Source organism: Cryobacterium gelidum (genome assembly GCF_004403985.1).
GTDB classification, from domain to species: domain Bacteria; phylum Actinomycetota; class Actinomycetes; order Actinomycetales; family Microbacteriaceae; genus Cryobacterium; species Cryobacterium gelidum.
In genome coordinates, this window is sequence record NZ_SOHL01000005.1 from 57,672 (window position 1) to 115,028 (window position 57,357).

At 61.5% G+C, this 57,357-nt stretch carries 49 protein-coding genes and 6 pseudogenes (1 of these 55 cut by a window edge); 21 read left to right on the forward strand and 34 right to left on the reverse strand.

The genetic code is table 11. From position 1 onward, the window contains the following. Positions 1–387 carry the 5' portion of a haloacid dehalogenase type II gene (locus E3T50_RS03360; RefSeq protein ID WP_134550586.1) on the reverse strand. 300 nt of this gene lie to the left of the window's left edge, so only the first 387 of its 687 coding nucleotides appear in the window; it begins with the start codon at positions 385–387; its stop codon lies beyond the left edge, outside the window. Positions 388–548: 161 nt separating this feature from the next. Further along, on the reverse strand, positions 549–1,214 hold the full coding sequence (locus E3T50_RS03365; RefSeq protein WP_134550587.1) for a class I SAM-dependent methyltransferase: 666 nt from the start codon (positions 1,212–1,214) through the stop codon (positions 549–551). A gap of 83 nt (positions 1,215–1,297) precedes the next feature. On the opposite strand from E3T50_RS03365, the gene E3T50_RS03370 reads away from it, so the two are divergent. Further along, positions 1,298–2,731 (forward strand): dihydrolipoyl dehydrogenase family protein, encoded by a 1,434-nt coding sequence (locus E3T50_RS03370; protein WP_134550588.1) that lies wholly within the window; start codon positions 1,298–1,300, stop codon positions 2,729–2,731. Positions 2,732–2,884: 153 nt separating this feature from the next. On the opposite strand, the gene E3T50_RS03375 is transcribed toward E3T50_RS03370, so the two are convergent. Then, positions 2,885–4,768, reverse strand: a complete 1,884-nt coding sequence (locus tag E3T50_RS03375) for a bifunctional 3'-5' exonuclease/DNA polymerase (RefSeq protein WP_134550589.1) — start codon at positions 4,766–4,768, stop codon at positions 2,885–2,887. Positions 4,769–4,930: 162 nt separating this feature from the next. Continuing rightward, positions 4,931–5,431 (reverse strand): COG4315 family predicted lipoprotein, encoded by a 501-nt coding sequence (locus tag E3T50_RS03380; protein ID WP_134550590.1) that lies wholly within the window; start codon positions 5,429–5,431, stop codon positions 4,931–4,933. 208 nt (positions 5,432–5,639) lie between these two features. Between E3T50_RS03380 and E3T50_RS03385 the strand changes: the two genes are divergently transcribed. Then, positions 5,640–6,242: a HutD/Ves family protein gene (locus E3T50_RS03385; protein ID WP_338145331.1), complete on the forward strand. Its 603-nt coding sequence runs from the start codon at positions 5,640–5,642 to the stop codon at positions 6,240–6,242. A gap of 48 nt (positions 6,243–6,290) precedes the next feature. Here E3T50_RS03385 and E3T50_RS03390 read toward each other — a convergent pair whose 3' ends face one another. The 3 genes and pseudogenes from E3T50_RS03390 to E3T50_RS03400 all read right to left on the reverse strand — a co-directional run. Next, complete coding sequence (locus E3T50_RS03390; protein WP_134550591.1) at positions 6,291–7,514, reverse strand: nitrate/nitrite transporter; 1,224 nt, start codon at positions 7,512–7,514, stop codon at positions 6,291–6,293. A 2-nt stretch (positions 7,515–7,516) separates the two neighbouring features. Continuing rightward, positions 7,517–8,590 (reverse strand): 4Fe-4S dicluster domain-containing protein, encoded by a 1,074-nt coding sequence (locus E3T50_RS16520; protein ID WP_134550592.1) that lies wholly within the window; start codon positions 8,588–8,590, stop codon positions 7,517–7,519. Positions 8,591–8,598: 8 nt separating this feature from the next. Then, a pseudogene (locus E3T50_RS03400) lies at positions 8,599–10,601 on the reverse strand (molybdopterin dinucleotide binding domain-containing protein); the annotation flags it as partial. 43 nt (positions 10,602–10,644) lie between these two features. Here E3T50_RS03400 and E3T50_RS16915 point away from each other — a divergent pair. Further along, a complete protein-coding gene (locus E3T50_RS16915) occupies positions 10,645–11,109 on the forward strand; it encodes a hypothetical protein (RefSeq protein WP_420898708.1) in 465 nt (154 codons plus the stop codon). Here the strand turns inward: E3T50_RS16915 and E3T50_RS16920 are convergent. From E3T50_RS16920 to E3T50_RS16360, 4 genes and pseudogenes are all read right to left on the reverse strand, one after another. After that, a pseudogene (locus E3T50_RS16920) lies at positions 11,023–11,531 on the reverse strand (nitrate reductase subunit alpha); the annotation flags it as partial. The gene E3T50_RS16915 and the pseudogene E3T50_RS16920 overlap by 87 nt on opposite strands. Positions 11,532–11,695: 164 nt before the next feature. Further along, a complete protein-coding gene (locus E3T50_RS03405; protein WP_134550593.1) occupies positions 11,696–12,337 on the reverse strand; it encodes an NADPH-dependent F420 reductase in 642 nt (213 codons plus the stop codon). 287 nt (positions 12,338–12,624) lie between these two features. Continuing rightward, positions 12,625–13,539 (reverse strand): glycerophosphodiester phosphodiesterase, encoded by a 915-nt coding sequence (locus E3T50_RS03410; RefSeq protein WP_134550594.1) that lies wholly within the window; start codon positions 13,537–13,539, stop codon positions 12,625–12,627. Next, complete coding sequence (locus tag E3T50_RS16360) at positions 13,536–13,991, reverse strand: hypothetical protein (protein WP_174844723.1); 456 nt, start codon at positions 13,989–13,991, stop codon at positions 13,536–13,538. Before E3T50_RS16360 ends, E3T50_RS03410 begins: the two co-directional genes overlap by 4 nt. A 130-nt stretch (positions 13,992–14,121) precedes the next feature. On the opposite strand from E3T50_RS16360, the gene E3T50_RS03420 reads away from it, so the two are divergent. Further along, positions 14,122–14,469, forward strand: a complete 348-nt coding sequence (locus E3T50_RS03420; RefSeq protein WP_134550595.1) for a DUF3140 domain-containing protein — start codon at positions 14,122–14,124, stop codon at positions 14,467–14,469. Positions 14,470–14,585: 116 nt separating this feature from the next. Here E3T50_RS03420 and E3T50_RS03425 read toward each other — a convergent pair whose 3' ends face one another. The 3 genes from E3T50_RS03425 to E3T50_RS03435 form a co-directional block, all read right to left on the reverse strand. Further along, on the reverse strand, positions 14,586–15,041 hold the full coding sequence (locus tag E3T50_RS03425) for an SRPBCC family protein (RefSeq protein ID WP_134458224.1): 456 nt from the start codon (positions 15,039–15,041) through the stop codon (positions 14,586–14,588). Positions 15,042–15,227: 186 nt separating this feature from the next. Beyond that, positions 15,228–15,668 carry a nuclear transport factor 2 family protein gene (locus E3T50_RS03430; RefSeq protein WP_134550596.1) on the reverse strand — a complete coding sequence of 147 codons (441 nt, stop codon included), beginning with the start codon at positions 15,666–15,668 and terminating at the stop codon, positions 15,228–15,230. 13 nt (positions 15,669–15,681) lie between these two features. Continuing rightward, the gene (locus E3T50_RS03435) at positions 15,682–16,389 is read right to left on the reverse strand and encodes an SDR family NAD(P)-dependent oxidoreductase (RefSeq protein ID WP_134550597.1); all 708 of its coding nucleotides are present in this window, start codon (positions 16,387–16,389) and stop codon (positions 15,682–15,684) included. Between the two features lie 695 nt (positions 16,390–17,084). On the opposite strand from E3T50_RS03435, the gene E3T50_RS03445 reads away from it, so the two are divergent. Continuing rightward, positions 17,085–20,216 (forward strand): beta-phosphoglucomutase family hydrolase, encoded by a 3,132-nt coding sequence (locus tag E3T50_RS03445; RefSeq protein WP_241990734.1) that lies wholly within the window; start codon positions 17,085–17,087, stop codon positions 20,214–20,216. Positions 20,217–20,398: 182 nt separating this feature from the next. On the opposite strand, the gene E3T50_RS03450 is transcribed toward E3T50_RS03445, so the two are convergent. Continuing rightward, positions 20,399–20,956 (reverse strand): hypothetical protein, encoded by a 558-nt coding sequence (locus E3T50_RS03450; RefSeq protein WP_134550599.1) that lies wholly within the window; start codon positions 20,954–20,956, stop codon positions 20,399–20,401. Between the two features lie 286 nt (positions 20,957–21,242). On the opposite strand from E3T50_RS03450, the gene E3T50_RS03455 reads away from it, so the two are divergent. The 3 genes and pseudogenes from E3T50_RS03455 to E3T50_RS16530 all read left to right on the forward strand — a co-directional run. After that, positions 21,243–21,566: a putative quinol monooxygenase gene (locus tag E3T50_RS03455; protein WP_134458214.1), complete on the forward strand. Its 324-nt coding sequence runs from the start codon at positions 21,243–21,245 to the stop codon at positions 21,564–21,566. A 107-nt stretch (positions 21,567–21,673) separates the two neighbouring features. Beyond that, on the forward strand, positions 21,674–22,312 hold the full coding sequence (locus tag E3T50_RS03460) for an MBL fold metallo-hydrolase (RefSeq protein ID WP_134550600.1): 639 nt from the start codon (positions 21,674–21,676) through the stop codon (positions 22,310–22,312). 86 nt (positions 22,313–22,398) lie between these two features. Continuing rightward, positions 22,399–22,512 (forward strand): annotated as a pseudogene (locus E3T50_RS16530) (membrane protein insertase YidC); the annotation flags it as partial. Between the two features lie 248 nt (positions 22,513–22,760). Here E3T50_RS16530 and E3T50_RS03470 read toward each other — a convergent pair. The 6 genes from E3T50_RS03470 to E3T50_RS03495 form a co-directional block, all read right to left on the reverse strand. Next, positions 22,761–25,088 (reverse strand): HAD-IC family P-type ATPase, encoded by a 2,328-nt coding sequence (locus E3T50_RS03470; protein ID WP_241990735.1) that lies wholly within the window; start codon positions 25,086–25,088, stop codon positions 22,761–22,763. 586 nt (positions 25,089–25,674) lie between these two features. Then, positions 25,675–26,328, reverse strand: coding sequence for a DedA family protein (locus tag E3T50_RS03475; protein WP_166784191.1), 654 nt, complete (start codon positions 26,326–26,328; stop codon positions 25,675–25,677). An 89-nt stretch (positions 26,329–26,417) separates the two neighbouring features. Beyond that, positions 26,418–27,221: a COG4705 family protein gene (locus tag E3T50_RS03480; RefSeq protein ID WP_198417935.1), complete on the reverse strand. Its 804-nt coding sequence runs from the start codon at positions 27,219–27,221 to the stop codon at positions 26,418–26,420. 131 nt (positions 27,222–27,352) lie between these two features. Beyond that, positions 27,353–28,144, reverse strand: coding sequence for a sensor histidine kinase (locus E3T50_RS03485; protein WP_134550604.1), 792 nt, complete (start codon positions 28,142–28,144; stop codon positions 27,353–27,355). Then, complete coding sequence (locus E3T50_RS03490) at positions 28,141–28,533, reverse strand: response regulator transcription factor (protein ID WP_134550605.1); 393 nt, start codon at positions 28,531–28,533, stop codon at positions 28,141–28,143. The genes E3T50_RS03485 and E3T50_RS03490 overlap by 4 nt, the downstream gene beginning before the upstream one ends. A 159-nt stretch (positions 28,534–28,692) precedes the next feature. Further along, positions 28,693–29,445: a phosphatase PAP2 family protein gene (locus E3T50_RS03495; RefSeq protein ID WP_134550606.1), complete on the reverse strand. Its 753-nt coding sequence runs from the start codon at positions 29,443–29,445 to the stop codon at positions 28,693–28,695. A 691-nt stretch (positions 29,446–30,136) separates the two neighbouring features. Between E3T50_RS03495 and E3T50_RS03500 the strand changes: the two genes are divergently transcribed. Then, positions 30,137–31,372 carry an acyltransferase family protein gene (locus E3T50_RS03500; protein ID WP_166784192.1) on the forward strand — a complete coding sequence of 412 codons (1,236 nt, stop codon included), beginning with the start codon at positions 30,137–30,139 and terminating at the stop codon, positions 31,370–31,372. A gap of 463 nt (positions 31,373–31,835) precedes the next feature. Here E3T50_RS03500 and E3T50_RS03505 read toward each other — a convergent pair whose 3' ends face one another. From E3T50_RS03505 to E3T50_RS03510, 3 genes are read right to left on the reverse strand one after another with little or no spacing between them, the layout of a single operon-like run. Next, a complete protein-coding gene (locus E3T50_RS03505; protein ID WP_241990736.1) occupies positions 31,836–33,128 on the reverse strand; it encodes an alpha/beta hydrolase in 1,293 nt (430 codons plus the stop codon). A gap of 45 nt (positions 33,129–33,173) precedes the next feature. Beyond that, complete coding sequence (locus E3T50_RS16115; protein WP_166784193.1) at positions 33,174–33,407, reverse strand: hypothetical protein; 234 nt, start codon at positions 33,405–33,407, stop codon at positions 33,174–33,176. 28 nt (positions 33,408–33,435) lie between these two features. Continuing rightward, positions 33,436–35,949, reverse strand: a complete 2,514-nt coding sequence (locus E3T50_RS03510) for a glycosyltransferase (RefSeq protein WP_134550608.1) — start codon at positions 35,947–35,949, stop codon at positions 33,436–33,438. Between the two features lie 174 nt (positions 35,950–36,123). On the opposite strand from E3T50_RS03510, the gene E3T50_RS03515 reads away from it, so the two are divergent. The 5 genes from E3T50_RS03515 to E3T50_RS03540 all read left to right on the forward strand — a co-directional run bounded on the left by E3T50_RS03515 (position 36,124) and on the right by E3T50_RS03540 (position 43,227). Further along, entirely contained in the window at positions 36,124–38,622 is a 2,499-nt protein-coding gene (locus E3T50_RS03515) for a glycosyltransferase (RefSeq protein WP_241990737.1), read from the forward strand. 326 nt (positions 38,623–38,948) lie between these two features. Further along, positions 38,949–40,292 carry an alpha/beta hydrolase gene (locus E3T50_RS03520; protein WP_134550610.1) on the forward strand — a complete coding sequence of 448 codons (1,344 nt, stop codon included), beginning with the start codon at positions 38,949–38,951 and terminating at the stop codon, positions 40,290–40,292. Between the two features lie 249 nt (positions 40,293–40,541). Next, the gene (locus tag E3T50_RS03530; RefSeq protein ID WP_198417936.1) at positions 40,542–41,240 is read left to right on the forward strand and encodes a Chromate resistance protein ChrB; all 699 of its coding nucleotides are present in this window, start codon (positions 40,542–40,544) and stop codon (positions 41,238–41,240) included. After that, entirely contained in the window at positions 41,237–42,016 is a 780-nt protein-coding gene (locus tag E3T50_RS03535) for a phosphatase PAP2 family protein (protein ID WP_241990738.1), read from the forward strand. The genes E3T50_RS03530 and E3T50_RS03535 overlap by 4 nt, the downstream gene beginning before the upstream one ends. After that, the gene (locus E3T50_RS03540; RefSeq protein WP_134550611.1) at positions 42,016–43,227 is read left to right on the forward strand and encodes an MFS transporter; all 1,212 of its coding nucleotides are present in this window, start codon (positions 42,016–42,018) and stop codon (positions 43,225–43,227) included. The genes E3T50_RS03535 and E3T50_RS03540 overlap by 1 nt, the downstream gene beginning before the upstream one ends. 196 nt (positions 43,228–43,423) lie before the next feature. Here E3T50_RS03540 and E3T50_RS03545 read toward each other — a convergent pair whose 3' ends face one another. The 5 genes from E3T50_RS03545 to E3T50_RS03565 form a co-directional block, all read right to left on the reverse strand. Further along, on the reverse strand, positions 43,424–43,780 hold the full coding sequence (locus E3T50_RS03545; protein ID WP_134550612.1) for a VOC family protein: 357 nt from the start codon (positions 43,778–43,780) through the stop codon (positions 43,424–43,426). A 407-nt stretch (positions 43,781–44,187) separates the two neighbouring features. After that, positions 44,188–45,600, reverse strand: a complete 1,413-nt coding sequence (locus tag E3T50_RS03550; RefSeq protein WP_134550613.1) for an Ig-like domain-containing domain — start codon at positions 45,598–45,600, stop codon at positions 44,188–44,190. After that, a complete protein-coding gene (locus E3T50_RS03555; protein WP_420898706.1) occupies positions 45,590–46,303 on the reverse strand; it encodes a TIGR03943 family putative permease subunit in 714 nt (237 codons plus the stop codon). Before E3T50_RS03555 ends, E3T50_RS03550 begins: the two co-directional genes overlap by 11 nt. 28 nt (positions 46,304–46,331) lie before the next feature. Continuing rightward, a complete protein-coding gene (locus tag E3T50_RS03560) occupies positions 46,332–47,222 on the reverse strand; it encodes a permease (protein ID WP_241990740.1) in 891 nt (296 codons plus the stop codon). 588 nt (positions 47,223–47,810) lie between these two features. Further along, a complete protein-coding gene (locus E3T50_RS03565; RefSeq protein WP_134550616.1) occupies positions 47,811–48,395 on the reverse strand; it encodes a helix-turn-helix domain-containing protein in 585 nt (194 codons plus the stop codon). 300 nt (positions 48,396–48,695) lie between these two features. Between E3T50_RS03565 and E3T50_RS03570 the strand changes: the two genes are divergently transcribed. From E3T50_RS03570 to E3T50_RS03580, 3 genes are all read left to right on the forward strand, one after another. Beyond that, positions 48,696–50,144: a purine-cytosine permease family protein gene (locus tag E3T50_RS03570; protein ID WP_134550617.1), complete on the forward strand. Its 1,449-nt coding sequence runs from the start codon at positions 48,696–48,698 to the stop codon at positions 50,142–50,144. A gap of 12 nt (positions 50,145–50,156) precedes the next feature. Further along, positions 50,157–50,999: a nitrilase family protein gene (locus tag E3T50_RS03575; protein WP_134550618.1), complete on the forward strand. Its 843-nt coding sequence runs from the start codon at positions 50,157–50,159 to the stop codon at positions 50,997–50,999. A 104-nt stretch (positions 51,000–51,103) separates the two neighbouring features. Then, positions 51,104–51,310 carry a hypothetical protein gene (locus tag E3T50_RS03580; protein ID WP_134550619.1) on the forward strand — a complete coding sequence of 69 codons (207 nt, stop codon included), beginning with the start codon at positions 51,104–51,106 and terminating at the stop codon, positions 51,308–51,310. Positions 51,311–51,519: 209 nt separating this feature from the next. Here E3T50_RS03580 and E3T50_RS03585 read toward each other — a convergent pair whose 3' ends face one another. Then, complete coding sequence (locus E3T50_RS03585; RefSeq protein WP_134550620.1) at positions 51,520–52,143, reverse strand: maleylpyruvate isomerase family mycothiol-dependent enzyme; 624 nt, start codon at positions 52,141–52,143, stop codon at positions 51,520–51,522. Positions 52,144–52,265: 122 nt separating this feature from the next. Between E3T50_RS03585 and E3T50_RS03590 the strand changes: the two genes are divergently transcribed. From E3T50_RS03590 to istB, 3 genes and pseudogenes are all read left to right on the forward strand, one after another. Beyond that, positions 52,266–53,135: a helix-turn-helix domain-containing protein gene (locus E3T50_RS03590; RefSeq protein WP_241990741.1), complete on the forward strand. Its 870-nt coding sequence runs from the start codon at positions 52,266–52,268 to the stop codon at positions 53,133–53,135. Continuing rightward, positions 53,135–53,497, forward strand: coding sequence for a Mu transposase domain-containing protein (locus E3T50_RS16535; protein ID WP_420898707.1), 363 nt, complete (start codon positions 53,135–53,137; stop codon positions 53,495–53,497). The genes E3T50_RS03590 and E3T50_RS16535 overlap by 1 nt, the downstream gene beginning before the upstream one ends. Beyond that, a pseudogene (istB, locus tag E3T50_RS03595) lies at positions 53,494–54,257 on the forward strand (IS21-like element helper ATPase IstB). The gene E3T50_RS16535 and the pseudogene istB overlap by 4 nt, the downstream one beginning before the upstream one ends. Before the next feature lie 121 nt (positions 54,258–54,378). Here istB and E3T50_RS03600 read toward each other — a convergent pair. Beyond that, positions 54,379–54,699 (reverse strand): annotated as a pseudogene (locus E3T50_RS03600) (IS30 family transposase); the annotation flags it as partial. 261 nt (positions 54,700–54,960) lie between these two features. On the opposite strand from E3T50_RS03600, the pseudogene lepB reads away from it, so the two are divergent. Then, a pseudogene (gene lepB / locus E3T50_RS03605) lies at positions 54,961–55,515 on the forward strand (signal peptidase I). Here the strand turns inward: lepB and E3T50_RS03610 are convergent. The 3 genes from E3T50_RS03610 to E3T50_RS03620 all read right to left on the reverse strand — a co-directional run bounded on the left by E3T50_RS03610 (position 55,436) and on the right by E3T50_RS03620 (position 57,088). Then, on the reverse strand, positions 55,436–56,179 hold the full coding sequence (locus E3T50_RS03610) for a hypothetical protein (RefSeq protein ID WP_134550622.1): 744 nt from the start codon (positions 56,177–56,179) through the stop codon (positions 55,436–55,438). The pseudogene lepB and the gene E3T50_RS03610 sit on opposite strands and share 80 nt — an antisense overlap. A gap of 305 nt (positions 56,180–56,484) precedes the next feature. Continuing rightward, positions 56,485–56,826 carry a HipA N-terminal domain-containing protein gene (locus tag E3T50_RS03615; protein WP_134550623.1) on the reverse strand — a complete coding sequence of 114 codons (342 nt, stop codon included), beginning with the start codon at positions 56,824–56,826 and terminating at the stop codon, positions 56,485–56,487. Then, a complete protein-coding gene (locus tag E3T50_RS03620; RefSeq protein ID WP_134550624.1) occupies positions 56,819–57,088 on the reverse strand; it encodes a helix-turn-helix domain-containing protein in 270 nt (89 codons plus the stop codon). The genes E3T50_RS03615 and E3T50_RS03620 overlap by 8 nt, the downstream gene beginning before the upstream one ends. Between the last annotated feature and the right edge of the window lie 269 nt (positions 57,089–57,357).

Below are 57,357 nucleotides of genomic sequence, written 5' to 3' on the forward strand. Positions count from 1 at the left end.
GAGCGTCCTGGCCACCTGCACGCCTCCATTCGATAAGGTCACGAGGCGCAGCCCAGTTGTCTTGAGCGCCCGGATCCCGTCTTCTACGTCTGGGTAGAGGTTCAATGCAAAGAAGCCGGCCATAATGTGCTGCACAGCATCGTCGAGGTTGCCGGTCAGGGCGACGTCGCGGAGGACTCCGCGCAGGATCTCGGAGCTGATTTCAGCGAATTTTGCGGCACCACCGGCAGCGGCGAGGGCGAACCCGTCCCTGAGCAAGGAGGCGAACCAGATCCCGGCCAGGTGCGAGGGGGCGCCGATATCCACAAAAAGAGCCTTCATGGTCGACATGTCTGAGAGGGTTTCGTTGACGTCGAAAACGATCACTGACGGCGTGTTGCTATTCATAACGTGGGTCCTTCCGGTGTTCGCGATGTGGTGGTGCCCTATAGATGCATCCATTCGGCGATGCCACCCACTCGCGGCGCGGCCCTCACCCACGACTCTGAGAACGCGCTCGGCCGTCAGGCACCAGAGTAGCTGGTGTTGCAGACAGGAGAGTGAGCCTTTCATCCGAGGGATAGTCCAGGTTGCGGGTTAGGGGGGATCGTGGCTGCCGCGACGCGAATGTGCCCGCCACGCACCGCCACGGAGCGCACATCCACGCCCTCACGTTCGATGATGGTCCACGGGCGAGCCTTGAGGTCGGCACCGCCGACCGCGGCTGCGATCCGCGCGAGCGGCGAGAACACCCGGTAGATCTTCACGGGCGACTGCATGTCTACAATGCACGCGCGACCACCTGGCCGCAGCAGGGCACGCATCCGGTCCCAAGCCGGATGCCAGTCTGTGAAGACGCTCATTGCATAACTGGAAAAGACACCGTCGACGCTCCCTCGCGCCGCCGGGAGCTCTTTCACGACGACCATCGGGTCAAATGTCATGGCATCCGCCTCGACCAGGCGCACGTTCGTCCACCCGTTCGATTTCACCCGGCGGCGCGCCATCTCAAGCATCTCCCGGCTGCGATCCAGCCCGATCACGGCGCCCGCGGGGCCGACCGCATCGACGAGCAGAGCAAAATTCAGGCCGGTACCGCAGGCTAGGTCCAGGACAGTGTCGCCCGGACGCAGCCCCAGGAGAGCCACGCCGCATTCTCGGCCGGCCCGGTAGACGACTCGTTCTCCGGAAAGAGCGTCGTAGAAACGGGCAGCGGCCCCGTAGACGTTCACCATGGTACAGTCCGTCCTTCCTTTTTTCGCCAGCCTAATCAGCCCGCAGTGGTTTTGAACACCGGCGACCGTCTACGCTCACAGTCATGCGAGAACTCGACAAATTTGATCTGGTCGTCATTGGAGGCGGAACTGCTGGCTTGATTGCCAGCCGCACGGCGGCGAGCTTCGGAGCGAGAGTGGCTCTGATCGAGGACAACCTTCTCGGAGGGGATTGCCTGTGGACCGGGTGCGTTCCATCGAAATCGCTCATTGCCGCCGCGAACGTCGCAGCGACGGCCCGATCCTCCGCTCGACTCGGAGTACGGGTGGGCGATGTCGTCGTCAACTTCGCGCAGGTCATGACGCACGTTCAGGACGCGATGCAGGAAATCGCACCGGTCGATTCCGCCGAGTCTCTCGAGCGGGACAATATTGACGTGGTCATCGGGAGGGCACGATTCACCGGTCCGGACAGCGTCAACGTGAACGGCCGCGAACTCCGGTTCCATCAGGCGCTGATCGCCACCGGTGCCGCACCGGCCCTGCCGGACATCCCCGGAATCGACGCGGTCGATCTGCTTACCAGCGAAACGTTCTGGGACCTGAGGACTGCCCCGGAACAACTCGTGGTGTTGGGCGGCGGGGCTCTCGGCTGTGAGATCGCCCAGGCCATGGCTCGCCTCGGTACGGCCGTGACGCTCGTGCAGCGGGGGCCACGAATCTTGCCGAAGGAAGACGACCGGGCCAGTTCCCTCATTCAGGCCGCGCTCATCGCTGACGGAGTCGACGTGCGCACCAACTTCACCGCGATCGCGGTCACCTCCACCAACCGCCTCGCCGGTACATTGTCCCTCGATGATGGGACCGCCCTGACTTTCGACCGGCTCTTCGTAGCCGTGGGTCGCCGCCCGAACACCGCCGGCCTCGACCTGCACTCCGTGGGAGTGCGCCGGGATGGGCACGGTAACATCGTGGTCAATTCCAGGATGCGCACTTCCAACCCGCGCATCTGGGCCGCCGGCGACGTCACCGGACTGCCCCGGTTCACGCACACCGCCGGTGTGAACGCCAACCTGGCTGCAACAAACGCGATCCTCGGACTGACCCGCCCCGTCGACAAGGAGGCGATCCCCCGAGTCACGTTTACCTACCCTGAAGTCGGTGCCGTCGGCCTGCAATCCCGGGATGCGGAAGCCGGGGCCCACCGGATCGTCACCTGGGAGCATGAACAGGTTGACCGCGCGGTGACGGAGGCGAAAACAGGCGGGTACACCCAGCTCATCGTCAACAAACGCGGCCGCATACTTGGCGGGACCGTCGTGGGCCCCCGGGCCGGTGAGACCCTCGGCGAGATCTCTCTGGCGTTGAAGAACCGGCTCACCACGAGCAGTATCGCCAGCACGACGCACGCGTATCCCACGTACAACGACGGCCTTTGGAGCGTGGCCGTGGCCGACGTGCGTCACCGGCTCGGTTCCGGCCTGGTTTTGACCGCCACGCGGATCCTTCGACGTCTGCGTAAGGCGCGGCTACGCTGACAGTCTGCCCCGCACAGGGCTGACTCCATGGGTTGGACCGCGTCCAGAATTCTCGCGGAGACCAAACGGCCCCACCGGCAGAGCGCCCGCCGGGCCCGGCGGGCTGCTTGCGCGACGCGTAGATCGTTGCCTCGGATCGAAGGCGGTCTGCAGCTATTTGGCCTGGCCGTAGTTATCGACGGTGGCCACCGTCAGCATGAAGTCGACCGGGAAGTCGCCGAAGAGCAGCCGCCCAGCAGTTTCGGCAGCCGTAGCGATGATCTGTGCGACGGCGTCGGTCTGCTCCGAGGGCGTGTGCACGATCACCTCGTCGTGCAGAAAAAAGACGAGGTGCGGTTGGGCGTGAAATGGCGCACGAGCCCGCGCAGCCGGGGTCACCGCACGGCGGGCTCCTGGAGGTCTCAGGCGAGCAGCATCGTGTACGGCATTCGCTTGGCTGCCGGGAGCAGGCAGTGCCGTGAGCTCGCGCCGGATCTCTGCCATCCAGCACAGGGCCCATTCAGCCGCGCTGCCCTGCACGATGAAGTTGCGGGTAAAGCGCCCCCAATCCCGGGCCTGGCTGCGGGCTCGCCGCTCATCAATCGCCGTCGCCGCCGGGTCGTAGGCCTGCGCCTGCACCTCATGCCAGCCCGTGCCTGGTATCGGTGACGAGCGCCCGAGTCGGGTCGTCACCACTTCGCCACGCTCGCCGGCGCGTGCCGCCGACTCGGTGAGCGCGATCGCCCGGGGGTAGGCACGGGCCAGGCGCGGCATCAATCGTGCGCTTTCCCCCGTCGTGGCCCCGTACATGGCGCCGAGCATCGCGACCTTGGCGTGGTCGCGGGTCTGGGCGACACCGCTCGACACGATCCCGGTATACAGGTCGGTGCCGCGGCCAGCCCTGGCCATGTTCGTATCCTGCGCCAGCGCCGCGAGGATGCGCGGCTCCAGCTGCGCGGCATCCGCGACGACGAGTTTCCAGCCCGGGTCAGCGACGACAGCACCCCGAATCTGTTTGGGCAGCTGCAGCGCTCCCCCGCCGCGCGTGGCCCAGCGGCCGGTGACGACACCTCCGGGCACGTAGTCGGGGTGGAACCGGCCGTCGACGACCCAAGATTCCATCCAGGCCCAGCCGTTGGCGTTGTGCAGCCGGGAGAGTTTCTTGTACTGCAACAACGGTTCGATTACCGGGTGCTGCAACTTCTCCAGCTCCCAGCCCCGCGTCGAGGTGATGGCGAGCCCGGCACGCTGCAGCGCTTTGAACAGTTCCTGGGGCGAATCCGGGTTGAGGCTGGCGTCGTGCAGTTCTAAGCGGATGCGCCGGGCCAGCACTTCCAGACGCTCCGGTCGGACACCGGGTGCGACCCGCGGTCCGAGTTCGCGGGTGAGGAGGCGATCGTGCACGTCGGTGCGCCAGGGCAGGCCGGCGTAGCGCATCTCCGCGGCCACGAGCGCGCCGGCGGACTCGGCGGCAAGCAGGAGCCGTAGGCGCCCCGGTTCGGTAGCGGACGCCACCGCGTCGAGTTGGCGGCGAAACTCTTGCGCTGTACTCGACTCTCGGGCGCCCGGCGCGGTAGGCCCGCCTGCCGTCGTACCGGCAGCTGCAGGGTTCATGATATCCGCGGCGCCAGTGCTCGAAACCGAGTCACCGTCATCGTCCGCCTCGAAGTCGAAAAGTGTCACCCTGGGCTCGGCTTGGTCACTCGCTCCTGTACTCGCGACGTCCCAACGGTCCCGCGCGGCCTGGGCGAGTTCGCTCGTCGTGGTCAGTGCCGAATTCTTCAGGATCACATGGCACAAACGAAGATCGTGGCAGCGCTGCACTCGGATGCCCGCGGTGAGAAGTACCGAATAGATCCGGGCGGTATCGTCCCAGACCCAGCGCGGCGTGGCGGGTTCGCGGGTGATCGATTCCCGGGCGGCCGCTTCGAGCGATGACACGAACGACCGAAACTCGGTCAGGGTGAGGCGGTGTGACGCGTCGATCGGGAGGCCTGCATCGTCCAGCGTGTCGACGAGCAGTGCGCCGCCAGTTGTTTGCCGAACCAGTACATACACTGTTCTATTCTGCCCGGTGCCGGCCGGGTAGAGCACCGCGCCTATCGGCTTCGCGGAGCCGATAGGCGCGGTGCCCTGCGGGAGATCGCGTCGGTTACGACGCGCTCGGCGCGGTGCCCTGCGGGAGATCGCGTCGGTTACGACGCGCTGGGCGTACCTTCGCTAGCCAGCGATCTTGTCTCCGTTCGGAGCGACCACCCACCAGACGCCGCCAACACCTTCCCCGGTGGTGTCACCGGCAGCAGCGTCGCCCGCCCAGTAATAGAGGGGAAGTCCGTTGAGGGTGACCTGTTTGGTGCCGTCCGTGCGCGTGATGACACCGACCTTGCCGGTGACACCCGCGACGGTGGGCGTGTCGGATTTGGCTACGACGGCTGGCCATTTGACCAAGCAGTCGCCCTCGCAGGTGCTCGCACCAGAGTCTGCAACGTCCTTGTCGAAGACATACAGGGTCATCCCCGCCGTATCAACGACGATCGTGCCGAGCGAACTGTCTGCGGTAGCGAGCGCCGGCTTGACCGCGGCCTCACTCGGCGCGCTGGACGAGCTCGACGTGTCGGCCGCCGGAGTCGTCGCTCCCTGCGAGCATCCGCTCAGCGCGAGAACGCTGAGCACGACCGCCCCGACGGCCGGCCCGACCTTGATCCATATTCTGCTGTTCATGATTGCTTCCTTCTCTCGGTGCTATTCGATGAAGTGCTATTCGATGAGGTGTTTTTGACGTTGTGGTTTTAACACGCTGTGGTGCGCAGTGCGGTGGTGCCAGATGGAGAACTCCTGGAGTTACCACGAGCTACAGCAGGGAATGGTTCAGCACTCCAGGTTGGGAGCCACACGGAGCACCAGTCCGCGTGGAATAGGCTGCTAGCCTGTGCGTGAAACCATGGACATTATTCGATACAACGAGGTACGTGCCATCTCGGGGCGCAACGACGGCGGCCAGACCCGCGAGCTGGTTTCTTTCCCGGTAGGCGCGGCTGACTTTGACTGGCGAATCAGCATCGTTGATGTCATCGTCGCCGGCGATTTCTTCGTCTATCCGGGTGTGGAACGCATATTCGCCCTGGTCGAAGGTGAACTCCTGGTGTTGATAGTCGATGGTGTCGAGCACCCGATGGAGCAGTATCGTCAATTTCGCTTCTCCGGCGACAGCGTCACCAGCGCCACCCTGCCGGTCGGCGCAACGACAGGCCTCAACGTGATGGCAAGACGCGGAGAATACAAGGCCTACATCTCGATCATCGAGTTGTCCAAGAAGCGATCCCAGCCCGTGTTCGGTGACCAATTTGCCATTCTGCTTCAGGGGAACGCGGCGGTCTCCGCGCCCGCTTCTAATGCCGCCGGTACAGGTCAGGGCGAGATCGATACAGCGGAGCTGCACAAATTCGATACCGTCCGCGGCCATGATCCGGCACCGGAAGTTCTGGGGCGAGGATTCCTGGCCATGATCACGCTCGAGGCCGAATCCGCCTGATCGGGGCCACCGTCGCCGTGGCGGCGCTGGTGTGTCCCTGCGACAGGATCAGCGTCTGGGGCCCGCGAGCCGGCTGGGGCGTTCGTGCACGCCGAAGATGGTGAAGATTAAGGCCACCGCGGCCGTACCGGCCAGTAGAAGAAGACCGATCGCGTAGCTATTGTCGGTGGCGTTATAGGTGGCCCCCATCACGAGCGGCGGAAAATAGCCACCCAGGCCTCCGGCCGCACTGACGATTCCGCTGATTGAACCGGCCTTGTCGGGTGGCGCATTGCGTCCCAGCCAGGCGAAGACTCCCCCGGCTCCCAGACCGAGGGCCGACGCCATTGCCACGAACGTGAGCCCCGCCGGAATTTCCCCATCCGGACGCAGATTCACCGCCCAGGCAAGCACAGCGACGGCGCACAACGAAACTATGACGACCGGCTTGGGACCGACTCGATCGGCGAGAATTCCACCGACCGGGCGCATCAGTACGGCCGCAGCGGCGAAACCGGCGGTTCGGGTGCCAGCCGCGGTCAGGTCGAAATCGTAGATGTCTCGCAGATAGGTCGGCAGGTAGGTGGAGAACGCAACGAACCCGCCGAAAACAAGCCCATAGAGAAAACACATCTGCCAGGTCACGCCGAGTTTCGCGGCCGCGACGAGTTTTGGTACGAAGGGCTGGGCATTGGAAACCCAACTCGGCGCATTCCCCATGCAGGTCCAGACGAGGACGGCGGTCATGATCAGCAGCAGCGCCAGAATCAGGTGGGTGGGAACGTACCCGAACCAGTCAACGAAACGCGGCGTGAAGAAGGCGGACAGAGCCGTGCCGCCCATACCGGCACCAAAAACACCCGTCGCGAAGCCGCGCCGAGAGAGCTCATTCCAGTTGCTGACGAATGGGATTCCAACTGCGAAGACCGTTCCAGCGACGCCGAGCAGCAGCGCGCACAGCACAAGAATCCAGTAGACCCCCACGGTTCCGGCGAGCGCCACGAGCAGCAGGGCCGGAACAGTGGCCAGCAAGGTCAGGGTTAACATGATCCGCCCCCCGAACCGATCCGTGAGCACTCCCACCGGAATACGACCGATCGAACCAACAACAACGGGCATGGCCACCAACACGGATACCTGCGCTGACGACAAATCCAGCTGCAGGCGATACCGCACCCCAAGTGGGGCAATACTCGTCCACGCCCAAAAACACACCACTGATGACAGGGTCGCCAGCGCGAGGTTGAACCCCTTACTGGTTCGGACCCGTTCCCGCACGGTGACCGTCGCCATGGCTATCGTTTGTCCCGCGCTCGGTCCTCGGTTCCGATCGGTGCCCAGCCGCGTCGGATGGGCCTGACCTCACCCGGTATTTTGTCGCGCGAACGATAGACGATGTAGGGCCGGAAGAGGTAGTGCAATGGCGCTGTGAACGCCTGCACGAGCCGGGTGTTCGGGTCGAGGAGTACATCCATTTGCGCTTGGTACAGGTCTTTCACGTCGGTGACAGCGGCCGCGTCGGTGACCCGGTCGGCGTCATAGAGAAACAGGCCCAGATAGCGCAAGCGCCCGACGCAGGTTTCCAAACACACGGTGGGCAGTCCGATTTCGACACGTGGGTAGCAGAACGTGCACTTCTCGGCCTTGCCCGTCTTGTGGTTGAAATAAATTTCCTTATACGGGCATCCGGTGATGCGCTGACGCCAGCCTCGACACTTGTCCTGGTCGACCAGCACGATGCCGTCTTCGACCCGTTTGTAGATTGCACCCGATGGGCATGACGCCATGCAGGAAGGATTGAGGCAGTGCTCGCAGATGCGCGTCAGGTAGAACATAAAGGTCTGCTCGAAGGCGAATTTGATTTTATCTTCGGATGCCTTGCGCACTTTTTCGACGATGGGATCGAGGTGTCCCATCTCGGGCGCACCGGCGAGGTCGTCGTCCCAGTTCGCCGACCAGGTGATTTTGGTGTCCTTGCCGGTGATCAGGGACTTGGGGCGTGCTACCGGAAAATCATCGCCCAGAGGGGCATCGATGAGCGTCTTGTAGTCGTAGGTCCACGGTTCGTAATAGTCCTTCAGCTCGGGTTGAACCGGGCTAGCGAACAGTCCGAGAAGCTTCTTGAGCCGACCGCAGCTTCTGAGCACCAGGCGGCCTTTTTTGTTCAGCTGCCAGCCTCCGCGCCATTTGTCCTGATCCTCGTAGCGTCGCGGGTAACCCTGGCCGGGCCTGGTCTCGACATTGTTGAACCAGACGTATTCCGTGCCGGCGCGGTTCGTCCAGGCCTGCTTGCAGGTGACCGAGCATGTGTGACAGCCGATGCACTTGTCGAGATTCATCACCATGCCCATCTGGGCCATCACTCGCATCAGTACGTTTACTCCTGTGAGCGCCGACGGATCGTCGAGACGATGTCCCGCTGGTTACCGGTGGGGCCCAGATAGTTGAACGCGTAGAACAGGTGCGCGTAGCCGCCGATGAGGTGCGTGGGTTTGACCAGCAGCCGGCTCACCGAATTATGGATCCCGCCACGCCGTCCGGTGGCCTCGGACTTGGGTACATTGATGGTGCGTTCCTGAGCGTGGTAAACGTATACAACTCCCTGTGGCATCCGGTGGCTGACGATCGCGCGGCCCACCAGAACACCGTTCATACTGACGCATTCAACCCAGTCGTTATCGAGGACCTTGATGGAGTCGGCATCTTGGGGACTCATCCATACGGTCGGCCCGCCGCGGGAGAGTGACAGCATGTACAGGTTGTCCTGGTACTCCGAGTGGATCGACCACTTGGAATGCGGAGTCAGGTAGCGCACCGTCACCTCTGTATCGCCGTTCGGGTCGAACTTGGGTTCGCCGAACAGGCGTTGCATGTCGAGGGGGGGCCGGTAGATGGGTAGGGCTTCGCCCAGGTCCATCATCCAGTCATGGTCCAGGAAGAAATGCATTCGGCCGGTCAGGGTGTGCCACGGCTTCAGCCTCTCTACGTTGATCGTGAACGGCGAGTAGCGGCGGCCTCCGGTTTCTGAGCCAGACCATTCCGGCGACGTGATCACCGGTACCGGCGCGGCCTGGGGTTGTGCGAACGTGATCCGTTTCTCCGCGGACCCCTCGGCCAGGTCGGCCAGGCGCATTCCGGTTTGCTTCTCGAGCTCGCGGAATCCCTGCACGGCGAGCTCTCCGTTGGTCGTGCCGGAAAAGCTCAAAATTGCCTGCGCGAACTTCGCATCGGTGTCGATCGCTGGCCGCCCATGACCCGCACCACCCCGCATCACGCCGTTGCTTTGAGCCAGTCGCGGAATCTCGTGTTCCATGCGGAATGTGACGTTCTTCACGGTGAAACCCCGCTGCTCCGCCAATGGCCCGACCGTGGCCAGCTTCTCGGCGATCTGGGTGTAATCGCGCTCCACGAGTTGGAAGACCGGCATGTTCTGGCCGGGCACCGCGGGAATATTCGCCTGGCGCCAGTCCCTGACCACCCCACCCGGCTGCGCGATCTCGCCGGGGGTGTCATGCTGCAGGGCACGCTGACGAGGTCCCGCCGAATGCCGAGATGCGTCTTGGCCTGCCGCGACACTTCCTCGGCGAGGAGGTGAAACATCTCGAAATCGGTTTTCGCTTCCCAGGGAGGATCGATGGCCGGGGTGAAGGCGTGCATAAACGGTTGCATATCGGTCGAGGAGAGGTCATGTTTTTCGTACCAGGTTGCGGCGGGAAAGACGATGTCGGACAGGAGCGTGGTGGACGTCATGCGGAAATCGGCCGAGACCAGCAGGTCGAGTTTGCCCTCCGGTGCATTCTCATGCCACACCACGTCGCGAGGCCGTGCCGCGTTCACGTGGTCCTGGCCCAGCACATTGTGGTGGGTACCCAGCAGATGTTTGAGAAAATATTCATTGCCCTTGGCCGAGGAACCGAACAGGTTCGAGCGCCAAAGCACCAGAGTACGCGGCCAGTTCCCGGGGGCATCGACATCATCGATGGCACTTTTCAGCGGCCCGGATTTGAGGGCCGCTGCGACGTAGCTGGGGGCATCCGTCGCATCACCGCGCTCAATCGCCGCCTGCACCTCGTCGGCGAGGTCGAGCGGGTTGCGGTCAAATTGCGGGTAGAACGGCATCCACCCGAGCCGAGCCGACTGGGCGAGGGTGTCGGCGGTGTGCATTCCATCAAAGTGCCCCTCCGCGAGCGGAGATTTCAAGGAGTCGGCGGAATATCCGTCGGAGCGCCACTGGTCGGTGTGCATGTACCAGTAGCCGGTGCCGATCATGGTGCGCGGCGGCCGGCTCCAGTCCAGGGCGTTGGCGAGCGAGATCCACCCCGTGATCGGTCGGGTCTTTTCCTGCCCCACATAGTGCGCCCAGCCGCCACCGTTGCGTCCCCAGGGCAAATGGAACCTCGACCTGGAAGGGGTCGACCCTGCCTTGTCGCTGCTGGGGCTCGCGAATGGCGAGACCGCCAGCATCCGGTTGCCGTGTTTCGAAGCGCCCTCGGGCGAGGGTTCGATTCTCACCCGCGGCGTTTCAGTCTGCCTGGTCGCTGGGCATCTCGTGACGACGGTTTTTGACCTGATGTTGGCACAGTACGGCGTCGGGCGCACGGGACTTCCCGGGGACTGGGCGTCGGGATACGACGACGCTTCGACGCCGTACACCCCCGCCTGGCAGGCCGAGATCACCAGCGTTCCGGTAGCGGCGTGCATTCGGGGGGCCCGGGAATTCGCCCGCAATGCGGAACAGTCGAAGGGCCGCTCCATGATCATCATGGGGGCTGGAATCTGCCAGTGGTTTCATGGTGATGCCACCCACCTTGCCGCACGCCTGCTGATATCGGCGACGACGTTCCGGGTCATTCACGACGTCCGCCCAAGCCAGGACTGGGTCGGTTAGGCGAGACTTTGCCTCGCGGTACATTTCGACGAGAACGCCGCGCGCATAGGGATAACGCACCCGGGTTGGCGAATAGGTGTACCAACTGAACGCGGCACCGCGGGGGCAGCCGCGCGGTTCGTACTCGGGGCTATCGGGCCCCACGGAGGGGTAGTCCGTCTGCTGGGCCTCCCAGGTGATGATCCCGTCGCGCACGTAGACCTTCCAGGAGCACGACCCGGTGCAATTCACCCCGTGGGTAGAACGCACGACCTTGTCGTGGCTCCACCGGTCACGGTAGAACACGTCTCCTCGACGGCCGCCCTCGCGGAAGACCGCGCGTCCATCATCTGTGTGTTCCCACTGGTGAAGAAACGGCCAAGGGCCAGCATCGTGTCCGACGCCTTTCCGTCTAACCCGGCACGTATAGGACCAGCTGCCATGCGGACAGCCTAGGTCGACAGTCCTCAATGCGCTAGGGGAAATTCCGTTGCATCCCTGGACGGTTCGCCATGGTCACCTGGGCGCGAGAAGCCAACGTTTATTTCCGACCCGCCGAAGCTGTCCGGTGATTCAGATGTCCCACGTGCGCGAACGTGCCGAGCAATCAGACGGTGCGCGGTGCCTTCGCCAGGTTGGCCTCGAGCTCTGCAACGGTCTGACGTATGCCATACGCCGGGCGGTCGCGCTCGACGCGCCAGCTCTCGTCGAGAGGGCCGATGTTTACGGTGTCGAAGCCGAATTCGTCGTAGATCTTCGTAACGAAGGCGGACGCATCCTCGAAGTCGGACGACGTGGCCAGCGCTCGCCGCGCCGGGTCACCGGCGGGGAACGAGTCCGCTGTGATGTCGGCGGCCATGATGTGATTGAAGCCCTTCGCAACGCGTGAGGTCGGCAGGTGCTTCTGCAGCAGGCCGGTCACGGTCACCTCGCCATTGTCGAGGGCCGCGATGTGTCCGTCGCGTTCGAAATAGTAGTTATTGGTGTCGATTACGATCTTGCCGGCGAGTTGCTCGACGGGCACGTCCGCATAGGCTTTGAGCGGCACAGTCACGACCGCGACGTCGGCAGCCTGAGCGGCCTGCGCTGCGGTACCGGCTGTCGCCTTGGGACCCAGCTCGGCGACGAGGGCTGCAAGCGTCTCCGGTCCCCGTGAATTGCTGATCACCACGTCGTAGCCACTCTCGATCGCCTTGCGGGCGACTTGGCTGCCAATGTTTCCTGCACCGATGATTCCGATAGTTGTCATGGTCGCCACAACGAGGGCAACGCCGAAAATGTTCCCGCGCTTCCAACAATGTCCGACCCGCCGCGCCCGTCGTCGTCGAAGCCGCGGATTACAGTGTCGGTAGATCTCCTGACACCCGGCGATACTCCGTTGGTCTGGGTGATTCACGCGGGCCGTAGAGCCCGACGGTCGTGTTCGCCCCGAGAACCTCCGGTGTGAAATAAGACTCTCATTGTCTTCACCGAGCACCGGAGGTCCTCTTTTTGATCCCTCGAGTCACTAGCGTGATGACCGGGTACCGCCAGCTGCTAGCGCTCGGGCTCGATCTCGAGCAGAGTGTTCAGCACGTCGGGGCGGTTGGTGATCACGCCGTCAACGCCCAGCTCGATGGCCCGCACCATGTCCGCCTCCGAGTTGACCGTCCACACGAGCACGTCCATGCCGAGGCGGTGAACCTCAGCCACGTAGGCCGCGTCAATTGATGTGTGGTACGGGTTCACCTGATCTGCCCAGGTGGCAAGTTCCGGAAGTTGATCGATGCGCGGTGTGCCGAGGAGGCCCACCGGAACGGTCGGTTCGAGTTCGGTGAAGGTTTTCATGGAGTCGAAGTTGAACGACTGCACCACGAGCTTGTCCTGGCCCACGGCGGACTGCACGTAGCCGCGGGACTCACGAAGTGCGGAGGATATCTCGGCCTCGATACCCGGGTACAGCTCGGGTGCCTTGATTTCGAGCAGCATGCCAGAGCCGCTCTTCCGAATGACCTCGATCGCCTCGGCGAAGGTCGGTAGCTTTTCGCCGGTGAACTGGGCGCCCTTCCACGAGCCGGCGTCGAGGGTTTGCATCTCTGCGGCGGTGAAGTCGCGCACATTCCAGGGTGCCCGGTCGGGGAAAAGGTCCTTCGCGTTTGTGGTTCGGGTCAAGTTCGTGTCGTGAATGACCACGAGTTCTCCGTCGGCGGAGCGTTGGACGTCGATCTCAATCAAGTCGGCACCCTGGTCCGTTCCGGCACGGAAGGCGGCGAGGGTGTTCTCGGGAGTAGATTGACTCGCGCCGCGATGCGCGGCGTTGATCACGTCATCAGATTCGCTCGCGAAGGCGCTGGGTGCCGCGCCGACGGACAGCCCGGCGACCAGGGCCACGGCGGCGGCGACGGCGACGGCGACGGCGACGCGACGGCGCCGAAACGTTGCGGCGGGAACGGTGAGGGTGGTCGTGCTCATAAGATCTCCTTGCGTTGGAAGCGTTGAACGTTTTCAGGCTGCAGCGTGAAGATGACGCCGAGGTGTCCTGCCGATGGATCAGGGGTGGAGCGCACCTGTCGGGGAACACCTCGCGGCGTCTGCGCAGCGACGGCACTCGCGGTGATGAACGCGACTACTTCGACCGAGGCGCTCTGTAATCGGGCATACCCGATACGAGAAGCGATCCTGGAGATAACGGCAATCCCTCCCCGCACTCCGAACTCGTAACCGGCGCTCCGCCCGGCCTTCTGCATTCCGGCCGTGCTGGAGAGACCTTTTAATGCCTGGCTCTCCTCCGCGCCAGAAACGCGTTCGCTGCGACGTAGCCCACCGCACCTGCCTGACAACAGGCCGCTGCCGGCCACAGGCACCCCGACGCGGGCCGCGTCATCAACCCCATCAAAGACCAGAGCGGATATCAGCACGCCCACAGGTGGACATCCGTGCAGACGACTCCAGAAATTGACTGTCGGGCTCGACTCTTTTCGCGAAAGGAAGAATCATCCCACGAAGCCTGAACGAGTCCTTGTTGCCGTGCAACATCACCGCAATGATTGAGCTATGGCAGATAAAGCGAACGATGTCGATGCGATTTGGGATGACTGGAAAAACGCGGTCACGATGACCGCTAGTGAGATCAAGTCGTGGCTCGATACCGACGAATCCAAGGAGGTCGGACAGAAAGACGATGGCAGCGGGGAATCCATCGGGCATAAATCCGGACGCAGGATCGTGACAATTCTTGGAAAGAAGAAAGCCGATCTAACCGCGTCCGATGTAGAACACATGCATAAGGTGGTCGGCTACGTGAAGCGACATAGGGCACAGGGACCAGATTCCGATATCGAGCACTCACGATGGCGATACTCGTTGATGAACTGGGGAAATGATCCTTGGACGAAGGTGTGACGCCAAAGGATTAAACATAGAGCACACAGGCGCAACGCCACCGCGCACGGGATCGGCTTTGCGACGATCCGAAACTGGCTCGCGAGCTCAGGGCCGCTAGCCTCGTGTTGGCGGTATCAGGCCTGGACGTCTCCGCGCCATCCGCCGTCGTCGGCTCCCTTGGCCTCGATGAACTCCTTGAAGTTCGCAAGTTCTTTCTTGATGGCGTGATTGTCCACGCCGAGAGCAGCTCCGGCCTTCTCAAGCAGCCCTTTCGCCTCCCAATCAAGCTGCACCGTCACGCGAGTCACGTTCTCGGCCAACTTGTGGAACGTGACGACTCCCGCATGGTCGACCTGGCCGCCGGTACTGTTCCAGGCCACGCGCTCGTCGGGGTGCTGCTCCGTTATCCGAGCCTCAAACGTGCGCTCCACGCCGCCGACTTTGACCTTCCACTCGGTGAGTGTGTCAGTCACCTGCGTGATGGATTCGACGGCGCTCAGGAACGTCGAGAACTCCTCGAATTTCGTCCACTGGTTATAAGCGACGGAAACAGGAACGTTGACGTCGACAGTCTCGATGGCGTTAGGCATGATGATGACCTCCTGGTGCGAATTCAACGGATGGGCTTGTTTCAGCTATCCGCGTTCACAGTACCGAAGGCTCGCGCAAGGTCAACCCCGCTAAGAAAAGACACCCGTGTTTCCCTCGCTCCCCCGCGTCGAGGAGGCCATGCGCTCGCCATGCCCCGCGCTGGCACTCGCTACGACGAATCGCTGCTACTCGACCTGTGAAACATGGTAATGGCTGATGAGCCAGGAACCATCGACGTATTGCAGCACAGCCGTCAGGTGAACGGGAATGACGACGCCATCGGGATGGGTGAAGTCGACGTCGATATAGGAGATCAGTGTCGAGTCGGAGAGTTGGCGGTGTTCCAGGATTCGGAACGAGGGACTCAGGCCCTTAGGCTGCTTGTCGTAATAGGTGATCACACCGAGCCTGCCAATGGAATGCGTCGGCGCGACGCCCTGGAACAGGGCGTTTTCGGTGAAATAGGAGGCGACACGCTCCGGCTCATGTTCACGGATTCCGTTCGCCCACCCATTCAAGACTTCCGTCAAGATGCGAACCTGCGCGATGCTATCAAGCGCGGTCATCGGTTTCTCTCCCGTTTGTTTTTCTATCGTCGAAGACGAGACAGCCAGTTCAGGCTGCACGCCGAATCACGACTCAGCTTCCGGCGCTCTGTCCGCCGTCGATGTGTAGGAACTCGCCAGTAACGAACGGGGCCTGTTCAAGGTACAGGACGCCACGGGTGACATCATCGATGGTGCCAATCCGTCCGACCGGGTGCCAGCCTGCGAGCATTCCGTGCGTTTCTTCCGGGTGCATCGGCGTGTGGATAACTCCCAGAGAAACGGCGTTCACGCGGATGCCGCGGCTGGCGTACTCGATCGCCAGGGACTTCGTGACGGAAGACAGTCCACCTTTGGTCAGTGAGGCGAGAGCCGACGGGGCCTTCGAGTTCGCATATTCAACAAGGGTCGTTGTCACGTTCACCACGTGGCCCGCTCCCTGTTCGACCATCTGCGCGATGGTCTTCTGCGTAATGTGGAAGAAACCGCCGAGGTTCACCTGAAGAATGTTGTTGTAGTCCTCCTGGGTGTACTCGGTGAATGGCTTACCGATGAAGATTCCGGCGTTGTTCACGAGCGTGTCGATTCGACCGAACTTCTCCATCGCGGCACTGATGACCTTCCCGGCCACAGCGGGGTCCGAAATATCTCCGGGTACCGTGATGACGTCCGAGTGTTCGGACGCCGTGATGGAGCGTGAATTAGCGACCACTGCATAGCCGAGCCCGCGGAATGCGGAAACCAGACCTGCTCCGATGCCCTGGGAGCCCCCCGTGATGATGGCTACTTTGCGAGTTTTCATGGTCAGAATCCCTAAGAAGTAATCGGTCTACAACGTTCATATTAATTTTAGCCGACGGGTCATACTCGAACAGCCGCGGTAAAACTGCGCAGAGACATTTGCCGACGACTGCGATTCCTGAACCACGACGACAGGGACTCGCCGGCAGCGAGGATGTGCCCCGCCTGTCCAACGGTGGGGACGTTCGCCTATAGTGTCCACACGGCATCGGCAGCAACATCATTTCAGGGGCTGTCCCCGAGATTCGGGGTGTCCCGAGGAGATCGGACCGGCGTGCGTTCCACGACCATCAACACCATCCCGAATCGCCGAGGTTTCGGTACGGGCCCCTTTGCAACGTTCGCGCTCACTGACGAACACTTCGATCGTGCTGTCAGGCAAGTCCCCGTACTCGAAGTTTTCGGCGTCCAGGTCCTGTCCTTCCCGGTCATTTTCTACTCGTCGTGGATCTTCTTCGACGGCGCCATTCGCACGCTCCTCGACTTGGCACCCCCTCGAGCCGTCATCAGTCGCGCTGTCGCTGTCAACGCACTCCTGCTCAAGCGCCTCCGGTCACCGGAATCCGATTCAGCCACAGCGTCGACACCACCTTCGAGCAGTGACACGCTCTCGCGCACTCGTCACGCCGGTCAGTAGTCGTGATTGGCAGGCACGGCTCCCGAGGGGCACATGATCTCGATGCAGTCTACGACGCGGTGCTTTTTGACATGGACGGCGTGGTCACCAACACAGCCCTGGTTCACGCGACGGCCTGGAAACGGTTGTTCGACGAGGTATTTCAGGACCCGCGTGTTCGACCAGACGATCCGGAGCAATCCTTCGACGAAGTGACGGACTACCGAAGGTACGTCGATGGCCGTAGCCGCGAGGACGGCGTCAGAGACTATCTAGGCGCCCGCGGGGTGTACCTTGCTCCCGGCGACCTCGACGATCCCCCCGAGGCGTGGACTATCGCCGGGCTGGCAGCCCGCAAGAATGACCTTTTTCTGGCCGAACTGCAGCAACAGGGATTGCGCTCCTACCCGGGGACGACAGCGTTGCTGCGTCGTCTGCGCGAAGCCGGTGTTCCCGTCGCCCTCGTCACCGCCAGTCGCAATGCCCGCCAGATGCTCGCAGCCGCCGAGCTGACGGAAATGTTCGACACCGTCGTGGACGGTCAGGTCGCGATGGAGCTCCGACTGCCCGGTAAGCCCGATCCGGCCATGTTCCTCGAGGCGGCCAGACGGCTGGGCGTGCGGCCCGCACATTCCGCTGTGGTCGAAGACGCGGTTTCCGGGATCGAGGCCGCTCATCGCGGTGGATTTGGGCTCGTCGTGGGAATCGACCGTCAGGGCCACCGGGACGAGCTTGAGGCCGCGGGCGCGGATGTCGTACTCAACGATGCCAGCGAACTGGACCTCGGCCGCTCGACCACCAACCCGTGGGTGCTCGTCTATCACGGATTCGATCCGGCCCACGAGGGACACCGGGAGGCCTTGACCGCACTGGGCAACGGATACATGGTCGCTCGCGGTGCGAGACCGGAGCACACGGATGACGGAACGCACTACCCGGGTACCTACCTGGCAGGGGTGTACAACCGCTTGGTCAGCAACGTCCACGAGCGGCGTGTTGAAGAAGAGCACCTCGTCAACACACCCAACTGGCTCCCGCTCGATATTAGGATCGGAAACGGCCCGTGGTGGTCGAGCGGCACGATCAAGACGCAAGACGAACGGCGGGAGCTCGATCTTCGCGTGGGCGTATCGATCCGCCACGTGACGCTGATAGGACCACAAAACCATCGACTGACCGTCGTCCAGCGTTCCTTCGTCTCGATGGATGACCCACATCTGGCGGTCTTGGAAACCACACTCGTTCCGCTTGGGTGGAGCGGAACGATCACCCTTCGCACCGGCATCGACGCGAGCGTGCGCAATACCAACGTCGCCGCCTACATCGGGTCGGACACCACCCATCTGGCTCCCCCGAAGTTCACCGCCTCGAGCGACACTGACACTCTTCTGTGTGAGGTCCAGACTAGGTACAGCGAGGTTCTGATCGCGACGGCCATCCACCTTCATATTGCCGGTGCGGTAGGCACCTGGGACGGCACGGGTTCCAGAATCGGACGTGACTATCGCAAAGAGATCAAACTGTCTTTAGTGGATGGGAAACCAGCAACTCTGACCAAGACAGCTGCAATATACACGTCCCGCGACCCTGCAATCGCGTCACCTGGTGTCGCTGCCTTGGATCGACTCCGCGACCATGCGGCAGACACCGCGGGCGCGCTCCAACGCCATGGGGCAGCCTGGCAGCGCCTCTGGCAGCGGTTTGGGACGACCCTTGAAGCTGACCCACTCAGCCAACTCGTCCTAAACCTGCATATCTTCCACCTGCTGCAATCCCTGTCACCGCACACGGCCGACCTGGATGCGGGCGTACCCGCGCGAGGCCTCCACGGAGAGGGATATCGAGGCCACGTCTTCTGGGACGAGTTGTTCGTACTGCCCGTGCTCGACCTGAGGCTACCGAACGTGGCCCGCGCCCTTTTGGACTACCGGTGGCATCGACTCGACGCCGCCCGCACGGCGGCGCACGCGATAGATCGGCCGGGAGCGCTATTTCCCTGGCAGAGCGGTAGCGATGGTCGGGAGGAGACACCGACCCAGCTGTACAATCCCCAGTCCTCGCGGTGGATGCCCGACAACTCACGCCGTCAGTGGCACGTGGGGCTGGCAGTCGCCTTCAACGCCTGGCAGCATTTTCAAGTCACCGCCGACCGTGACTGGCTGGCCGACCGAGGTGCCGAGCTCATCATCGAAGTAACGCGCTTCTTCGCTGCGTCCGCCGTACATGATCCGGCGGACGACCGTTTCCACATTTCCGGCGTCATGGGACCCGATGAGTACCACGACGGCTATCCCGAATCTCCTGGTAGAGGACTACGTGACAATACCTACACGAACGTCATGGTCGCCTGGGTGTGCCAGCGGGCCGGAGAGGTGCTGCAGACATTGGGCGGGCACGCCCGCGCGGATGTCATCGACCGTCTGCAAATCGGCGATGCGGAACTCCATCTCTGGTCACGGCTCGGACGGAGCTTGTTTGTTTCGATCCATGCCGACGGGATACTCAGCCAATTCGACGGGTACGAGGCTTTGCTTGAATTCGACTGGGCCAAGTATCGAGATCAGTACGGGAACATCGGCCGGCTTGACCTCATTCTCGAGGCCGAGAACGACAGCACCAATCGCTACAAACTGGCTAAACAACCCGACGTCATGATGCTCGTCTACCTGCTTGGCCAGAAAGGTCTGAGGCAGCAGCTCGCGCGACTCGGCTACCCATTGTCACAAGCAGACCTCGCTCGCACTGTCACCTACTACCTCGAGCGCACCTCGAACGGCTCCACCCTCAGTCGAGTGGTCAGCGCCTCCGTCCTAGCCCAACTTGACGAATCCCGGTCGTGGTCACTATTTCGTGAAGCCCTCATCGCCGATCTGGACGACACCCAGGGAGGAACCACCCGGGAAGGCATCCATCTTGGAGCAATGGCGGGCACCGTGGACCTCGTCCCACGCTCCTTCGCCGGCCTGCAGTTCGATTCGAAACGGATCAGCTTCGCACCACGGCTTCCGGCGCGACTTCTGAACGTGTCTTTTCAGTTCGCCTACCGCGGGCATCGGATCGACGTTGATCTAAACCATGACGCCCTGCGCCTTCAGCTACTCCCCAGCACGGCCGAGCCTATCCGGTTCGATTTGGGCTTGATTCAGGTATCCCTGGGCGGAGGTGAATCTCATAATTTTGCTTTAGTCAGTAACCCGTCGTCGCTGGACTAAATGAACAAGTCACATCCGTGACTCATGTCACAGCCGCTCTTAGTGGTTACGAGGTTACGACATTGCGCCGGAGACTTGTATCGGCAACCTCACAGTTCAACGCAGCCCGCACCAACTCGTGGTCAAAGCTCACAGCCCAGCAACCACTTCGTTGCTTGTGTGCTGTGGCGTACTACAAGGGGTCAGACCACCCATTCGAATGACTCATCGAAGGTGTCCCGACCGTCATCGTCGTCGAACACGTTGGCGACCAAGTGAGTGACGAAGAGCGCAAAGCCCAGTGCGATCTCGTTGAAGAGGTCGGTATCGATGGTGCCGTACCAGGACACACCGCCCCGGCTTTCCGGATCCAGGTCCAGCCGGTTCACGGCACAGTCCTGGTCAAGGGAGAGCACGACAATGCGTAGCGACTGCCAAGGCGGAGGTGTACCGGTGAGATCGCCGAGAGTTTTTGCTTCCTCCGCATTGGCGGCGAGGATGTGAGAGAGCAATACTGCGTAGTCCGCCGAGTATTCGGCTGCCGACGCAAACCTCAGGTAGCTGCGCTTGTCGCCAGAGACCATGTGGATGGCGTCGGGTTGTTCCGAGAGACGCCGATAAGCCAGGATGTCGAGTGCTGCGCGCACTAGACCGGTAAGTACACGGCCGGCGGTTTTAGTGTCGGTGATCCCGCTGTAATCGGGCGCTTCCTGTTCCCACACCGAGCGCACCGCCTCCCGAGTGGTGGGGATGATCACCATAAGTGGTTTTCCTTGCATGTTTATGGCGCGGTGACCGGTTTCATCTTACCTACGCCATAAGGCGACGTCCGTGTGGCTCGGTATCGCCGTGTACAAGTTCGTCGCGAAGTGCGCTCGCCCATCTCGAGCTGAAAAGCTCAGGGGTTCGCGTCCGCGAACGGTGAGCCCATTGAGGAAACGGTGATCCTTCCCGAACTCACCGCCGCCTAAACTAGGACAACTCACCGTCAGGTTTTCAGGAAGCGCCGTCCTTGCACGGGACGTGACCGAGGAAAGGAACCATTCCATGATTTTCATCGTCGCCAAGTTCACTGTGAAACCAGAGTGGAGCGATCGTTGGATGGACCTCACACGAGACTTCACCGAGGCCACACGCCAGGAACCAGGCAATCTGTGGTTCGACTGGTCGCGCAGTGTCGACGATCCTCACCAGTTCGTCCTCGTCGAGGCATTCCACGATGACGCTGCGGGATCTCACGTGAACAGCGCTCACTTCTCGGCGGCCATGAAGGCGATGCCTCAAGCGCTCGTGAAGACTCCAGAGATCATCAGCGAGCGTATCGATGCTGAAGGTTGGGGCCAAATGGGAGAAATGACGGTGCACGAGTAGCCAAAGGTCGGGTGATCGCTGAGTTGATCGACATGACTCCCCACGATCTGCCGCTAACCCCGCGACGCCGCCGTTTGAGACCCGCAACCGGTTATAGGAACAGGACTATGCACGATCTCAATGCCCTCACGGTTCGCAGCATTTCAGTGTCTGAGATGAGCAACAACGTTTATGTACTCACCTCGAAATCCACCGGCACGCAGGTACTGATCGACGCCGCGGACGATGCACCCGCCATCTTCACCCTCCTCGAAGATGCCCAGAAAGACACGAGTGCCGTCGCCAAGCTGGCCCTCATCATCACCACACACTCGCACTGGGACCATGTGCGGGCACTTGGCGAGGTCAGGGAGTTGACGAAGGCACCAGCGGCAGCGGGTCTCGACGATATCGCGGACATTGCCGTACCCACGGACATACCCTTGCACCACGGGGACGTCAGGTCCATCGACGGCATTGCACTCGAAGTGATCCACCTACGCGGACACACCCCCGGATCGATTGCCCTGCTCTACCGCGATCCGCATGGTCCCGCCCATCTGTTCTCGGGCGATTCGCTCTTCCCCGGCGGAGTTGGAAACACCAACGGTGATGCCGAGCGTTTCTCATCGTTGTACAACGACATCGTCACCCGAATCTTCGACTACCTTCCGGACGACACACTGGTGCACCCGGGCCATGGAGTAGGCACAACGCTCGGAGCCGAGCGGAGCAAGCTCTCCGAGTGGAAACAACGCGGCTGGTGATGACGGCCGCCGCCTACCGCATCCAATTGTTCTTGCTGAGCCTCCCGGTCTTTCGCCATGGGTTCTGTCGATCATCGGTTTCGTACTTGACAGCGATCCAAGACCGGTACAAGGGCAAGAATGACCAACTCTCCCGCGAGGCCATGTCTCGCGAGACCAGGGCCCTCTACGTCGCTGCCGGGGCGAACCCGCTTATTTCCGGTTGCACTCTTGACGATCTACGGACCTGACAATGTCCCCGGCTCACCGGCGGGCTCGACCGAACACAACGACGCCCACTGATCATCCCCGATCGGTTACGCGCTGACCGCTGATCGCTGATCGCTAAGTGCTGATTGCTGATTGCTGATTGCTGATTGCTGATTGCCTCAGGCCTGAGCACTTAGGCGTTGTCAGAGTGTGATGATTCTTGGCGGCCCGGATGCACCGCGCGCTCAGCGGTGCGGGCTCAGCCTCCGGGCGAGTCCGGATTGCGTCTTTGACGGATTCGTTGAATGATTTCGATTCCTAAACACCCTGCGATTGCTACGCCAATGGCTACGGCTAGGAGGTCACCGGTTGGAAGCTCGAGGTCGAAGAAATCGCGGATGATGGGCACTGTGAGACAGGCGAACAATCCGAGGTACATGATCGCGAGGATCAGTGTCCGCCATCGGTTTAATGGCCGGATCAGTGCGGCCAACACCCAGAGGCCTGCCAGGGATACAGCGATGAAGGATGCTGTTTGGGCGGCGTCCTGAGTATTGCCGACGGTGACACGCGAGTATGCGTCGACAGCCAGGATTACCACGCTGATGACGAATCCGGCGGGGATGGAGAATGCCAACGAGCGTCGCTGGAATCCTGGGATGTACCTGCGCTCGTTGGGCAGAAGCGTCAGGAAAAACGCGGGGATACCAATCGTCAGCCCATCGGCGGCGGACAGTTGGCGGGGCAAGAATGGGAATTCCCAGAGCAATAGACCGAAGGCCAAGGCGAGCAGTACGGCGTACGCGGTTTTCGTTAGGAAGAGTTTCGAGACCAGTTCGACGTTCGCGATCACGCGTCGTCCTTCGGCCACCACTTTGGGCAGGTGGGAGAACTCGCCATCAAGCAGCACCAGCCGGGATACCGCTTTCGTGGCGTCAGCGCCGGATCCCATAGCAATTCCGATGTCCGCTTGTTTGAGCGCGAGGGCATCGTTCACTCCGTCGCCCGTCATCGCCACGACATGCCCGCGTCGTTGCAAGGCATTGACCATGTCTCTTTTCTGGGTCGGAGTGACTCTGCCGAACACGTGGTGCTGTTCGAGCACTTCCTCCATCGATGCCAAGTCCTCAGGCAATGTCCGGGCATCGTAGCCATCGCCCTCGAATTGCAGGCCGACTGCGCGGGCCACAGCCGCTACCGTGAGCGGATTATCCCCAGAAATCACCCGAAGCCCGACCCCCTGTTCTTGAAAGTAGCTCAGAGTCTGCGCAGCGTCGGGACGCACCTTTTCCCGAAATGTGACGATTGCCACCGCGCGTAAGCCATCAGGTAGTCGTTCCTGTGCAGCCTCGGACACGTTCATCGGATAGAGGGTATGGGTCAGTGCCAGCGTCCGCTTGCCCTCACCGGCGAGTCCCGCCGCGGTGCGCAAGACCGCGACGTCGTCTGAAACAGAGGTGTTCAGAATCATTTCTGGAGCTCCGAGTACCCAAGTTCCCGCGCTGTCCTCGGCGTCGAATGCGACGGATCCCCATTTTCGCGTCGAGTTGAAGGGCAGTACGGACAGGGGTCGTAGCCCCCCGGCATCGTCGAACTCGACGGCCAGGGCGCGGGCTGTGGCGTTGGCGTTGGCGTCCGCGCCGAACCACCCGAGAACCTGACGCCACCGGGGAACTGATGGGACCTGAATTTCCAGTACGTCGTCGAAGACAACGGACCCTTCGGTGAGCGTGCCCGTCTTATCCAGGCAGACCACGTCGACCCGGGCTAGACCCTCCACGGCCGGTAGCTCCTGGACCAGCACTTGGTTGCGTGCCAGTTTCACGGCCGCCAGCGCGAAGGTGACGCTCGTGATCAGTACCAGACCTTGGGGAATCATACTGATTGTGCTGGCCGTGGCGCTGACCACGCCGTGTCGCCATGTGCCGGTCTCAATCGCCTGAGTCCACCCTCCCAGCGCCTTCATCTGACCATTGACGACCAACGCGGTAAGCGGGACGAGAGCCCAGCTGATCCAACGAATTATGCGATTTATCCCATTGCGCAGCTCCGAGTTGACCAAGGAGAACTGCTTCGCCTCCCTCGTCAGCTGATTGGCAAAGGAGTCCGCGCCCACCCGTACGACTCTGGCCCGGCCGTACCCCGCCACGACCGCCGAACCGGACAGCACGTCCCCCTGAACAGTCAGCGCGACCGGGTCGGCTTCTCCCGTCAACAGGGATTGATCAATTTCGAGGGCGTCGGCCTGCACAATAGTGGCGTCGGCGGAAACTTGATCGCCGGCTCGGAGCACCAAGACATCGTCCAAAACAACGTCCGCAACAGCAATCTCCGTCACGCGTCCCTCTCTCAACACGCGCGCTTGCGGTGCGTGGAAGAGGGTGAGCTTGTCGAGTGTGCGTTTTGCGCGGTATTCCTGAACGACACCGATGAGCACATTGGCAATGACGGCTAGTCCAAAAAGTGAATCCTGCCACTGTCCTAGCGCGAGCAGGAGGATGAAGGATCCGCCCACGATTGCGTTGAATAAGGTGAAGAGGTTGCCGCGCAGGATGTGCCACAGGCTCCGGCTCGAATCCGCAGCCACCCGGTTGTCCAAGCCCGCCTCGACCCGCAGTCTCACGTCGTTCTCACTCAGACCGACGTCGAGCAGGCGCTTCGCGTCGAGGAGGGGAAGCGCCCGCCGCGCCGCTTGCAACGTCCGCTCCCGGGCTGCCGTTCGTTCTGGCATCCGTTCTGCGTCCCTCCGATCCAGCGGCTGGAACTATCGAGCAAACTCAATGAAATATGGAACCAGAATGGTACTGAATGTAAAATAAGGCACACTCAATGGACTACCTTGACGTGCCGTCGCAGTGAAGTTTCTCAGACGATAGCCAGGTATGGGATTGTCACTGCGACTGTGCAGCCGCCTTGTGGCTGATTCTCAAGGTGAACCGAATCGTTCGCCCGACCTGATGCCCGCTCTTACGCATTCTCGACCACGATCGCGGTCTGGATCACGGTCCTATTCCTGATGCTTCTGCGGAAAAACCCCACCGCATTCCGGTCGGGTCGGGCTCAGGGTGACGGCCATGGTTTCGACCCTAGACCGTCGCCGATGAGACCACGATGGGACACCCTACAACCCCATGGTTCCGGACGGTCGGCGCGGCAGGATAGCCCACTGATGGTCATGCCCGAGAATTCTGACGACGTGAAACGACGGTACGGACGATGATGGGCACCACGGAGAGTATGACGATGCCGATCAGTACGAGGTCGATGTATTGCGCCGCGAAGTCGGCGACACCCGGGATCTGAGCCAGCCCGAATCCCAGAAGCAGAACCCCGGTCACCCACATCACGGCACCGACGATGTTGAACATTGTGAACACCCGCCGGGGCATTTTGCCGACGCCGGCCGCGACGGGCGCGAAGGTGCGCACGACGGGAACGAAGCGGGCGATCGTGACGGCCGCCGGTCCGAACCGATCAAAGAAGCCCTGCGTTCGCGCCACGCTTGCGCGGCTGAACAGGCCGGAGTCGCGGCGGTCGAATATGCGCCGGCCCGTCGTGCGCCCGATCGTGTAGCCGAGCTGGTCGCCCAGCACGGCCGACAGGGCAATTGCCGGGATGACGACCCAGAGCGGCTGGCTGATCACCCCGCTGAATGTGAGAACGCCGGTGAAGAACAGCAGGGTATCGCCGGGCAGGAAGAACCCGACGAGTAGACCGGTCTCCACGAACACGATCGCGCAGACCACGACGAGGCCCCAGACGCCGGCACCGGAGATCACCGATTGCGGGTCCAGAAATCCGGAGGCGGGCAATGCAGTTATGGTCATAGTATTCATGCTGCAATGGCTTTCTTTGAGTTTTCTGAAGACCGTCCCGGCATCCGTTGTCGCACGCGGTAGTGAGACGACGTGCTGGTTCAGACGGTGGCCGTCAACTGGGGGTCTGTGGTGCGTGCGCGGCGGGTGAGCACCATGACCAGGATGAGGATTACGGCCAGGAAGAGCACGCTGGTTCCCGTGGTTCCGAGACCCAGCCCGCCGTCGGCAACGGGCTGGGAGAGTAGATCGCCGGTGGACGCGCCCAGCGGGCGGGTCAGGATGTAGGCGATCCAGAAACCGAGCACAGCATTGAGGTGGAAGACGCAGTACGCAACGGCGACCAGCGCGATGGCGGCGGCGAAGACGAGCAGGGCGACGAGGAAGCCCAGATTGAGTCCCTCAGCGACGAGGTCACCGGCCGCGGTGCCGAGGGCGAACGTGAACAATACGGCCAGCCAGTAGAAGGTCTCCCGGCGGGTCGTGAAGATGGAGTGGATGGAGAGAGTCTTCTCTGAAATGGCCCAAACGGTGAAGGTCGCCGCGAGTGCGACGGCGAAGACGACCGTCGTTACCCACAGAGGCACGCCGAGGCTGTCGGTGAGGTTATCGGTGATCAGAGTACCCACGACGCTGATCAGCACCACGGCCAGCCAATAAACGGCCGGGGTGTATTTATGCAATCTGAACTGCGCGACGAGCGCGGCAACGAGCAGAACCGCCATGATCACCGAAGTGATCGAAAGGCCCAAACCGAGGTCGACGTTGAGGAAATCCGCGGCGGTCTCCCCCACGGTGGTCGCGAGCACCTTGATCACCCAGAAGATGAAGGTCACCTCGGGCACCTTGGTCAGGATGTGCCGCGCGGGTGAAACAGTGGCGGAGCGGGTTGAGGTCGTGGACAAGTGTTCCTCCTTGGATGGGGTCGGTAGCACTAGCGAACACGGCGTCGTCTAAGACTTCTCACAGAAGCCAATAATCGCCGCAGGAGATCTACGAATTCGCAGTCATTCGCTCGACGAACGACTTGCGTCGGTCACAGCGCAGATCGGGTCTGCTTCGCCCGCGGAACGGTGAGGGAAAGCGCTGTGCCCGCGGCAGTGCTAGTGAAGACGTGCACGGATCCGCCGTAGCGCACGGCAATTTCTCGTACGAGGGACAGACCGATTCCAAACCCGGTGCGGGCCTCATCGCCGTCGGCATCCGGCGGCGCGGAGTGGGCGAACCGATCGAAGATGCGGGCGTGGTCGATGCCGTGGATGCCGGGGCCGCGATCGCGCACGGTGACCGCCACCGTCTTCTTGGTCACGGCCACGCCCACCGTGATGGCCGAGTCGCGGGGGGTGAACCGCACAGCGTTATCCAGTAGCGCCACCACGCATCGGGTGATGCTGGATGCTGGCACCCGCACGGGCCCGGGCCCGGGCTGGGGAGCATCAAGTTCGATGGTGATGTGTTTGTCGATGGCGATGAGTGCCATCGACTGCATCGCGGCATCAACGGCAGCGACCAGATCGACAACGGCGGTGTCGTGCACTGCAGCGCCGCCGATTTCGGCCGATTCGAGAAGCTCGTTGACGATGTGGATGAGGTCCTTCGCGTCGCTGCGCAAGTCCGCGACGACCGATGAGGACGGGTCGCCTGTTGGCAGGGCGCGTTGCAGAATTTGCAGGCGGGCATCGAGCACTGCGAGCGGGGTGCGCAGTTCATGGCTCGCGTCCGCGACGACGCCAGCGCACGCGATCGCGATTCGGGTGCCGACGATCCGGGAGGCCCGACGGATGGCGCGGGTATCGCTGTCGATGACGGGGATTTTTCGGCTGGTCATGGTTGTCCCAAGCGGCAGTCCTCACCGCGCACGGTGAGGACGATGTCCATGTCGGTCTTGCGCCGAAGATAGTGCACGCAGGTTTCCACCGTTCCGGCAGTGGCCGCAGGGCTGAAACCGGTTTGCAGTATTTGTTGGTCGGAGAACGTGCGGTGCGGGGCGTCCGCTAAAAGTTCGAGCAGTTCGTCCTCCTTGACCGACAGCCGGACACGCCCGTCGTACGGGGAACAGATCGTTCGACTGTCCGGGCAGTACTCCCACCCACTCACGAGCACCGTGCGGCCCTTCCCGGTGAACACCCGGCGAATGGCTCGTAGCCGGGCGAAATGCTCATCGAATTCAAACGGCTTGACCGGGGAGTCGTTGGCGCCGATGTCGAGGCCGGGCACTTCGCCGCAGTGGGTCCCCGCACCGTCAGAAGCGGGATGGGGTGGCCATCAGCTTGCGGCGGAGGGCTTCAACCACGCCCAGCCCGTTCGCGCCGCCGGCGACCGGGGTGGCATCGTCGACTCCGTGAGCCCGTCCTTTCATGGGGGCCGATCCTGGGATCATCCTCGATCACACGCAGTCGGAGTCGCACCATGATCTGAGCGGGCATCCGACATTCCTCTGTAGTCAGGTCCAGCGTGAAGGCCGGAACGACGTACGCTCCAGTGCGCCAGTAGCAGCGTCCAGGCCGCGTTCACCAGTGCCACAGCAGCGATCGAGTACACGATCGACGCCACCACATCGGACGGATAATGCACCCCCAAATACACTCGGGATGCTGCCGTGGCGAGCACGATCACCGTGGTCGTTCCGATCACAAACGGATGCCATCGGTGACCGGCCGTGACAAGGACGATCCCGAGCAGGAAGCAGGCGGCGAAGCTGCTGTGACCGCTGGGAAAACTGAGCCCGCCCGGTTCGCGCAGCAGGATGTGCGCGAGCGACGGAATATCAGGTCGTGCCCGGTGCACCAGCAACTTGATCACGTCGGCGCCCAGCGTAGGAATCATCACAACCAACAGGAAGTGGATCGCCGCACCACGTCGCCGGGTGACAACCAGCACCGATCCGGCTGCCAGCAATACGAGAACCGCGCCCACGGACGGGCTGAATAGCCAGTCAATGCCCAGGGCCACCGCGTCGAGTGGCGCGGTGTGGACAGTATTCACCTGTCGAAGCAAATCCATCTCCACGGCCGTCCATCCCGCTGATCCACTCAGCACGAACCCGCTGATGATGACGGCGAGGATGACTCCGGCTGCGGGAATGGCGGTCCGGGCGAACCGGCGGTGTGGTCGGAGATCAATGGTCATTCTCCTAGAGTGACCCCTGACGTCACAGGACCTTCTAAGAATCGTTTCTGCCGGGTTCTTCCCGTCTCAGCGCATTGTGTAGCCGGTTCAGGGGCGAACGGCGGAGATCATCGTCGACGACTCAACAGACGATACCTCGGCCGTCGTGTTGACGGTGGCGGAATTTTCCCCGATCCCGGTGCGGCTCATTCACCGGCTCCAGCCGCATGGTGGTCTGTGCCGTGCCGTGCCGTGCTGTGCTGTGCTGTGCTGTGCTGTGCTGTGCTGTGCTGTGCTGTGCTACGACGCTGGACGATGTCGACCAGCAGACAGCACCGGTGGACTCGGACAGTGCTCACTCCGTCGCCAGACGCCACCCGTCTTGTCCTTGCCAGCCTGGAGTTCGTGGCCACATCCTGGCTCCCCGTCCCCACCCTTGCGCTGATGGCCGGTGAGATTTTTTGAGCAGATTTCGCGGCCCGCTACGCCTCCGACAACGCTCCCGTTGCCGCGCTTGTGATGGCGTCCGGCCTGGCTTGGCTTGGCGGCATCAGGGCGTTGGAGAGCCGTGGTTTCGTGAAGTCAGCCAAGTTCACTAGCCACCGCAGCGTGATTTACGAGTTCACCCGTCAGCACACCTCGGCCTGGGGTTTCAGGACTTTCGGCCGGTCTCTGCGTGGAACACCCAGAAACAGGCGATAGCCTCCGGCAAGTGACATTGCAGACGACAGCCGCGCGACCGTCTTCGTCGGCGCCCGGTCCAACAGGCCGTCTGACTTCCCTGGACGGTTTGCGAGGCGTCGCTGCTCTTGTCGTCATGATCCACCACCTGTATCTGGTGGCGGTGCCCTCAATTGTGGCCGCCGGCGGATCACAACCGGGAAGCTTCTACTGGTGGGTTTCCCAAACTCCTTTGAAGATCCTCACCGCCGGGTCAGAGGCCGTCCTGGTTTTCTTCGTGCTCAGCGGGCTCGTGGTTACCCTGCCCGCGCTGGGCAAGTCCCGGTACTCTTGGGCGGGGTTTCTCAGCGGCCGGATCGCGCGCATCTATCTGCCGGTGTGGGCGTCCTTGGCGATCGGCACCGCTCTCATCTGGCTTCTGCCGCGCGACCTCGGGGCGGTGACGCCGGGTTCGTGGATTGCCACCTCGAACGCAGCATCGACCACGGCGGCATCGCTGCTGAATCAGATGAGCCTCACGGCCGCATCGTATGGCGTGAACAATGTGCTTTGGTCTTTGCGGTGGGAACTCGCGTTCTCGGTGCTCCTGCCGCTGTTCGCGGCGGTCGCGTTCTGGGTCCGGCGTCGCTGGCTGCTCGCATTGTGCGTCGCACTTGCGCTCAGTCTGCTGGGGCTAGTCACCAACATCGATGCCCTCCGCTACCTCCCGGTGTTCTTCGTCGGAACCCTCATGGCGGTGCGCCTGGACGCCATCCGGGAGTGGACGCGGAGACGCCTTCAACGCCCGCACGCGCGCTTGTGGGGAATCGTCCTGGTTGTCGGCTCGCTTCTCCTGCTCGTCGCTGGCTGGCTGGCCCAGCCGATCGCCGCGCCGGGAACGCTTCCCGGCCGAGTTTTCACCCAGCTAGCGGTGTGCGGTGCGGCCGGCCTCGTCCTGGCCGCTGTCGGTGTGCCGTTCCTGCGCCGGGCTTTGGACTCCCGCCCGAGCCAGTGGCTCGGGCGAGTGTCGTTCAGCCTCTATCTTGTCCACGTCCCCATCCTGGCCAGCCTCAGCTTCCTGCTCGGTGACGACAAGTGGTGGCTGGTAGCGCTGATCACGATCCCCCTCGCCCTGCTCGCGGCCTGGGGATTTTATCTGGCGTTCGAGCGGCCCTCCCACCGTCTGGCCAGGCATACCTCGCAGATCGTGGCGAGGGACGCGGCCCGGCTCAGCGAGAAGGCCTCCAGGGGCGCGGCACGGATCGCCGTCAAGTTCGCCAGGCGATAGCGCCAGGGTTGTCCACACCGGCGATCGGCCGCGGACGGCGCGCCGGTGGATGTCGGCGGGACGCGCTCAGTCCTTGCCGCGAAGAAGGGTGGTGGCCTTCCGAACGGGAAGGGTGGGAGGGTAGGCCCGCACGAGTGCTATGCCGATGAGAGGTAACGCGGTCCGGTCTGGATAGGCCGTGAGCATCGGGCGCAGCTTTGGTTGGAACTTGCGTGTGAAATTTAGGAGTGAGCGGAAGCCGTAGACCGGCTCCAGGGATGTGCTGAGATATCCGAGAAGCCGATTCAGCCCGGAAGCCCCCTCGCTCGGGGCGGATGCGGCGACCAAGGTCCGCCAGGACCCCATCAGAGTCAAGAACATAATGCTCGCCGCAACCGGCACGGGACCGCCCGCGTCGCGCGAGCATCGCTGCGGTCTTGCCCAACAGGACCGGCCGGGTCCGGAGGTGGGAAGGTATCGTCCATTATTCCAACCCGAGCCGCGCGGCGAGTTCGGGCAGCGCCTCCGCGATCACGTACCGCACAGTGGTCCAGTCGTGTGCCGAGTTCGGAGCCTCGATGAGCTTTGTCACCATGCCGGACCGGTCGGCGGCAGCGCGGACGAGGCGCTGATTCTTTTGATACTTGGCGTCGAGTGCGCCCACCCCGAAAATCGCGACGGTGTCTGCGTACGGAGCCCGAGCAGCCAACACGTTGACGGGCTTCACCGCGTCGTAGGCCGCGGTCGAGCCGCCGAAGGCTCTCGCTACCGTGGTCGACCCGATCGTGGGTTCCGCCTCCCCGGAGATGTCGAGGATTGACCGGAAGACCTCCGGATGGCCCGCCCCGAGTTGGATCGAGCACGTTCCGCCCTGTGAGAATCCGCCGACCGCCCAATATCGAGGGTCGTCACTGACCCGAAGATGGGACCGAATCCACTTTGGTACATCCCGGGCGAGGTACGTTTCCGAATTGCCCAGCGGTGAATCGACGCACATCGGATTCTGATTGGCGCGGCCAAGCTGATCGGGGGCGACCACGATTGGCGCGAGGCCGTTGTGGCTGGCTGCGTACGCGTTCATGGTGGAAGCGAGTCGTCCCGCGGTGAACACGGCCGCTGGCGAGCCCGGCTGGCCTGCGAACATCACAAGGACAGGAAGCACGGGTGGGTTCGGGCCGAGAGCGGCAGGCGGCAGGTAGACCAGGGCCGCACGCGCGGCGAAACCGGAGGTTGTCCCCGGGATTGTGACGGTTCCGACCGTACCGCGGGTGGGCATGCCGGGGGGAGCCTGCCACGTGCGCCCGATTGCCGGATCCGTTGTGCCGGCCCGGCCCGACAAGCGCGACACGTCCATTGGTCCGTAGGGTGAAATACCCAGCGCATCCTGGAGATTGCGATATTCGCCGAAGTCGACATTGATCGCCGCAGCGGTACTGACCAGGATCACGGGGATGGAAACGAGCGCGATCGTCTTTCGCCACCAATTGGTTCCCCACAGGTTTACGATGACCAGCGACAGGGCGGCAATCGCGGCGGAAAACCAGAGTCGCGTGACCAGGGTCAGCGGCAGACCGAAAACATTCCACACGTCGCTGACGAGCCAGGAGACCAGCAAGCCGAGCAGTGCCCCGAGCACCAAAGCCGCCGCGACGCGTGGTATCCAGGAACGCAGGGGGATCCTCACCAGCAGGTAGACCATGAGCACCACGGCAAGGATGTCAATCGGAATCAGGAATGTGCCCGTGTCGATCTGCATGGTGAGAAGCCAATTCAACATGGACACCACGCTACGACACCGGCGGGTCTGTGAACTCTTCCGCCGTCACATCTCCAGGTGGGTCACTCCGCCGGGCGCTAGCGAAAGGCGCACAACGATGTCGGCGACAGTCTGACCGTCCGACCGGTGCTCAACGGTGGCCAGGAAGCCCTCCGCCGTCAGTGCGCGCCGCAACGCGTCGACCATCACGACTTCGTCTTGAACGCGAATACTTGCATTGCACTCCCCCACCCGACGAGAACCGGGATGCGCGCGATCGACACAGTCAGCATCCCTCACGCGGTAAGGAGATGCTGAGCCGCGTTCGTTACTGATTTGTGGGGGTCGCCCCGATGGCACTCTGAAACTGATCCAACGACGCAGCGTTATAGTTCAGGTCGTCGAATTTCGCGGTCGGAACCGATCCGGCCAGGAATGCGCTCATACCCGCTGCCAGCCCCTGCTCTGTGGCCGGCACAATGAGCCCGACACCCTCCGGTAAAGCATCCCGAGCGGAACCGAACGCTACGGTGACGATGGGAAGATTGAGTATAAGTGCTTCGAGTAGCACGAGCTGCTGTCCCTCATGGTCGCTGGAGAGCACGAAGCAGTCCGCCGCGGCCATGATGGCATATGGGTTCTTCTGGTGCCCCGCGAGTGTCACCGAATCATCGATACCCAGCTCACTGATCAGATCTTCCAAGTGCGTTCTCAGCGGCCCGTCGCCGACGATCACCAATCGGGTGTCAGAACGCTGCACGTGCAGCTGAGCGAAGGCCCGAATTAGCTGCGCGTGGTTCTTTGCAGACGACAATCGCCCAACGGAGACAAAATGCACCAGCGCGGACTTCCCCGCGAGACCGTTCGCCCAACTGGGCACCTCTCCCGTGGTGCTGACCCGAACGGCTTCCCTGATATCGATGGCGGCATCGCGGCGGACCTGAGCGGCATTTACCAGATTGCGCGCTGACACGAACTTCTCTTGAGGTGCAAATTGGGCTAGCTCGTCGGCATTGATTTCCTCGAGAGCCGGAGAAACGGAGACGAGATGGTCATACTCGCGATATAACGAAAAAATGCTCGTGACACTTTTCAGCTGCCGGCGTCGCTTGTTGATGCTCTGGTGTGCGTCCGCAGTCATGGTGTTGTGCAACCAAATTGACCGTTTCGCAAGCGGCGCATGCAGCATCAGGGTTGCCCAGAGTGGGTCGTACCCGCTGAAGTCGATGGCGTAATCGAACCGACTGCCGCCAAAACACCGCGTCCACTCGTCATCCCACAGTCTCTTCTGCCGCGGATCGTGCGAGTGAGATTTCAGGTCACCGCGGTACCAGTGCAGCCGCCGAATGAAGTGATCAATCTTGGAACCGTTCATCCCCCCAACCCGGACGAATTGGCGGACCGAGGAATGGATTTGCCCTTGCTTCTCCAAGACAGCGGACGCACGACTGTTTGAAAAGACGGCAGAAACGTCGAACCGGTCATGATCGATGGCCGTCAGTAGGTTCAAAGCAGACGTCGTGATGCTGTTCGGCCCCAGGCTGCCGACGTGAACAAGTATTGATGGTCGCTCGTCGCGGGCCACGGGCCCCACCGTGTAGCCGTCTCGCCTGCCCCGAAAAACGATGTCGATGACCCGGTCCGTTGCACCGCCATCCTCGTGACCCGAATATTTCTTCCGCATCGCGAGGTATCTCGGGGTGATTTCAGTTCGCTGCCCAGAACGAGCGATCAAGTTCAACTCAACGGCAAGTTCCCTCACGGTTCGCACCACTGGCCCCGGCCATTCCTCCGGCTCCATATACAGGCCGCGGTACCCCGCGTATTCGCGGATATCTGGAGTCAGGAATGCGATGGGTCGCCCAGTTGCCAGGAAATCGAAAAAAGTACTTGAGTAATCGGTCACGAGAATGTCTGTTGCGGCTAGGACAGCGTTCGTCGGTATTTCGTTGGGCACCAGCCGCCCCTGAAATTCTGCGCGCTCTGCGGCGAATTTATACACCACCTGATGAACCTTGAGGAGGACAACGTATTGGTTCGTATCTATCAGCGCTTCCAGTTCGGTCACCCGACTGATCAGCTCGTCCGCGTCGTCTTTGGGCTTGGCGAACGACTCCCCTTTCCATGTCGGCGCGTAAAGGATGATCTTCCGCCCGTCGATCGGTAGGCCGGCCCCTCCGAGTCGGTGAGTTATCGATGCGACACCGCTCGAATCCGTGAACTGATGGTCGATCCGTGGATACCCCTCCTCGATGATGTCGCCTCGGTAGATATTGCGCAACAGATGAGCGTTTTCATACATCTGCTCGGTCATGAAGCGGTTTGCCGCGAGTAAATAGTCTGCGGAGAGGAAGTTCCGGATCACATTGCCTACTCTTGAGGCGTGATCACCGATGTCATAGCCCATGCGTTTCAAGGGAGTGCCATGCCAGGTGTTGAGGTAGACCTGCCCGCCGCGCTTGCTGAATTGCACCGGGAAAGTTGCGTTGTTGATGAGGTACCCGCTTGTGGCCAAGGCTCGGTAGTAGCCCAGTGAGTCGGGACGAACAAATCGCACTGATGGATCAGCAGCAAATTCATGGACGACGGTGAGGTTTTCTCGCTCGTTCGCGAGCACCCAGACATGCTTGAGGTGCGTGAAATCAGGTGCCGCACGCAAACCTCGAAAGATCGCCTCGGGGTTGTCCAGCAGGCCGTTGCCGGAGAACGACTCATAGAGGACGACGCGCCGATCGATCGGACGCCTGCGCCAGAACGCGTAGACCTCGGATACAGCGGCCCGGCGAAGCCTGCTGACGAACCGTTTGACATGGACAAGAACGGTACGCGGCAGGATCTGCATTTCTTCATAGTATCCAGCGCTCACAGTTGGCATACTCTCTCAAATTGCCCAGCAGCAAGCCGACGCTGATGTGTGAGACGATTCCAGCGTGGAATCGAAGGAATGCTGGCGAGCCCGAACAGTGTGAAGAACACATGCTCCAACGAGGTGCAGCGCGATAGGACACTAATACGGATGAAAAGCCTCATTTCACGGGCCAAGCGATTCGTCCACTCCCAATTCCACGCCCATTGGCGCACCGAACCGATCAAACCGGGAACGGTCCTCTACGAGTCGTTCAATGGCAACGGAATGCTCTGCAATCCGGAGGCGATCTTCCGCCAGCTTCTGGCAACGCCGGACATGCGCCAGCTCAGACACATTTGGGTCCTCGCTGACCTACGCCAATTTCGCTCGACGGTAGCGGAGTTCGCGGGAGCGCGAAACGTGACGTTTGTGCGCTACGGGACACCGTCGTACTACCGTGCCCTTGCCACGAGCGAATACCTCATTAACAATGCGACCTTCCCGCCCCAATTCAGCAAGAGACCTGGCCAGACGTACCTCAACACCTGGCATGGCACGCCCTTGAAGCGCATGGGCTACGACATCGACCGTGGTGCGCTGGGAACAGCCAATATCATCCGGAATTTTGTTGCCGCTGACTATCTACTCGCCGCAAACCCGTTCATGGCCGAGCAGATGTACGAGAAGGCGTACAAGCTCAGCGGCATCTCCCGCAGCCTGATCATCGAGGAAGGGTATCCACGGATCGACCGGCAGGCGCTCGACACGGACAGCGTTGCGGCTGGCCGAGCACGTCTGACTTCCGCGGGCATCCCTCTCGGTGACCGCACGATCGTGCTCTACGCACCGACCTGGAAGGGCGCGTCCTTCGCCCGGCCCGAGGACGATATCGACCAGCTGCTCGATCACATTGCCCGGCTAACGGCGCAGATTGACACCAGCAAGTACGTGGTACTCCTCAAAACGCACCAGATCGTTCACGCCCTGGCCAGATCCCGGCCCGAACTCTCGCGCCTGCTCGTGCCGAACAACATTCCAACCAATGTCGTCCTTGGACTCACCGGAGTCCTCATCACAGACTATTCGAGCATCTTCTTTGATTTCCTGGCCACTGGCCGCCCGATCCTCTTCTTCACCCCGGACCTTGCGGACTATTCAGACAGTCGCGGCCTCTATTTCGAGCCCGAAGACTGGCCCGGTCCGGTCTGCCGAACCAGCGACGAGTTGGCAGTTGAGCTCGCTGAAATCCTCGTGACGGGTACCCTTCCAGCTGGCTCAGCCGCACGTTATCGCACCAGCCAGCAGAAATTTTGCGGCCAGGAAGATGGGCGGGTGAGTGCACGGATCATCGACATCGTCTTCCGCGGCAACGTCCGTAGACACCACGTCCGACCCGCAGTTTCCCAGAACCGCCCATCAATTCTTATGTACCTGGGCGGGATGCGCTCAAATGGGATAACCACATCCGCTCTCAACCTGCTCAACAACATCGACCACTCCCGGTTCGATGTATCTGCCTGCTTCATCCAGAGCAAAGCGCCCGCCTCGATTGACAACCAACTCGCGATCAATCCCGCCGTTCGCCAGTTCCCACGCGTCGGCGGAATAAACGGCTCCGCGCTCGATCAGCTGGCCCGGCATCTCGACTTTCGTCGAGGCAGAATCAGCCGGCACCAGGAGCAACCCACACAGAAAACACTGTGGGACGACGAATGGACGCGATGTTTCGGCGACAGTCACTTTGACTTCGTCGTCGACTTCAGCGGCTATGGTCCGTTCTGGGCCGCCCTGCTTCTTCATTCCCCTGAGTCGATTCGCTCAATCTGGCTCCACAACGACCTGGCCGCCGATGCTCATCGCAAGATCACGGGCAAGAAGAGAATGCTGCACAGCCTCACCCAGATTTTCACGCTCTACGAGCAGTACGACCACCTCGTGTCTGTCTCGCCCACACTGTCGGCAATCAACAATCGCCAACTTGCCCCGTATGCAGCCCCGGCAAAATTCACGTTCGCACTGAATACGGCAGATGCCAAACAAATCCTCAGCGCCGCCAGCCAGGATCTGCGGGAGACGACTCGGAACTTAGAGACCGGGATAACTCCTGATTGGGTGGAGGTTCTCCTCGCCGACGACAAGACAACGAACTTTGTTTCAGTGGGGAGACTATCCCCCGAAAAGAATCAGGCACGCCTCATCCGCGCGTTCAACATCGTCCATACAGCAACGCCGACAACGCGACTCGTGCTCGTTGGAGATGGTCCGCTCAGAGGCCAGCTAGAGTCCCTGATCAGAAAGCTGGGGCTTGAAAAGTCAGTCGTTCTCACGGGTGAGATACCCAATCCGTACACCGTACTTGCCGCATCGGACTGCTTCGCCCTCTCCAGCAACTACGAAGGCCAGCCCATGGTCATCCTCGAGGCGCTGGTACTCGGTCTACCGATCGTGACAGTCGAATTCGGGTCGGTGAAGAATGCACTCCCGCCCGGCTTCGGATTGGTCGTGCCGCAAACTGACGAGGACCTCGCCGAGGGACTCAACGCGTTTCTCACCGGGGAGGTACGATCGGGCACATTCGATCACGCTGCATACACCCGACTGGCCGTCGAGCAGTTCTACAGTGCGATCGGCGCCGCCAGACCCGAAGATCTCATTCAACAGATGTGACGGCGGTCAAGCCCACAAATGCGCTCCACTCCACAGGGTGGCTTCGATCGGAAATATCCGCGCCACCTCCGCCTGTCGGCCATTTCATCGAACTATGTCGCACGTACGGTATTCCTTCCACTCCGTGGGCCTCAGTAGATGGCGCCTGTCAGGTGGCTCGCAACCACGCCAACAGTGGCTCTGAACGGCACGATCCGCGGGTGGAGCAACGGGTCTGACCCGCACCACACCCGCACCCCTGAGGGGCGAATATCAATGTCAGAGTCGCCCCTGGAGCCACAATTGCAGCCCACAGCAGTAGAGTTCCGGCGAGCCATTTTCCATCCATGGGAACTGAGCCCACAAGCGACGGCGCAGAAAGGACACTCATCAACGATCTCAGCTCATCCCTGCTACGCATCGACATCGTCAATGGCCCGCTGCTGTATGTTGTGCTTGGCCTGGCCAGTATGCAGCTCCTGTATCTTTTACTGCGCGCCCCGACCAAAACGTGGATCTTGACGATCGTGATCGCGGTCGCCGGCGGCGTCAGCGTCGCCGGCGTGACATGGTTCGTTGTGGTGACGATCGTTGACGCTTTCGGAATGTCGCCCGGTCTGGTCAGCTTCCTCTGGTTTGCCGGGACTTGCACGGCGGTAGCAATTGCCATAGCAAATTTTTGGAAGTCGCGCCTGCATCGCAAGATCGCCGCCGCGGCATCCGTCATACTCTTCCTTGCGGCTGGAACGCTAGCGATCAATGCGAGCTTTGGGCTAAACCGCACGTTGGGGTCGCTCTTCGGGATGACGATAGAGTCGGCAATCGCGCTACCCACCGTCAGCGGGCCCAAGGAAAGCGGGCCGCTCTACCAGAGCTGGGAGGCTCCGGCCGATCTTCCCGTAAAGGGCACGACCGGTAGCCAAATCATTCCTAACACGGTCTCAGGATTCACCTCCCGGCCAGCCGGGATTTACCTACCGCCCGCGGCGCTCATTTCCAACGCGCCGGCCTTACCACTAGTCATCTTCCTCATGGGGCAGCCCGGTAACCCCGATCCGTCCTTCATCGCGGCGACACTCGACCGTGATGCTGCCGCTCACGGCGGTCTCGCACCGATCGTCATCGTCGCGGACCAGCTTGGCGACCCCTCGAAGGACCCGCTGTGTCTTGATACGCCGAACTACGGTAACGCGGAGACCTTCATCACCACGGATGTCGTCAACTGGGCGAAAAAGAACCTGAACATCATCAACGACCCACGGTATTGGACCATCGCCGGATACTCGAACGGCGGACAGTGCGCTATCTCCCTCGCCGTCAAACACCCAGACCTATTCGCGAACGTCGTGGACATCTCCGGCGAGGAATTCGCCGGATCAGAGATCGAGGCATCGACGCTCGCCGATGTCTTCCACGGTGACCAAGCCGCCTATGACGCGGTTAAGCCTCTCAACCTGCTCGCCGCGAAGAAATTCTCCGACACAGTCGCCATATTCACCGTTGGGTCCAACGACGCAGGATTCATACCCGGACAGCAACGGATGGCGTCCGCGGCCTCGGCAGCAGGAATGACGGTTACGTATTGGGAATCTCCCAATGGCGGGCACGTACTTCCGGCCCTCCCTGACGGACTCGACGAGGCATTCATCGTGCTCTACCCGCGGCTCGGGCTCGCGCCGCCCACCGCCTGAACCAGTCACCACCTGAGAACAGGCCACTGTCGTTTAGTTCCAGGGTGTCGTCGTTGTGGCAGGGTGGTGTTGCGTGAGGCGCTTGCTCAAGCCTGTGAAGCTGATTGCGTCGGCGTGGTGAACGATGTGATCGATCATGGCGGAGGCGATGACTTCGGGAGCCCCTCGCGTGCGCCGTTTGCTTTTAGGAAAGCTCGAAGCGTACTCCTCAGGTGTCCGACCAGGTCCCGCGGCCTGGTGCTCCCACACGTGACCGTGCTCCTCAAGGCGCCGCAGAATGTGTCGTGGCTAGCGTCACACTGCTCTGCCCTTTTGGGCGCTCATATTTATGTAACTGATATTACAATATGTGTTGTGACGAAAAATATTAGTTGGGTGTTGATACTGCTTCAGTTGCCGTCCGAGCCTTCCCGGCACCGGGTCGCCGTGTGGCGAGAACTACGAAAAGCCGGCGCGGTGCCCGTGTCGCCGGGCACCTGGGCGCTCCCGGCCGGACCATCCTTTCAACCCGCACTGGATCGGGCGGGTGAGTTGACCCGGAACGGGGCCGGCACGTTCGCTGTGATCGACGCTTCTCCGCGTGACGACGCCTCCACCAGCTTGATTCGTGATGCCTTCGCCGCCGCCCGGGTCGACGAGTGGACTGAATTCATGGCCGATTGCGGGAAGTTCGAAGCCGAGATCGCACGCGAGTTCGCCAAAGCAAAATTCACCTTTGGAGAGCTGGAAGAAGAAGAACAGAGCCTTGACCGGCTGAGGCGCTGGTTCCGCGACTTGAAGAAGCGCGACGTCCTTGCACTGCCCGAGGCCTTGGCCGCCGAAGAGCACCTTCGAACCTGCGAGAGCGTGCTCGACGGATACGCCGAACAGGTGTATCAAGTCATGCGCGGGAGCACCCCGGCAATCGACACGCCCCCTGAATCTGCGAAAACCGGAGCTGCCCGATGAGCGCATTAACGGCTTCCTCCGATCCCCGCGGTCGCCTGGCCCGCCTGCCGCAGCTGCGACGATGGATCAGCGTGCCATTACTCTTGGTGCTGGTCACCCTCATCCTGGGTTTCGCGGTCAAACTGAATCCCCGCCTGTCCGGAGCAGAATTCCGCATCGATGAGCTACTGAGCCGGGATCACATCGCTGTCGGAAACGCGATCGCCTTGACGATCGACGCAGTGTTGTCCCCGCCGGGGATCATCATCATCCTGCTCGTGCTGTTCGTCTTCCTCCTGGTCGTGCGTCGCTCGCCGGTGAACGCGTTCGCCGTCACGTCAGTGGCCACGGTCGGGTGGCTCTCCAGCGAGGTATTCAAACTGCTCGTGGCGCAGCCCCGGCCGGATGAACACCTTCTGCACAACCCCCTCATCCCTTCGGACGGTTCCGGCAGCTTCCCAAGCGGCCACACCACGTTCGCCGTCGCGATCGCTATCGCGATCTACTTCCTCGCCCGTGGTACTCGCTGGGCTGCCCCGGCCGCGATCGTCGGACTCGGCTTCGCGCTCCTCGTCGCAGGCTCTCGCCTGTATCTGGGCGTGCACTATCCCAGCGATGTTCTCGGATCCTTCCTCGTCGCACCCGCCGCGATCTGCCTCTACACCGGATTGTGGAACCGATACGGAATGCGCGTACTGAACTGGATACCATTCCTGGATCGCATCGGTCCAATTCCGTCACGGCTTCAGCCGCGTGACCGTCCTGCAAGAAGGACAGCTGCGCCGGAAGGGCTCTGATGCCCCGCGGCACCCCCGCCGCTCTCGGTCCATCGCCAGCACGCAAAGTCGTTGCTCCCCTATACTTAGCGGGATTCACGACCGCGTTCGGCGCGCACGGAATCGCCGCCGCTCTCGGTGTCGAAACCGGCGACATCGGACTAAGCATCCTCACCTTTGGGATTCTGCTGGCCGTCTACGATCTGGCCGAAGTAGTCCTCAAGCCCGTATTTGGTTCCCTTAGCGACCGGATCGGTTCCAAACCCGTGATTATCGGCGGTCTGATTGCTTTCACCGCCGCGTCGTTCTTCGGAATCTTCGCGGGCACTCCGATTCTGCTGGGCGTGGCTCGCCTCGGTCAAGGAGCGGCAGCAGCGGCATTCTCGCCGGCATCATCGGCCGCCGTTGCCCGACTAGCCGGACCTGGTGCCGTGGGACGATACTTCGGCAAGTACGGCTCATGGAAAGGCCTCGGCTATGCCCTCGGCCCCCTGATTGGTGCCGCATTGGTCGGGCTGGATGGCCTCCGCGCACTGTTCATCGCGCTAACGATCCTCGGCGCCGCGACCGCAATATGGGTCATCGTCGCTGTCCCACGCCTCCCCGTCCTTCCCCGCCCCCGATACACGCTCCGGGATCTGGCCAAGCAGACCGTCGACCGGTCCTTCCTCATCCCGACACTCGTACTCGCGGCCAGTACCGGCGCTCTGGGGGTCGCGGTCGGATTCCTCCCCCTGCTGGGAACCACGCTCCACCTCGGGCTGTTCGGCAGTATGGGCGCGGTGACCGTGCTCGCGATCGCCTCCACGCTCACTCAGCCTTTCGTGGGCCGGCTCCGCGACGACGGCCGCATCAGTACACGAGCAGGTACCACGGTCGGCCTTTTGCTGATCGCTACTGGAATCGGTGCACTCGCTGTTATCCCCACGCCGGCCACCCTCTACCTCGCCGCACTGACCATCGGCACGGGGATTGGTCTGGCCACCCCGCTGGCATTCGCACACCTAGCCGCCACCACACCAGCCGAGCGGATGGGACGCACGATGGGCAACGCCGAGCTCGGTCGCGAAGTCGGCGACGCCGGCGGCCCCCTCCTCGTTGGCGCAATAGCCAGCATCCTAACCCTGGGTGCTGGGCTCGGTGTACTCGCTCTCCTCACGGTCGGAGTTGCCTCACTCGGCGGCATCGCGCTGCGCACCAACGCCACCCAAGAAAGGGGTCTACCCGTTTAAGTCGATTGGCCGAGCCAATCACACGGGCGGACTGCTGCGCCAGATCCTGAGAGATACTCTCACGCAGAGCCAATTCGATCGCTGGATGAACCCGCGACGTGCGGGACAGTACTCGTCAGATGTGCCCGCACGCCTGCTTCCGGCCCATGGATAATCGACCGCGGCGGGGTGCGAGTCGCCGGTGGCCTGCGAGCCTTCAGTCGGCACGATCAACGACGCAGAACCGATTGCCCTCGGGATCCGCGAGGATCACGTAGTCAGCATCTGCTGGCCGCTTGTCACTAAGAATCTCGATCGCGCCGAGCGCCAGTAGTCGCGCGACCTCTGCTGGCTGGTTGTCGGTGTACAAATCGAGATGGATGCGAGGCGGAATCTGCGCCACGGAAGTGTGCAGGTCAAGCGAAATATTGGGGCCGCTCCCTACCCGCGGTCGCAGCACGGCGAAATCGCCGCTCGGCTCATCCTGCGGGACGTAGTCGAGCGCCACAGTCCAAAACGCGAGTTGGCGACGCAGGTCGTCTACGCGCATAACAATCGAGCCCACCCGGATCATGTGATGAACCTACCCCACTGTCGAAACAAGACAATGGATGATTTCCGCAAGCCGGGCGCTCGCCGGGACATTGAGACGGCAGATGGACATCAGCCCATGGGTCGCGTTGCCAGGATGGCTCGTGCTACCCGATTCGAGCCACGCGACCGGACACTACGGTACGACCCGAAAGGTCTGCGAGGTCCCGTCCGGCAGCGGTATGGGTGCCGAGCTGCAATCGAGTCGTTCTGCGATCGCTGAACAGACGTGCAACTTAGTTCTGATCCATCGGCACCAGGGCCGAATCTACGCATTGGTCGAGGACAGCATCCAAGCCATCCTCGGCAACCTGCCATTGCGTGAGCCACACATCAGTATCGTGCGGATCCTCAATCGTTCTCGGCTTTTTGTGTGCAAAGCGAGCCGGGTTATTTGCACCAGTGCGGTAGGAATCCGTTGATGCTGCGGTTGCTGACACCGGTGCTCAGATCTACGAAGGTGGTCATCATCGCGGAAGAGCCAGGCAGAGTCGGGTATTGATCGCTTTCTCCGTCGCGAGGGAAGGTCTCCACAGCCACATATTGACCGTTCGGGGATACGCAGAAATCCCTAATTTCGGTGCCCTTTGAAGCTGGCACGTAGACGAAAGAACTGCCTCCATGGTCAGAGAGAGCCAGGAGTGGGCGGGATGTTCCATCAGTGTCCCACGCGTAATACAGGCGGACGAATCTGCCGTCCCGGTTGAGGACTTCAAGCTTTGCGGGGATGGCGTCACCGAGCTCATCATCGACGGGTAAATCCAAAGGCGTCACGGTACTGTCGCTGAGATCTATTGACGCGCCTTGGGTCGGATCAGCAACCACCAGAGAGTTTGTTCCCGGGATCAGGCCCCTCATCTCGACATGCTGCCCGAGGGGAACTATGTCACCCTCAACAGTCACGTCGATCAGATACAGGGCTCCTTCCAGACCGTGCGCCACCAGCGATGTGGTGTCGGGAACGAAAACGTAATCCGTTACCGGTAGGGGCTGCTGGTCTACCCCAACAACTGCTTGTGGCACTGCTGTCTGCTCGTTGACGTCGTATGTGTAGAGAGTGTCAGCCGGATGCTCGTCCCCAGCAACTGGCACATCCGTTAGCGTGAAACCAATCAGGTTTGTCGTGCGTGATGTTTGAAGATCTTTCAAAACCGTGTTGGAGGGCAGCACAATTTCAAGCTCGGTCTCCTCTGTGAGAGAAAACAATGTCAGGTGATTAATATTTTCCTGATCCAACGTCACCACGGCGAGATGCCCCGGAAGCACCGCGAATTCTTGTATTCGTTCCGCCGTGAATAAGGCTCGCCCCGCACCAGTTCCAAGTAGTGTGTCGCGCCGTATTTCGTCCGGTCGCTTCGTGCCATCACCGGTGGATCCTGAGTCTCGATGCAGAGTGTAAAGGTCCACATCGTCGGTGGTGAAGTCATACTCAATGGATGACTGAGCACCTTGGAATAATCCGATTACCGGGTCGATGTTGACCCGGTAATCGGTGTTGTAGTTGAGGGCGTCTTCGAAGGTGATGGTTACGACTGTGCCGTCTACGGCGACCGATACCGGGACCTTGGGGGTCACCGTGATCTGATCCCGGTTGATGCTGGATATCGGCTGGTCGGTGTTGAGCAGCAATCGTTGCCCCGGGTGAGCGATGACACTTCCGAGGTTGATGGCCGCCGATTCTAATCTGGGTCCTCGCGTGGTGTTGAGCAGTGCCAGTGTGCCCGCCAGCAGGGCTAGGACGATGACGGTCGTGAGCAACATCCGCGTGAAGTCCCGGCCGGATCGGGTGGAATCAGTAGACATAAGGCTGTTGGGGTTGGTCGACGGCGGCTAGGACTTCAGGAATGATGACTATTCCCTCGGTGCTGGCGACGCTTGGATTCGCGGCCAAGCCGCCAGAAACGCCCACCCAGCTGTCAAGGGGAAATTCGTCCTGCCACCCCGGCCGGTACACCGGTACTCCCACGGGCTGGGCATCGACCACGCAGTGGCTCACGACGAACCGTGCCACGTAGAACACGTTCTGCGGATCATCCGTGTCGGGCGTCACGAATCCGGTGAGCTGGGCTTTCTTTCCGGCGTAGAACTCGGCCCCGGCGCCTTGCCGCATCAGTGAGGCCCAGTCTTTCACTGAAAACTTCGACGCGTCCCCCCCTGTCAACTCAGCCGAAGCTTCCTCGGTCAGAGCTGCTGCGGACCCGTTTAAGTCGCGCTGCTCCAATGTGGTTGTCGTCAGGGTTGTGGGCGGCAGAACCAACAGTGCTACCACGGAGGCCGCGATCACTACGACGCTTGCGCCTCCCCAAAAACGCTTGCGCCTGGTTTCGGCTTCGTGATCGTGATCGTGTTCCTCATCTGGGGACAGCGCGAATGACACGATAACGACCACGGCGGCCACGACCGCCATGATGATCGAAAAAGCAAAATACCGGGGATGGATGTAGAGGCCCAATTGACCAGTGACGCCCAGCCACACCGTCGCGACAATTCCGATCAAGCTCAACACGGCTCCTCGCCATCGAGCGACCAGACGGCTAAGCGACATAATTCACCGCCAGCCCCAGCACGGCCGAACAGAGTGCTACAACGCTAGTAATTTGAATTAACGTTCGCGCCGTGAACGTGGTTCGCATTAGAACGAGCATTTTGATGTCAATCATCGGGCCGAAGACCAGGAAAGCCACGATCGCGCCGGGAAGGAACGTCGCTCCAAACGACAGCACGAAGAACGCGTCCACGTTAGAACAGATCGATACGACGAAGGCCAGTACCATGAGCGCCAGGACGGACCACACCGGATTGGTGCCCAGAGTAACCAACACCTCACGGGGTATCCCCACCTGGATCACTCCGGCAATGGCGCAACCGATGAACAACGCCGGCATCATCGCGCTGGTTTCTTTCGTGAATAGACGAACACTGCGCTGCAGTTTGCCGGCAGCCGAGTGCTGTTCCCCCTCGCTGGCGCAGGCCGCCTGGAACTGCGACGTGAGCAGTGTGTCCTGCCGGGGGTGACGGCTATATATCCAGCCGATGAGGTTTGCAATCAAAAACCCGCCAGCGATACGACTGACGAGGATGCCGTTATCCCAGCCGAACGCTTGATACGTCGTGATGATTGTGATCGGGTTGAGAATTGGTGCGGCAAGAAGGAATGTCATCGCCTCGGCGACCGTCAGGCCCTTTAGAATCAGGCCGCGTGTGAGCGGTACGTTTCCGCATTCGCACACAGGTATGAGAACGCCGATCAGCGAAACCGCAAACCGCCGCAATACTCCCCGACGGGGCAGGTGGCGCAGCAGAAAGCCTTCCGGAAGCCAAACCTGCACGACGACAGACAGAAAAATGCCCAAGAACACAAACGGTAGCGACTCGATAAGTACGCTGACCGCGAGTGTGACGAAGTCCTTCGCGGAGTCCGACATCCCTGCTGCCAAAGACTGGGGTGCCGACATGCGAAGTACAGCAAGAAGAGCTACTACGGCGAGCCCCAGGAGCAAGCCCTTCAGCCTGCGACGTCGATCCCCGATTCTTTCACTACCCCGTTGAACAGCTGTGCTTGGACCCGCCGAACCCAGATCGGTCAACAGCACGGACTCTTCTAGATGATTACCGATAGTTCTACTCATTTCATCCGCGAAGCGCCTGTCCTGAATCGACCGACGTTAGTCAGGATTCCGACCCCATACTCAATTAGGTGCAGAGTCAGCCTCTCACAAAGTATCGTGCCAACCGATCGCGAGAGACCACGTAGCGAAATGACGTTCTTTCGGGAATGTGACTTGGGAGCATTGAGCTAAGTGCCGCGCTGCTTTGGAGCAGGTATCCGTGTCTTGTATGGCATGTTTTTTGACGCACATTGGTCATGAGACGCCGCCAAATGATTGCACCGGGTCGATGTGTTCGTCCAAAAAGGGTGACTGTCCCGGGGCGTTTTGCGAACGATCGATACCGAATGCCACACGACACAAGACCTTAGCGTGGGATATTCGACCGATTCAAAGTGCACCCCACTAGACCGTCCCGCTCCAGGCTGCGGGCACGAGCGTCCACAGAACTTCGGCAATTGAGGGGCCCATGTTGCGCCAGCTGTGCAGCTCGTGCCCTGAAAAAGTCAGGGTGTCGCCAGCCGATAGGCTCACAGTCTTGTCGGAGAAGCGCACATCCACTTTCCCGTTTATAACGTGTACCACCTCGACGTCGCAGTTGATTGTGTAGAGCTCGTCGCCACCGTCCGCCCCCGGCTGCAGGGTAGAGCGCAGCACCTGCACGTGCGATTGCCCGCGCGGAGTGATCATGCGCTCGACGGCACCGCGACCACCCATGTTGATCAGCGGTGCGTCCGCCAACTTCACCACCTCGGTCTCAGCCCCTTCAAAAAGCGAACCGATCGGCAAAGATAGCACCTGGCATATTGTGACCAGCGTGGCGACGCTGGGCGAGGTCTCGTCCCGTTCCACCCGGCTGATGAACCCTTTGGTGAGGTTCGTGGCAGACGCGAGCTGTTCGATGGTGAGCCTCTGGGCCTGCCGGCTCGCCCGGAGACGCGCACCGACGCGAACGCGATCTTCGGACGGAGTCGGGTGCACAGGTCTCATGTCACTCCTTGCGATTCACGCCAGTGGGACTTATATCTTGACAGGCAGCAGGTATGCCTTCAGAATCGGATGCAGTAAAAGTTCTCTAATAGACACATATTGTTGCATATCGGTACTACATCTATAGCGTCACGAAAGCAAGGAAGTGACCATGGTCGAGAATGAGCAACCTGTCAGGCCGGTCGACGCGAGTCTGGTGCCCCGGTTCGCCGGTATCGCCTGCGTCCCACGTGGCGTACGAAATCATCTCTGCAATGAGCCCCACCAAATAAGTCGACCCGCTCAACTAAGAGGACAAAGATGTCTAGCGCAACCACAACAGTTACGACTCGCGATAGCGTGATCGAGCACCGCTCCATCGACTACGTGCCCCGCTCCGAGCGGCACGGGAAGGTGTGGCACCAGGGACCGTTCTGGTTCACTGGCAACTTTGTTCTGCCCACTATGGTGACGGGGTTCATCGGGCCGGTGATGGGTTTGAGCACCGGTTGGAGCATCCTGGCCGTTGTACTGGGCGCCACATTCGGAACCTTCTTCATGGCCTTCCACGCAAACCAAGGGCCACGAATGGGCCTCCCACAGATGATCCAATCCCGCGCTCAGTTCGGTAGCCGTGGCGCGATCGTTCCTTTTACTGCGACGGTCTTCGTCTACATCGGCTTCATGGTGTTTGACACGATTCTCGCGACGGAGGGTCTTCAGCTCATCCTGCCGGGTGAAAAGATCGTCTGGTATCCGATTCTGATCGCGGTATCAATCGTCATCGCCGTTGTCGGGCACGACCTGTTGCACTTCGTGCAGCGGTGGCTGACCTACCTGTTGGTGATCGTGTTTGCCATCCTCACCGTCCTCGCTATCGTGCATTTCAGCGGTGTCGGCGATACGGCAGCTTCCGCCAGCACGGCGGGTTGGGACGGCACAGCATTCCTCGTACAGTTCTCCCTGGCCGCCGGCTACAACATTAGTTATGCCGTGTACGTCTCGGACTACACTCGTTATCTGCCCGAGGAAGTGTCGGCGCCCAAGCTGATCTCCTGGGTGTACGTGGGGGCTGCCGGGTCGGCAATCTGGCTGATGTCGCTTGGCGCACTGCTCGCCAGCAATATTCCCAACGCGGATGCGATTGGCGCGATCAAGCAGATCGGTGATCTGCTGTTCCCGGGTTTCGGCACCTTTGCCGTGCTGGTCTCGACGGTTGCGCTGCTGTCGATCATGGGGGTCAACGCTTACGGTGCGATGCTCACCGGGGCGAGCGCCGTTGACGGCTTCCGGCAGGTTCGCCCTACCGTGAAACTGCGCATTATCGGCTTGGTCATCGTCGGGCTGGCAACGCTGGCGATCGCCTTGCTGATCCCGGACGACTATTTGGGCAGCTTTAGCGACTTCGTGATCATGATGCTGTACTTCCTGGTGCCGTGGACTGCGGTCAACCTGGTGGACTTCTATCTCGTGCGACACGGCGAATACGCGATCACCGAGATCTTTAAGTCGAAGGGCATATACGGGCGCTGGGCATGGCGCGGAGTCACCGCCTACCTGATCGGTTTCGCCGCAATGATTCCGTTCTTCTCCACCACCTTTTACGTCGGGCCAGTCGCCCAGACGCTCGGGGGCGCAGACATATCATTTGTGGTCGGATTGGTCGTTTCCGGTGTTCTCTACCTGCTCTTTTCGCGCAGCATCGACCGCACGGCGGAAGCGGAAGCACGCAGGGAAAGCGAACTGGAACTCAAAGAACCTGTCGAGTAAAGGCATTTGATTATGAGTGAAACAAAAATCGTGGTCGCCTGCTGCCAGCTTTCGCTGGCGGTGGGCGACGCCGACGGTAACCGCGCCAAGGTCCGGTCTGCAATCTCCGACGCGGCGCGCGCCGGCGCGCGCGTGGTGGTGCTCCCTGAGCTCGCGAACACCGGATATATGTTTGCAGACATCGATGAGTTGCGCGCGGCAGCCGAACCATTAAACGGCCCGACCATCACGGAGTGGGCGAATCTGGCAGCCCAATACGGGCTCATCATTGTGGGAGGATTCGCGGAATCAGGCGACGGCGACCTGGTCTACAACTCGGCGGTACTGATCGACGAATCTGGTGTGCGCACGCGATACCGTAAGGCGCACCTCTGGGATCGAGAGAAGGACAACCTGTTCACCCCCGGCTCCGACCTGCCTCCGGTGGTGGACACGGCGGTGGGCCGCATCGGCGTCATGATCTGTTACGACCTCGAGTTCCCGGAGTGGATTCGCATGGTCGCCCTCGACGGCGCAGAGTTACTCTGCGCTCCGGTCAACTGGCCGCTGTACCCGGCTCCCAACGGGGAGCGGCCCACCGAAATCGTGAAAATTCAGGCTGGGGCAACGGTCAACCGCATGTTTATCGCGGCTGCAGCCCGAGTAGGCCAGGAGCGCGGCCAGGCCTGGCTCGGCGGCAGCGTGATCGTGGACGCGGATGGTTTCCCGCTCACCGAGATTCAGCTGGACACAGAGACCATAGTGCTGGCAACAATCAACCTGGCGGACGCCCGCGATAAGGCGATCAGCGAGCGGAACAACGTCCAGACCGACCGACGCCCCGAGCTGTACTCCCGGATTGGAAAACCTCTCTAGGTCTCTCCATAGCTCGTCCGTGACGACGGTAGCGATCGTGCAGCATCCGCTGGCTGTTCTCGACCTGGTGGAATCTCTGCGACGGGCATCGTAGTACGTAGCCGATGCCGCCGCCCGCGGTGCGCAACGCATCGTATTTCCTGAAACCTTCGTTCAATGTCACCGCGACGAGCGATCCGCTCGTGTGGCAGGTCGAGGAGCGGTTCGAGCACGCAGCCGCCTTTGAAACTCATCAGGAACGTGTCGCCAGCAGCGAGTGGGGTCAAACTATCTCAGGCATCGAACGCCGTTACTCCGTGACCGGACTTTAGCCCTTCACCCGTGTCAGCAACTTATCCGGCACCGGGAACCCGACTTGTCCCGGTCAGCGTTCCTCTTTGCGCAGCAGACGCGCGAGCATTCCGCGATAGTCCTAGTGGCCGAAGCAGGGAGCCAAGGAAATGAAAAACTCGGGACTGCCGAGACGAAGGATCGACTCTAAAATCGACCATCTGATTTGACTTGTTGATGGTACTCATCGTCAATTAGTTCCCGTCAGCGACAGAGCGCCTGGCCCGATGAGTTCTCCCGTGTGGACTGGCCGACCAGATGCTGCGAGCAGCAACGCTATTGCGGTGCCGCGTACCTCTTTGCCAACACCTTCGTCGAAGACCGTATCTGTTGCGATGATGCGTAGCCCTTCAAGGCGTTCCTTGCCTCCACCGAGTTTGACGCTGGTCTTCGCTTGGTATCGGAGTGCAATAGCCACCTCGGCGACCGGATACTCATGGTCGATGCCGAGAGGGCGTCGGATGTCCTCTCCGTGCGCGAATACCTCAACCAACCGAGTGACTAAGGGTGCTGGTGCACTCGTTGTGCGGCTGCGGACACCCTGGAAGTTTGCCAGTGTCTGGGTTGGATCGGTGGACCGCTCCCGTGCAATCCCCGCGGCGTTGATTCGATCGAAGTCGAAGCCAGCGGCAATCATCCTGCTGACAAACCCGATACGAGTGGTCTTGGCGTCATAGACGCGGTGAGCCAGAACGGCATGGATATCCCACCCGGGGCCCAAGGATGGCGTTGTCCACTGCTGTGTGTTCAATGCCTTCAGATCTTGAATCAGTGCGTCACGTTCCTTGTGCACTATTGCCCATATCTCATTCATAGAGCTTCCTCGGTAGGTTCTAAGAGCCTCGTAGTCATTCAAACGTGTTAACGCCAACTGAAAACAGGGCCAGAAACGCCAACTGAAAATAGGGCCACCAACCATCATGGAAGGTGATCAAATTGGATGATTGGGCAGAGATTCGCCACCTGCATTCGACGGGAAAGCATTCGAAACGGGAGATAGCCCGGCTGGTCGGAGTGTCCCGGGGCACGGTGGATCGGGCGTTGGCAGTGGATCGGTCGCCGACGTATCAGCGGGAGCCGACAGGGTCGAGTTTCGACGCGTTTGTCGGCCAGGTGCGGGTGTTGCTCGCGGTGACGCCAACGATGCCGGCAGCGACCGCGGCCGAGCGGGTGGGTTGGTCGGGGTCTCCGTCGCTGTTCCGGGCCAAGATCGCCGAGCTGCGGCCGGAGTATGCGGTGCCGGATCCCGCGGATCGGCTGGTGCACCCGCCCGGGTTCCAGGTCCAATGTGATCTCTGGTTCCCGCACGAAGACCTGCCGTTGGGTCATGACCAGGCTGCTGCACCGCCGGTTTTGGTGATGACGTCAACGTTCTCCGGGTTCATCCAGGCCCGCATGTTGCCCTCGCGGACGACGCCGGATCTGCTCGGCGGGATGTGGTCGTTGCTGCAGGAGGCCGAGGCCGTTCCCGCCCGGTTGACGTGGGATAACGAGACCGGCATCGGGCGTGGGAAGCTCACCGAGCCGGCCGCCGCGTTCGCCGGTACTCTCGGCACGCAGATCAAGCTGCTCAAGGCCCGCGATCCTGAGTCCAAGGGCATGGTCGAGCGGATGAATCGCTTCTTCCGGAGCCGCTTCATGTCGGGGCGCGCCTTCACATCTCCCGACGACTTCAATCAGCAGCTGGCCGGCTGGCTGCCATCGCGAACAACCGTCTCTCCCGGTCGCGACGAGGGCGGCCGGGAGACCTGGTCAGCATCGACCGGGCGGCGATGCGCGGACTTCCGCCGATGGCGCCGGAGGTGATGTTCCGCAACAGCGTCCGGCTCCCAAGGGATTACTACGTTCGCGCGTTCAGCAACGACTACTCCGTCGACCCCGCCATGATCGGCCGGGTCGTTGACGTGGCCGCGAGCCTGGAGCGCGTGAGCGTCCATCACGACGGGGTACTCATCGCCGAGCATCGCCGGAAATGGGCCCGGCAACTGACCGTCACCGACCCGGCACATGTTCTCCGCGCGGCCGAGCTGCGCGCCCAGTTCCAAGCCCAACGCGCGCGCCGGCCCACGGTCACGGGCGTCGTCGAAATGGCCTCACTGGTCCGCTACGACGAGCTCTTCAGCGTTGACATCGACGCCGCGCCGACCGTGTTGGCGGTCGCGTCATGACCGGCTCGGAAGCGGCCTCGCAGATCGAGTACTACGCCCGCGCATTGCGGGCACCGCGGATCAGTGAAGCGTTCCGGCGCCTGGGCGACCAGGCCCGCGACGCGGGTTGGTCCCATGAGGAATACCTCGCCGCAGTGCTCTCCAAGGAGGTCTCCGAACGCGAGGCATCCGGGGCCGCGCTGCGGATCAAGGCCGCTCGGTTCCCGGGTCACAAGACTCTCGAGGACTTTAACTTTGATCATCAGCCCTCCGCCGATCGGAACCTGATCGCGCACCTGGGCACGAGCGTGTTCCTCACCGAAGCGAAGAATGTCGTCCTCCTCGGGCCCCCCGGGACCGGGAAAACACACCTCGCCGCCGGCATCGGGATCAAGGCCGCTAAAGCGGGCCACCGGGTCCTCTTCGACACCGCGACGGGCTGGGTGACTCGACTCCAAGAGGCCCACTCGAGGGGAAACTCGCCGCCGAACTCATCCGGCTGCGCCGTTACAGCCTGCTAATCGTTGACGAGGTCGGCTACGTCCCGTTCGACCAGGATGCCGCGAACTTGTTCTTCCAACTCGTGTCTTCCCGCTACGAACACGCCTCGCTCATCATGACGAGCAACCTGCCCTTCGCCCGCTGGGGCGATGTATTCGGCGACCTCACGATCGCCTCCGCGATGATCGATCGCATCGTTCACCACGCCGACGTAATCAGCCTCAAAGGCAACAGTTACCGGCTCAAGCAACACCAACCCGCCGAGACTACGGCACACTAGACCCACACGAGAGTGGCCCTGTTTTCAGTTGGCAGAAGTGGCCCTGTTTTCAGTCGGCGTTAACAAAACGGCCCTGCCGGGTCGGCCTCAGTCGGACGGTGCTCGCAACCCAATGGCGGATTCAACCGGTCGTCGCCGCGATGGGCTTTTCTGGCTCTGACAATAGTCGTTGCATGGCTCGAGCGGGTGTGCCGCCGCCCAGTGTTTTGCGGGGTCGATTGTTGAGTTCGAAAGCGACTTCGAGTAGCCGCTCGGGCGAATGAACGGATAAGTCGGTGCCTGTGGGGAAATCTTGGCGTAGCGGCCCGTTGGTGTTCTCGTTGGTGCCCCGTTGCCACGGCGTATGTGGATCACAGAAGTAGATAGCCATCGTGATCTGCCGGTGCTGGGCCAGCTCGGTTACCTGATCCCGCGCCAGAGTCATGGCCAAGTGCTCGGGGAGGTCTTGATGGCGGCCGACAGCCCATCGCTGCAGTCCGTGTCGAGCCTTGAGTGATCAACACCCAGAACCGCGCCTGTTTCTCCACCAGTTCATACTTCGACCATACGTACAACGCCTCACAAAAAATCGAGTGATGCGACGACCAGTTGAATCCGCCTTCCCCTTACGGTGACGGGGGAAAAAACTAACCGCGATGTGTTCGAGGGTCCGTGCGGATTTCGCGGTCGATATCAGCGTCAATGGCTGCCCTAGGATCAGGGAATGATTCCACCCGACAACGCCACACATTCTGCGCGGCCGCCGGGTCGCGTGGGATCGCCTGCATTCAAGTTCGTGCGAGATTTCGTTGTCATCGTTGTAGTGGCGATCCTGATCTCAGCCCTTCTTAAGACGTTTGTCGTTCGTTCGTTCTACATCCCCTCTTCTTCGATGGAGAGCACGCTCCAAGTCAATGATCGAAACATCGTAAATGAGCTCGTTCCCAATCTGATACCGATTGAACACGGTGACGTCGTCGTCTTCACCGACCCGGCAAACTAGTTACCACCGCAGCAACCCGCCCCGCTGAATCTTCTGACCGCAGTGGATGCCGCGCTGACCGCCATGGGACTGAGTACAGGCGACAGTAACAACCGCCTCATCAAAAGAGTCATCGGCATTCCCGGGGACACCGTGGTCTGCTGCACGACGGCCGGGCAGCTCAGCATCAACGATGCGATTGGTCCGCCGTCAGAATCTAGACTGCGCGCGTGGCATCGGCCGTGTGCGGCGCGCGCCGTATCCGATGAGAGACCACTGCGGCGACGAGCAGCATGACTGCAGCCGCCGCCGTCGAGGAAGCGACGATCGTTTCGGTGAAAGGGGTCATGTCATGGGATTGGTAGCCGACGATCTCGGGCGCGATCGTGAAGTTGACGAGCATAAGTCCCGGCAGGGTAGACCCGAGCAGCATCACGCACGCGACGGATGCCGGCCACGACTTGCGCACAAAGCGCACCCCTAGGACGATCAGGCCGACGAAACCAACCGCGCTCAGCAGCAGCTGCACGGGCAGGTACTGCAGCGGGGTCGGCATTCCAATCACACCGGAGACGAGTGCATGAGCTCCGGTAAGGGCGAAGGACGCGGCAGTAATGCTAGCGAGCATGCGGGTGGCACGGTCGCCGTGAGGCCCGGCGCCACGAGCCAGCGCCAAAATTCCGAGTGCAAGGAGAAGGAGTCCGACGCCGAAGACTTGCGCGGTGGTACCGAGATTTTCCCACGGGTCTGCGGGGTAGTAGTAGTCGAAGAGGTGATCTTCGATGGTGCCGTCGGTGCGCGCACCGGCGAAGGACACCCATCGCTCCAGCGACGCGACGATCTGTAGCAGTGCCGAGACGAGAAAAAGCCCGGCAGCGAGGAGTAACCAGCCGAAGGCGGGGGCTCGGGAAGCGAAATGGTCAGGCGTCGTGCGAACATCAGGACCTGCAATGGCTGCCATGGGGTCAGCTTACCGAGACCCTACCTGTCGAGACGAGTAACACCAGATGAACGTCATCGCTGACCTGATACCCAACGTCGTTACGGCTACGACTACGACTACGGCGACCGCAATTGCCCGCGGAAATGGTGCAGCAGCACCCAGTGACGTCGGGGCGTTTACGAGCAGATCATGCTTGCGATGTTCCATGCAATGACATCCCGATGCGTTAGCTGCACCGACCAAACAAACGACGCTCACGCCAGCGGATCACGTCCTCGGCTGGCGTGTGGAGTTATCCGACAGCGAGGAGGTACATTCCAAGGCTAATCCAGCTGTCCCGGGCTGGCGTGCGCGGCTCCCCCGGCGACGTCTCGGCCGAATTGGGCCAACAGCGCAATGGTGACGTCAGCGGAGACCCTGGACTCGGCGGCGAGATTGTCGAGCGCGGTGCCCTCGGGCAAGAGTTCGGCGAAGAAATTGCGTCGACGCGCTGACCGGCTGCGGGTACTGATGGGGTCGAACGGCACCGATGCGGAGAGGGTCATGTTGCCGAGCCTAAAAGTCTCGGTGGCATGCCTTGCCGTGACGAAATCAAAAGTGCGACGGTCCGGGCCGACCAGATGCCCGACCAGCTCACCGGAGAGTTTCACGCGCAAGTCACCCACGGGGCTCGTCCAAACTGTCGTCGCGGGGCTCGTCGGCGCCGTCATCGACCTCCATGTACATTCGGATACCGGTCTCCCGGATGATCGCGAAGATGCGCTCGAGCACGAAGGTGTTCTTGCCCGATTCCAAACCCCAAATGTACTTCTGGTCTGTCTCCAGTCTCTCGGCGAGAAGGTGCTGCGTCAGACCGCGCACGAGGCGGCCCTGCTGCAGTATTCGGCCACGACCCTCGCGGCCCTTCACTTCTCCTCGTGCTGCCATGACGTTCTCCTAGCGACGGTCTTATTGCCTTCAGTCAAATTGATGGTGCTATCGCCGTCAAAGCGGGCGATGGTCATGTGCCCGTCAACATTTCGGCCGAGGTGGTCTAACCCGATCCCTGGCCGGGCTCTCGCCATGGCGCTCAACGAGAGTCCTGATCGACGCTGAACAGAATGACGCCCAATCCGCATTGGCTGGGGCACACGACTGCGATGGAGAGCTTTTCGGTGTGCCGATCATCGCCCAGTCTTTGTGCGTCCCCGTACATT

Excerpts from the sequence above, each read along its gene's own strand:
- E3T50_RS03365 (WP_134550587.1), bottom strand. The coding sequence starts at position 1,214 with ATGGTGAACGTCTACGGGGCCGCTGCCCGTTTCTACGACGCTCTTTCC.
- E3T50_RS03370 (WP_134550588.1), top strand. The coding sequence starts at position 1,298 with ATGCGAGAACTCGACAAATTTGATCTGGTCGTCATTGGAGGCGGAACT.
- E3T50_RS03380 (WP_134550590.1), bottom strand. The coding sequence starts at position 5,431 with ATGAACAGCAGAATATGGATCAAGGTCGGGCCGGCCGTCGGGGCGGTC.
- E3T50_RS03390 (WP_134550591.1), bottom strand. The coding sequence starts at position 7,514 with ATGGCGACGGTCACCGTGCGGGAACGGGTCCGAACCAGTAAGGGGTTC.
- E3T50_RS16520 (WP_134550592.1), bottom strand. The coding sequence starts at position 8,590 with ATGCGAGTGATGGCCCAGATGGGCATGGTGATGAATCTCGACAAGTGC.
- E3T50_RS03405 (WP_134550593.1), bottom strand. The coding sequence starts at position 12,337 with ATGACAACTATCGGAATCATCGGTGCAGGAAACATTGGCAGCCAAGTC.
- E3T50_RS03410 (WP_134550594.1), bottom strand. The coding sequence starts at position 13,539 with ATGAGCACGACCACCCTCACCGTTCCCGCCGCAACGTTTCGGCGCCGT.
- E3T50_RS03420 (WP_134550595.1), top strand. The coding sequence starts at position 14,122 with ATGGCAGATAAAGCGAACGATGTCGATGCGATTTGGGATGACTGGAAA.
- E3T50_RS03425 (WP_134458224.1), bottom strand. The coding sequence starts at position 15,041 with ATGCCTAACGCCATCGAGACTGTCGACGTCAACGTTCCTGTTTCCGTC.
- E3T50_RS03435 (WP_134550597.1), bottom strand. The coding sequence starts at position 16,389 with ATGAAAACTCGCAAAGTAGCCATCATCACGGGGGGCTCCCAGGGCATC.
- E3T50_RS03450 (WP_134550599.1), bottom strand. The coding sequence starts at position 20,956 with ATGGTGATCATCCCCACCACTCGGGAGGCGGTGCGCTCGGTGTGGGAA.
- E3T50_RS03455 (WP_134458214.1), top strand. The coding sequence starts at position 21,243 with ATGATTTTCATCGTCGCCAAGTTCACTGTGAAACCAGAGTGGAGCGAT.
- E3T50_RS03460 (WP_134550600.1), top strand. The coding sequence starts at position 21,674 with ATGCACGATCTCAATGCCCTCACGGTTCGCAGCATTTCAGTGTCTGAG.
- E3T50_RS03475 (WP_166784191.1), bottom strand. The coding sequence starts at position 26,328 with ATGACCATAACTGCATTGCCCGCCTCCGGATTTCTGGACCCGCAATCG.
- E3T50_RS03485 (WP_134550604.1), bottom strand. The coding sequence starts at position 28,144 with ATGACCAGCCGAAAAATCCCCGTCATCGACAGCGATACCCGCGCCATC.
- E3T50_RS03495 (WP_134550606.1), bottom strand. The coding sequence starts at position 29,445 with ATGACCATTGATCTCCGACCACACCGCCGGTTCGCCCGGACCGCCATT.
- E3T50_RS03505 (WP_241990736.1), bottom strand. The coding sequence starts at position 33,128 with ATGTTGAATTGGCTTCTCACCATGCAGATCGACACGGGCACATTCCTG.
- E3T50_RS03510 (WP_134550608.1), bottom strand. The coding sequence starts at position 35,949 with ATGCAGATCCTGCCGCGTACCGTTCTTGTCCATGTCAAACGGTTCGTC.
- E3T50_RS03515 (WP_241990737.1), top strand. The coding sequence starts at position 36,124 with ATGAAAAGCCTCATTTCACGGGCCAAGCGATTCGTCCACTCCCAATTC.
- E3T50_RS03520 (WP_134550610.1), top strand. The coding sequence starts at position 38,949 with ATGGGAACTGAGCCCACAAGCGACGGCGCAGAAAGGACACTCATCAAC.
- E3T50_RS03535 (WP_241990738.1), top strand. The coding sequence starts at position 41,237 with ATGAGCGCATTAACGGCTTCCTCCGATCCCCGCGGTCGCCTGGCCCGC.
- E3T50_RS03540 (WP_134550611.1), top strand. The coding sequence starts at position 42,016 with ATGCCCCGCGGCACCCCCGCCGCTCTCGGTCCATCGCCAGCACGCAAA.
- E3T50_RS03545 (WP_134550612.1), bottom strand. The coding sequence starts at position 43,780 with ATGATCCGGGTGGGCTCGATTGTTATGCGCGTAGACGACCTGCGTCGC.
- E3T50_RS03550 (WP_134550613.1), bottom strand. The coding sequence starts at position 45,600 with ATGTCTACTGATTCCACCCGATCCGGCCGGGACTTCACGCGGATGTTG.
- E3T50_RS03560 (WP_241990740.1), bottom strand. The coding sequence starts at position 47,222 with ATGTCGGACTCCGCGAAGGACTTCGTCACACTCGCGGTCAGCGTACTT.
- E3T50_RS03565 (WP_134550616.1), bottom strand. The coding sequence starts at position 48,395 with ATGAGACCTGTGCACCCGACTCCGTCCGAAGATCGCGTTCGCGTCGGT.
- E3T50_RS03570 (WP_134550617.1), top strand. The coding sequence starts at position 48,696 with ATGTCTAGCGCAACCACAACAGTTACGACTCGCGATAGCGTGATCGAG.
- E3T50_RS03575 (WP_134550618.1), top strand. The coding sequence starts at position 50,157 with ATGAGTGAAACAAAAATCGTGGTCGCCTGCTGCCAGCTTTCGCTGGCG.
- E3T50_RS03580 (WP_134550619.1), top strand. The coding sequence starts at position 51,104 with ATGCCGCCGCCCGCGGTGCGCAACGCATCGTATTTCCTGAAACCTTCG.
- E3T50_RS03585 (WP_134550620.1), bottom strand. The coding sequence starts at position 52,143 with ATGAATGAGATATGGGCAATAGTGCACAAGGAACGTGACGCACTGATT.
- E3T50_RS16535 (WP_420898707.1), top strand. The coding sequence starts at position 53,135 with ATGTTCCGCAACAGCGTCCGGCTCCCAAGGGATTACTACGTTCGCGCG.
- E3T50_RS03610 (WP_134550622.1), bottom strand. The coding sequence starts at position 56,179 with ATGGCAGCCATTGCAGGTCCTGATGTTCGCACGACGCCTGACCATTTC.
- E3T50_RS03620 (WP_134550624.1), bottom strand. The coding sequence starts at position 57,088 with ATGGCAGCACGAGGAGAAGTGAAGGGCCGCGAGGGTCGTGGCCGAATA.